Origin of the sequence: Streptomyces rectiviolaceus (assembly GCF_039533825.1) — a bacterium.
Lineage (GTDB): Bacteria > Actinomycetota > Actinomycetes > Streptomycetales > Streptomycetaceae > Streptomyces > Streptomyces rectiviolaceus.
The window spans coordinates 57,672-115,342 of the sequence record NZ_BAAAUG010000024.1 but is presented as its reverse complement, the minus strand read 5'-3'; the positions used below and the strand labels follow the sequence as shown (position 1 = coordinate 115,342).

The 57,671-nt window shown below is 69.8% G+C and carries 44 protein-coding genes and 2 pseudogenes (2 of these 46 cut by a window edge); 34 read left to right on the top strand and 12 right to left on the bottom strand.

Features of this window, described 5'->3' with window-relative positions; all coding sequences use genetic code 11:
- From ABD378_RS08420 to ABD378_RS08390, 7 genes are all read left to right on the top strand, one after another.
- Positions 1–351, top strand: the 3' end of a protein-coding gene (locus ABD378_RS08420; RefSeq protein ID WP_344519866.1) for an ABC transporter substrate-binding protein. It extends 942 nt beyond the left edge of the window; only the last 351 of its 1,293 coding nucleotides appear in the window; its start codon lies beyond the left edge, outside the window; it ends in the stop codon at positions 349–351.
- Positions 352–385: 34 nt separating this feature from the next.
- Positions 386–1,318 (top strand): carbohydrate ABC transporter permease, encoded by a 933-nt coding sequence (locus ABD378_RS08415; protein ID WP_344519865.1) that lies wholly within the window; start codon positions 386–388, stop codon positions 1,316–1,318.
- Between the two features lie 41 nt (positions 1,319–1,359).
- A complete protein-coding gene (locus ABD378_RS08410; RefSeq protein WP_344519924.1) occupies positions 1,360–2,187 on the top strand; it encodes a carbohydrate ABC transporter permease in 828 nt (275 codons plus the stop codon).
- A gap of 56 nt (positions 2,188–2,243) precedes the next feature.
- Positions 2,244–3,290 carry a LacI family DNA-binding transcriptional regulator gene (locus ABD378_RS08405; RefSeq protein WP_344519923.1) on the top strand — a complete coding sequence of 349 codons (1,047 nt, stop codon included), beginning with the start codon at positions 2,244–2,246 and terminating at the stop codon, positions 3,288–3,290.
- 8 nt (positions 3,291–3,298) lie between these two features.
- Positions 3,299–5,233: a glycoside hydrolase 5 family protein gene (locus ABD378_RS08400; RefSeq protein ID WP_344519864.1), complete on the top strand. Its 1,935-nt coding sequence runs from the start codon at positions 3,299–3,301 to the stop codon at positions 5,231–5,233.
- A gap of 23 nt (positions 5,234–5,256) precedes the next feature.
- The gene (locus ABD378_RS08395; protein WP_344519922.1) at positions 5,257–7,557 is read left to right on the top strand and encodes a glycoside hydrolase family 3 N-terminal domain-containing protein; all 2,301 of its coding nucleotides are present in this window, start codon (positions 5,257–5,259) and stop codon (positions 7,555–7,557) included.
- Positions 7,558–7,652: 95 nt separating this feature from the next.
- Complete coding sequence (locus ABD378_RS08390) at positions 7,653–8,171, top strand: methylated-DNA--[protein]-cysteine S-methyltransferase (RefSeq protein ID WP_344519863.1); 519 nt, start codon at positions 7,653–7,655, stop codon at positions 8,169–8,171.
- On the opposite strand, the gene ABD378_RS08385 is transcribed toward ABD378_RS08390, so the two are convergent.
- Positions 8,168–8,938: an IclR family transcriptional regulator gene (locus tag ABD378_RS08385; protein WP_344519862.1), complete on the bottom strand. Its 771-nt coding sequence runs from the start codon at positions 8,936–8,938 to the stop codon at positions 8,168–8,170. The two genes, ABD378_RS08390 and ABD378_RS08385, sit on opposite strands and share 4 nt — an antisense overlap.
- Before the next feature lie 243 nt (positions 8,939–9,181).
- Here ABD378_RS08385 and ABD378_RS08380 point away from each other — a divergent pair, with 243 nt between their 5' ends.
- The 8 genes and pseudogenes from ABD378_RS08380 to ABD378_RS08345 form a co-directional block, all read left to right on the top strand.
- Entirely contained in the window at positions 9,182–10,342 is a 1,161-nt protein-coding gene (locus ABD378_RS08380) for a mandelate racemase/muconate lactonizing enzyme family protein (RefSeq protein WP_344519861.1), read from the top strand.
- Complete coding sequence (locus tag ABD378_RS08375) at positions 10,339–11,358, top strand: zinc-dependent alcohol dehydrogenase (RefSeq protein ID WP_344519859.1); 1,020 nt, start codon at positions 10,339–10,341, stop codon at positions 11,356–11,358. Before ABD378_RS08380 ends, ABD378_RS08375 begins: the two co-directional genes overlap by 4 nt.
- A 142-nt stretch (positions 11,359–11,500) precedes the next feature.
- On the top strand, positions 11,501–12,469 hold the full coding sequence (locus ABD378_RS08370) for a hypothetical protein (protein WP_344519858.1): 969 nt from the start codon (positions 11,501–11,503) through the stop codon (positions 12,467–12,469).
- Between the two features lie 3 nt (positions 12,470–12,472).
- The gene (gene chvE / locus ABD378_RS08365; RefSeq protein WP_344519857.1) at positions 12,473–13,594 is read left to right on the top strand and encodes a multiple monosaccharide ABC transporter substrate-binding protein; all 1,122 of its coding nucleotides are present in this window, start codon (positions 12,473–12,475) and stop codon (positions 13,592–13,594) included.
- A 17-nt stretch (positions 13,595–13,611) separates the two neighbouring features.
- A complete protein-coding gene (gene mmsA / locus ABD378_RS08360) occupies positions 13,612–15,150 on the top strand; it encodes a multiple monosaccharide ABC transporter ATP-binding protein (RefSeq protein ID WP_344519921.1) in 1,539 nt (512 codons plus the stop codon).
- Between the two features lie 10 nt (positions 15,151–15,160).
- Positions 15,161–16,390, top strand: a complete 1,230-nt coding sequence (mmsB, locus tag ABD378_RS08355) for a multiple monosaccharide ABC transporter permease (protein WP_344519856.1) — start codon at positions 15,161–15,163, stop codon at positions 16,388–16,390.
- Positions 16,391–16,532: 142 nt separating this feature from the next.
- Positions 16,533–17,681, top strand: a complete 1,149-nt coding sequence (locus tag ABD378_RS08350) for an aldose epimerase family protein (RefSeq protein WP_344519855.1) — start codon at positions 16,533–16,535, stop codon at positions 17,679–17,681.
- 29 nt (positions 17,682–17,710) lie between these two features.
- Positions 17,711–18,748, top strand: a pseudogene (locus ABD378_RS08345) (glycoside hydrolase family 43 protein); the annotation flags it as partial.
- Between the two features lie 58 nt (positions 18,749–18,806).
- Here the strand turns inward: ABD378_RS08345 and ABD378_RS08340 are convergent.
- Genes ABD378_RS08340 through ABD378_RS08330 form a run of 3 tightly spaced genes read right to left on the bottom strand, consistent with a single transcriptional unit; the run spans position 18,807 to position 24,810 of the window.
- Positions 18,807–19,637 (bottom strand): pectate lyase, encoded by an 831-nt coding sequence (locus tag ABD378_RS08340; protein ID WP_344519854.1) that lies wholly within the window; start codon positions 19,635–19,637, stop codon positions 18,807–18,809.
- Complete coding sequence (gene yicI, locus ABD378_RS08335; protein WP_344519853.1) at positions 19,634–21,940, bottom strand: alpha-xylosidase; 2,307 nt, start codon at positions 21,938–21,940, stop codon at positions 19,634–19,636. Before yicI ends, ABD378_RS08340 begins: the two co-directional genes overlap by 4 nt.
- Positions 21,937–24,810 (bottom strand): beta-glucosidase family protein, encoded by a 2,874-nt coding sequence (locus ABD378_RS08330; RefSeq protein ID WP_344519852.1) that lies wholly within the window; start codon positions 24,808–24,810, stop codon positions 21,937–21,939. The genes yicI and ABD378_RS08330 overlap by 4 nt, the downstream gene beginning before the upstream one ends.
- Positions 24,811–25,063: 253 nt before the next feature.
- On the opposite strand from ABD378_RS08330, the gene ABD378_RS08325 reads away from it, so the two are divergent.
- From ABD378_RS08325 to ABD378_RS08300, 6 genes are all read left to right on the top strand, one after another.
- Positions 25,064–26,749 carry an extracellular solute-binding protein gene (locus ABD378_RS08325; protein WP_344519851.1) on the top strand — a complete coding sequence of 562 codons (1,686 nt, stop codon included), beginning with the start codon at positions 25,064–25,066 and terminating at the stop codon, positions 26,747–26,749.
- Between the two features lies 1 nt (position 26,750).
- Entirely contained in the window at positions 26,751–27,776 is a 1,026-nt protein-coding gene (locus ABD378_RS08320; protein ID WP_344519850.1) for an ABC transporter permease, read from the top strand.
- Entirely contained in the window at positions 27,773–28,699 is a 927-nt protein-coding gene (locus ABD378_RS08315; protein ID WP_344519849.1) for a carbohydrate ABC transporter permease, read from the top strand. Before ABD378_RS08320 ends, ABD378_RS08315 begins: the two co-directional genes overlap by 4 nt.
- An 8-nt stretch (positions 28,700–28,707) precedes the next feature.
- Positions 28,708–30,747: a beta-galactosidase gene (locus ABD378_RS08310; RefSeq protein ID WP_344519848.1), complete on the top strand. Its 2,040-nt coding sequence runs from the start codon at positions 28,708–28,710 to the stop codon at positions 30,745–30,747.
- Positions 30,744–31,457 carry a glycoside hydrolase family 12 protein gene (locus tag ABD378_RS08305; RefSeq protein WP_344519847.1) on the top strand — a complete coding sequence of 238 codons (714 nt, stop codon included), beginning with the start codon at positions 30,744–30,746 and terminating at the stop codon, positions 31,455–31,457. The genes ABD378_RS08310 and ABD378_RS08305 overlap by 4 nt, the downstream gene beginning before the upstream one ends.
- A gap of 128 nt (positions 31,458–31,585) precedes the next feature.
- Complete coding sequence (locus tag ABD378_RS08300; protein ID WP_344519846.1) at positions 31,586–31,861, top strand: hypothetical protein; 276 nt, start codon at positions 31,586–31,588, stop codon at positions 31,859–31,861.
- Here ABD378_RS08300 and ABD378_RS08295 read toward each other — a convergent pair.
- The 5 genes from ABD378_RS08295 to ABD378_RS08275 form a co-directional block, all read right to left on the bottom strand.
- Entirely contained in the window at positions 31,858–34,590 is a 2,733-nt protein-coding gene (locus ABD378_RS08295; RefSeq protein ID WP_344519919.1) for an exo-rhamnogalacturonan lyase family protein, read from the bottom strand. The two genes, ABD378_RS08300 and ABD378_RS08295, sit on opposite strands and share 4 nt — an antisense overlap.
- 97 nt (positions 34,591–34,687) lie before the next feature.
- Positions 34,688–35,236: a hypothetical protein gene (locus ABD378_RS08290; protein WP_344519918.1), complete on the bottom strand. Its 549-nt coding sequence runs from the start codon at positions 35,234–35,236 to the stop codon at positions 34,688–34,690.
- A gap of 36 nt (positions 35,237–35,272) precedes the next feature.
- Positions 35,273–36,202 carry a carbohydrate ABC transporter permease gene (locus tag ABD378_RS08285; protein ID WP_386546066.1) on the bottom strand — a complete coding sequence of 310 codons (930 nt, stop codon included), beginning with the start codon at positions 36,200–36,202 and terminating at the stop codon, positions 35,273–35,275.
- On the bottom strand, positions 36,199–37,224 hold the full coding sequence (locus tag ABD378_RS08280; RefSeq protein WP_386546064.1) for a carbohydrate ABC transporter permease: 1,026 nt from the start codon (positions 37,222–37,224) through the stop codon (positions 36,199–36,201). The genes ABD378_RS08285 and ABD378_RS08280 overlap by 4 nt, the downstream gene beginning before the upstream one ends.
- On the bottom strand, positions 37,200–38,492 hold the full coding sequence (locus ABD378_RS08275; protein WP_344519845.1) for an ABC transporter substrate-binding protein: 1,293 nt from the start codon (positions 38,490–38,492) through the stop codon (positions 37,200–37,202). The genes ABD378_RS08280 and ABD378_RS08275 overlap by 25 nt, the downstream gene beginning before the upstream one ends.
- A 307-nt stretch (positions 38,493–38,799) precedes the next feature.
- Here ABD378_RS08275 and ABD378_RS08270 point away from each other — a divergent pair, with 307 nt between their 5' ends.
- From ABD378_RS08270 to ABD378_RS08210, 13 genes and pseudogenes are all read left to right on the top strand, one after another.
- Positions 38,800–39,444: a GntR family transcriptional regulator gene (locus ABD378_RS08270; RefSeq protein WP_344519844.1), complete on the top strand. Its 645-nt coding sequence runs from the start codon at positions 38,800–38,802 to the stop codon at positions 39,442–39,444.
- Positions 39,441–40,370, top strand: coding sequence for a dihydrodipicolinate synthase family protein (locus ABD378_RS08265; RefSeq protein ID WP_344519843.1), 930 nt, complete (start codon positions 39,441–39,443; stop codon positions 40,368–40,370). The genes ABD378_RS08270 and ABD378_RS08265 overlap by 4 nt, the downstream gene beginning before the upstream one ends.
- Positions 40,367–42,082 (top strand): L-arabinonate dehydratase, encoded by a 1,716-nt coding sequence (gene araD / locus ABD378_RS08260; protein WP_344519842.1) that lies wholly within the window; start codon positions 40,367–40,369, stop codon positions 42,080–42,082. The genes ABD378_RS08265 and araD overlap by 4 nt, the downstream gene beginning before the upstream one ends.
- Positions 42,083–42,207: 125 nt before the next feature.
- Complete coding sequence (locus tag ABD378_RS08255; protein WP_344519841.1) at positions 42,208–43,164, top strand: carbohydrate ABC transporter permease; 957 nt, start codon at positions 42,208–42,210, stop codon at positions 43,162–43,164.
- Between the two features lie 32 nt (positions 43,165–43,196).
- Complete coding sequence (locus tag ABD378_RS08250; RefSeq protein ID WP_344519915.1) at positions 43,197–44,072, top strand: carbohydrate ABC transporter permease; 876 nt, start codon at positions 43,197–43,199, stop codon at positions 44,070–44,072.
- Complete coding sequence (locus ABD378_RS08245) at positions 44,069–45,325, top strand: Gfo/Idh/MocA family protein (protein WP_344519840.1); 1,257 nt, start codon at positions 44,069–44,071, stop codon at positions 45,323–45,325. The genes ABD378_RS08250 and ABD378_RS08245 overlap by 4 nt, the downstream gene beginning before the upstream one ends.
- A gap of 7 nt (positions 45,326–45,332) precedes the next feature.
- Positions 45,333–46,187, top strand: a complete 855-nt coding sequence (locus ABD378_RS08240) for a DUF6807 domain-containing protein (RefSeq protein ID WP_344519839.1) — start codon at positions 45,333–45,335, stop codon at positions 46,185–46,187.
- On the top strand, positions 46,184–47,734 hold the full coding sequence (locus tag ABD378_RS08235) for a glycoside hydrolase family 43 protein (protein WP_344519838.1): 1,551 nt from the start codon (positions 46,184–46,186) through the stop codon (positions 47,732–47,734). Before ABD378_RS08240 ends, ABD378_RS08235 begins: the two co-directional genes overlap by 4 nt.
- A 43-nt stretch (positions 47,735–47,777) precedes the next feature.
- Positions 47,778–48,812, top strand: a pseudogene (locus tag ABD378_RS08230) (pectate lyase family protein); the annotation flags it as partial.
- 62 nt (positions 48,813–48,874) lie between these two features.
- Positions 48,875–50,239 carry an ABC transporter substrate-binding protein gene (locus ABD378_RS08225; RefSeq protein ID WP_344519837.1) on the top strand — a complete coding sequence of 455 codons (1,365 nt, stop codon included), beginning with the start codon at positions 48,875–48,877 and terminating at the stop codon, positions 50,237–50,239.
- On the top strand, positions 50,236–51,054 hold the full coding sequence (locus tag ABD378_RS08220) for a rhamnogalacturonan acetylesterase (RefSeq protein WP_344519836.1): 819 nt from the start codon (positions 50,236–50,238) through the stop codon (positions 51,052–51,054). Before ABD378_RS08225 ends, ABD378_RS08220 begins: the two co-directional genes overlap by 4 nt.
- A gap of 53 nt (positions 51,055–51,107) precedes the next feature.
- Complete coding sequence (locus tag ABD378_RS08215; protein WP_344519835.1) at positions 51,108–52,382, top strand: pectate lyase family protein; 1,275 nt, start codon at positions 51,108–51,110, stop codon at positions 52,380–52,382.
- 54 nt (positions 52,383–52,436) lie between these two features.
- Complete coding sequence (locus ABD378_RS08210) at positions 52,437–53,543, top strand: pectinesterase family protein (protein ID WP_344519834.1); 1,107 nt, start codon at positions 52,437–52,439, stop codon at positions 53,541–53,543.
- Here the strand turns inward: ABD378_RS08210 and ABD378_RS08205 are convergent.
- The 3 genes from ABD378_RS08205 to ABD378_RS08195 all read right to left on the bottom strand — a co-directional run.
- On the bottom strand, positions 53,464–54,687 hold the full coding sequence (locus tag ABD378_RS08205; protein WP_344519833.1) for an MFS transporter: 1,224 nt from the start codon (positions 54,685–54,687) through the stop codon (positions 53,464–53,466). The two genes, ABD378_RS08210 and ABD378_RS08205, sit on opposite strands and share 80 nt — an antisense overlap.
- Positions 54,688–54,769: 82 nt before the next feature.
- A complete protein-coding gene (locus ABD378_RS08200) occupies positions 54,770–56,485 on the bottom strand; it encodes an ABC transporter ATP-binding protein (protein ID WP_344519832.1) in 1,716 nt (571 codons plus the stop codon).
- Positions 56,482–57,671, bottom strand: partial view of an ABC transporter ATP-binding protein gene (locus tag ABD378_RS08195; RefSeq protein WP_386546059.1) — the 3' portion only. It continues 589 nt past the right edge of the window; only the last 1,190 of its 1,779 coding nucleotides appear in the window; its start codon lies beyond the right edge, outside the window — the gene reads right to left on this strand; the stop codon is at positions 56,482–56,484. Before ABD378_RS08195 ends, ABD378_RS08200 begins: the two co-directional genes overlap by 4 nt.

Below are 57,671 nucleotides of genomic sequence, written 5' to 3'. Positions count from 1 at the left end.
CTGCGGACGTACACCCTCATCGGCTTCTGGATCAGTCCGAACGGCACGAAGAAGCTGGATTCCGTCGAGAAGTTCCTGCGCTTCATGTACCGCCCCGACACCGTCTCGCGCTTCATCAAGGAGAGCGGCCGCGACATGGCCCTGCGCTCCGACACCCTCAGCACCGACTTCCCGCTCGTCGCCGAGGCGCAGAAGCTCGGCACCGGCGTCAGCCAGGCCCTGCTGCCCGACCTGTACGTCCCGCCGGCCGCGACGCAGCCGCTGATCACCGCGACCAGCACGGCGTTCACGCGCGGCACGAGCCCCGCCAAGGTGCGCTCCGTGCTCGAAGCCGCGTACCGCACCGCATGAGCCGCCCGCCCGAGCCTTCTGGGAGTCACCCGAGATGACGACACTCACGTCGACGCCGGGCGGGACCGAGGTCCGCCCCGCACCGTCGAAGCCCCCTGTCCGCAAGCGCCGCCGCGAGGGCGGCACCATCCTCGCCGTCCCTGCCCTGATCTGGTACCTGGTCTTCATGGTCGGCCCGATGGTCGCGATCTTCGTGATCGCGGCCCTGCACTGGCCGGGCATGCTGCAGCCCGTCTCGTTCGCCGGGTTCGACAACGTCCGCACCGTCCTCGACGATCCGGTGTTCTGGGACGCCGTGCGCAATACGGCAGTCCAGCTCGCCGTCGCGCTGCCGATCATGATCGTGTGCGCGTACATGCTGGGCTACTACGTGGCGCAGAAGCCGCCGGGCCACCGCGTCCTGCGCTACCTCCTCTTCATCCCCGGCCTGATCTCCACCCCGGCCAAGGCGATGGTGTTCTACGCGGCGCTCTCCCCCGACGGCCTGGTCAACGGCGCGCTGAAGTCGGTGGGCCTCGGCTCGGTGACCGACGCCTGGCTGGCCTCTCCCTCGACGGCGCTGCTCTGCCTGATCGTGCTCGACATCTGGGGCGGCATCGGCTTCACCGCCGTCCTGTTCGCCGCCCGGCTCGGCAGTGTGCCCGAGGAGATCGGCGAGGCGGCGCAGCTGGACGGTGCCGGGCACTGGCGGACGATGTGGCGCGTGCACTTCCCGGTCATCCGCGAGTACGTGGGCGTGGTGACGATGCTCCAGTTCCTCTGGACGTTCTTCGGTTCCGCCCAGCACGTCCTGCTGCTCACGCAGGGCGGGCCCGGCAGCTCGTCGACCACGCTGTCGTTCCTCGTCTACCAGAAGGCGTTCATCGCGGCCGACCTCGGCTACAGCCAGACCGTCGGCGTGATCCTCTTCCTGGTCGGCCTCGTCGGTCTGCTGACCATCCGCCGCGCGTTCCGCCAGAACTACTGACGCCGCACGACCCCCGATCGGAGCCGGTCACCTTGAGATCCCTGAAACACGGAAAGTCCTGGCTGCCCGCCCACATCCTGGCGTGGGCGTACGCGGCGCTGCTCGTCGTCCCCCTCTACTACCTGCTCGCTTCGGCCTTCAAGACGAACGACCAGATCTTCGCGAGCCCCTTCTCCCTTCCCACCTCGCTGTCGTTCGGCAATTTCGGTACGGCCTTCGAGAGCGCCGATCTGGGGCTGGCGGTCGTCAACTCGGCGCTGGTGACGGCGTTCTCGCTCGCGCTGACCCTGGCGCTGGCGATTCCGGCGGCGTTCGCCATCGCCCGCGCCACGGGTCCGCTGGGTGCCTTCGTGGAGAAGGTCTTCTCGCTCGGCTTCCTCATCCCGACGTTCGCCGCGCTCTTCCCGACGTTCCTGCTCGCCGCGGCGACGGGTCTGTTCCACACGCGCCTGTTCATGGTGCTCTTCCTGCCCGCCACCGCGATGCCGCTGTCCGTCGTCATCCTGGTGCAGTTCATGCGGACCATCCCCAAGGAGATGGAGGAGGCAGCGCGGATGGACGGCGCGTCGACGTTCGCGGTTCTTCGGCACGTCTATACGCCGATGTGTCTGCCCGGCATCGCGACGGTGCTGCTCCTGAACTTCCTGACCTTCTGGAACGAGTACCTGTACTCCCTCGTGATCGTCGGCCCCGACCCGTCCCAGCGCACCGTGCAGGTCGCCCTGCCCACTCTCAAGTCCTTGACCGGGACGGATTACGGGGTCCTGACCGCCGGTACGGTACTGACTCTCGTACCGGTATGGGCCGTCTACACGGTGTTGCAGAAGCGGATGCAACAGGCCCTCGTCAGTGGGGCGGTGAAGATGTGAACGGGTCGGAAGCATCCCGTAGGGACAGCGGCAGGGACGGCGGTGCGCGTCCGACGATCAAGGCGGTCGCCGCGGCGGCCGGGGTCTCCACGGCCGCCGTGTCGCAGGCCTTCAACGCCAAGGGCCGCATCTCCGAGGCCACCCGGCGGCGCATCCTGGACGCCGCGGCCGAGCTCGGCTGGTCGCCGAGCGCCACGGCCACGGCGCTGCGCAGCGCGCGGACCCGTACGCTCGCCCTCGTCGTGCGCCGCCCCACGGACGTGCTCGGCGCGGACCCGCACTTCAGCGAGCTGATCACCGGCCTTGAGGGCGAACTGGCGCCGCGCGGCTACGGTTTGCTGCTCCATCTGGTCGCGGATGTGGCCGAGGAGAGCGCGCTGTACGAACGTCTCGCCGCCGAGGGCCGTGTCGACGGGGCCGTCCTGACCGACGCCCGCGCCGACGATCCGCGCCCGCCGCTGCTTCGCGGCCTCGGCCTGCCCGCCGTGCTGCTCGGCGCCCCGCACCCGGACGCGCCCGTGCCCACCGTGGGCCTTGGCAACCAGGGCGCCGGCATACACGAGGCCGTCGACCACCTCATGGAGCTCGGTCACCGGCGCATCGCCTATGTGTCAGGGCCAGGAGAGCTGCTGCACACGGGACTTCGCCGCGCGGTCTTCGAAGAGACCCTGCGGCTGAAGGGAGTTGAACCAGCCGCCGTCCTGAGCACCGACTTCTCCGAGGCGGCGGCCGTCGCCGCGACCGAGGAGCTGCTCGGCATGACGGAGCGCCCGACCGCCGTCATGTACGCCAACGACTCCATGGCGGTGTGCGGCATCGGCGCGGCCCAGCGCGCCGGACTGCGCGTCCCGGACGACCTGTCCGTCGTCGGCTACGACAATCTCCCGATCGGCCGCTGGCTCCATCCGCGTCTGACGACCGTCGACCAGCAGGTGCAGCGGGTCGGCGCGGCCGCCGCGCGTGCGCTGCTCGCGCAGTGCGGCGAGGACGTGCCGCACGTCGCGCTCGACGACCGGCCACGGCTCGTCGTCCGCGAGTCGACGGGGCCCACCGACCGACCTGCGCCTCCGATCACCTCTTCACCCCCGTACGGAAAGACCTGAGTACCACCATGCGACGCCACAGCGCCCAACTCACCCATGACTCCGCCGTCCTGCCCTGGATCGGCGCCAACTTCTGGTCCCGCACCGGCGGTCCGCTGATGTGGCGGAACTACGACCCGAAGACGGTTCGCGAAGAACTCTCCGTGCTGCGTGAGCACGGTCTGACGATGACCCGCTCGTTCTTCTACTGGCCGGACTTCCACCCCGAGCCGCACCGCGTCGACGAGGAGTTGTGCGAGCGCTTCCGTGACTTCCTCGACGCGCACACCGAGTTGGGGATGGGCACGGTGCCCACCTTCATCGTCGGGCACATGTCCGGCGAGAACTGGGACCCGGCGTGGCGCGGGGGCCGCGACCTCTACGAGGACGTGTGGCTGGTCGGCCGCCAGGCGTGGTTCGTGTCGCAGATGACGCGCCGCTTCAAGGACCACGCGGCGGTCACCGGCTGGCTGATCACCAATGAGATGCCGGGCTACGGCCGCATCTACCAGGTGGACCCGCCGTCGAGCGATGTCGTCACCGCCTGGGCGCAGTTCATGTGTGACGCGGTGCGCGCGGCGGGTGGCACGCAGCCGGTGTCGCTCGGCGACGGAGCGTGGGGCATCGAGGTGACGGGCCGCGACAACGGCTTCTCGCTGCGGGACACGGCCGAGTACGTCGACTTCGTGGGCCCGCACGTGTACCGCTCCGACACGGACCGCGTGCGTCAGCACTACCGCGCCGCGTTCGAGTGCGAGCTGGCCGCGGTCACCGAACAGCCGGTGATCCTGGAGGAGTTCGGGCTCTCGACAGACACAGTTTCGGCGGAGAATGCCGGGATCTACTACCGGCAGACGCTCCACAACTCCCTTCTCGGCGGCGCGACCGGCTGGATAGCCTGGAACAACACCGACTACGACGACCTGTGGGACCAGTCGCCGTACGACCACCACGCCTTCGAGATGCACTTCGGCATCACGGACAGCACGGGCGCCCCGAAGACTCCGCTCGTCGAACTCGCCGCGTTCTCCCAGGTGTTGGAGCAGGTGGACTTCGCGCGCTGCCGCCGCTCGGACGCGGACGCCGCGCTCGTCGTGCCCGCGTTCCTTGAGCGCGGCTACCCCTACAGCCGTCCCGCCGACCGCCCCCTGATCTTCACGTCCCTCCATCAGGGGTACGTCGCCGCGCGCGGGGCCGATCTCCCGGTGGGCCTCACGCGGGAGGCCGACGGACTGCCCGGGGACGCGGCGCTGTATCTCCTGCCGTCCACCCGGCAGTTGACGACACGGACGCGGCGCGAGCTGGAGCGGCGGGCCCGCGAGGGCGCCACCGTGTACCTGTCGTTCTGCTCCGGTGAGCACCCCGGGACGCGCGGCCCGTGGTTCGACGACCTGGACGGGCTCTTCGGAGTCGAGCTCCAGCTCACCTACGGTGTGGCCGAACCCATCGAGGACGACGTCCTGGAGATGACCTTCACGGAGGAGTTCGGGGGCATCGCCGCGGGCGAGACGCTGACCTTCCCTGTGGCGGGCAACGAGGACAGCCGCGCCTATTTGCCGGTCGTCCCGACGGGGGCGCGGGTCGTGGCGAAGGACGCGCACGGCCGCCCCGCGCTGCTTGTCCACGAGACGGGGCGCGGGCGTACGGTCCTCGCCACCTACCCGCTCGAGCACATGGCCGCGCGCACGGCCCGCGTCAACCCGGAGCAGACACACCGGCTGTACGCCGCCCTTGCCCAACTCGCGGGCGTGGAGCGGCCGGTGACGGTCGACAGCCCCTACGTCTCGGCGGACGTCCTCGTCCACGAGGACGGGCGGCGGTTCGTCTGGCTGGTCAGCCAGTCGGACGAGGAGCTGGCGGTGCGCCCGGCCGTGGACGGTTCGCTGCACGACCTGGGGACGGGTGAGGCGGTGGAGAAGGTGCGGCTCGCCCCGTTCGGCGTGCGCGTCCTCGAACGGCGATGAGCGCGGTGAACCCGGTCAACCCGGTGGACGCGCCCCTGTACCGGGATGCGGGCGCCCCGGTCGCCGACCGGGTGCGCGACCTGCTCTCGCGGATGACGCTCACCGAGAAGGTGGGCCAGGTCAACCAGCGGATGTACGGCTGGGACGCCTATGAGCGGACGGCCGATGCACAGGGCGGTCACCGCCTGACGGACGCCTTCCGCGCCGAGGTCGCCGCGTTCGACGGGATGGGCGCGCTGTACGGACTGCAGCGCGCCGACCCGTGGTCGGGGGTGACGTTCGCGGACGGCATCACCGCCACGGACGCGGCACGGGTCGCCGACTCGGTGCAGCGGCACGTCATGTCGAGCACCCGGCTCGGCATCCCGGTCCTCCTTGTCGAGGAGGTCCCGCACGGCCATCAGGCCCTGGACGGCACGGTCCTTCCGGTGAATCTCGCGGTGGGCGCGACCTGGGACCCGCGTCTGTACGAGGCCACCGCGGCGGGCGCAGCGGCCGAACTGCGCGCCCGGGGCGGCCATGTCGCCCTCGTCTCGGCGCTCGACCTGGTCCGGGATCCGCGCTGGGGTCGCGCGGAGGAGTGCTTCGGCGAGGACCCGTATCTGGCGGCGCGCTTCACGGAGGCGCTGGTGCGGGGCATGCAGGGCAGCGATGCCGATTCCGTCTTCGGCGCCGACCGTGCCGCGGTCGTGCTCAAGCACTTCGCCGGGCAGGGAGCGACGGTCGGCGGCCGCAACAGCGCGGCCACGGAGCTCGGACCGCGCGAACTCCACGAGATCCACCTGGTGGCGGCGCGGGCGGGGGTCCTCGCCGGGGCCGCGGGCGTCATGGCCGCGTACAACGAGTACGACGGTCTGCCGTGCGCGGCCAACCGGGAGCTGCTCACCGGCCTCCTGCGCGAGCGCTGGGGGTTCACCGGTCTGGTCATGGCCGACGGATGCGCCCTCGACCGTCTCGTGCGCCTCGCCGGTGACCCGGTGGCGGCGGGCGCGCTCGCCCTGGGCGCGGGGACGGATCTGAGCCTGTGGGACGGCTGTTTCCCGCGCCTCGTGGAGGCGGTGGAGCGTGGCCTGGTCCCCGAGCACGCCCTGGACGCGGCTGTCGCGCGGGTCCTCTCCCTGAAGTTCCGCCTGGGGCTCTTCGAGCGGCCCTACGTCGACGGGACGACCCAAAGTGCCGCAGACCAAGCCGAGTTGAGCGAGCGCCTGGCCCGCGAGTCCATCGTCCTGCTGAGCCACGACGGGTCGGCTCTCCCCTTGGCCGCCCCGTCCCGCATCGCCGTCATCGGCCCGAACGCAGACTCGCTCCCCCAGCAGCTCGGCGACTACACCGCGCCGCAGCGCCCCGGCACCGGGCTCACCGTCCTCGGCGGCATCGAGGCAGTGGCGCCGCCGGGCGTCGAGGTGACGTATGCGCGGGGATGCGAGCTGACCGGCGGCGACCGCGGCGGGATCGCGGACGCGGTGGCTCTGGCCGCCGGTGCCGACACGGCCGTACTCGTGCTCGGCGGGTCGAGCGCGCGGGAGGCCGATACCCGCTTCGAAAGCAATGGGGCCGCTGTCGTGGCTTCCGGTGCTCCGGCGGGCATGACGTGCGGCGAGGGTGTCGACCTTGCCGAACTACGGCTTCCGGACGGGCAGTTGGCGCTACTCGATGCCGTGGCCGCCACCGGCACCCCCGTCGTCGTGGTGCTCGTCCAGGGGCGGCCGCATGCCGTGCCGGAGCTGGGCGTGCGGGCCCGTGCCGTGCTGTCGGCCTGGTATCCGGGGCCGTGGGGAGGGCGGGCGGTCGCCGATGTGCTCTTCGGGCGCGCGGAGCCCGTGGGGCGGCTGCCCGTCTCCGTGCCGCGCTCGGCCGCCCAGCTCCCGGTGTTCTACAACGCCAAGGATCACGGCTACCGCGGCTATGTGGACCAGCCCGCCACCGCGCTGCACGCCTTCGGCCACGGCCTCTCGTACACGACCGTCGAGTACGGGGAGCCCCGGCTCTCCCGTTCGAAGGCTCCGGTCAGCGATCCGGGGCTCAGCTGCGCGGTCGCCGTGACGAACACGGGTGCGCGGGCCGTGCGGGAGACCGTGCAGCTCTATGTGCGCCGGCTCGTGGGCTCCGGCTCCTGGCCGCGCGTCCGTGAGCTGCGCGGCTTCGCCCGTGTCGATCTGGCGCCCGGCGAACACGCCGAGGTCGTCTTCGCCGTCGAGGCGGATACCCTGGCCTCGCTCGACCGTGCCCTGGAGTACGTCGTGGAGCCCGGCGAGGTCCTGCTGGAGACCGGGCCGTCCGCCGACCGCACGAGCGGCACCCTTCTGACCCTGACGCCCGGGTGAGCGCCACGTCCGAATCCCGCCAGCCGCGCGCCCGCGAAGCCCGCAGACTTGTGGGTGTCACCGGGATTCACCGGGATGGAAACAGGGAGCAACTGATGACCAAGGTCATGGCCAAGGCCGTCTACACGACCGTCGAGAGCCCGCTGGGTGAGCTGCTGCTGGTCGGCCAGGAGTCGGCCACCGCGAACGGCGGCACCGCGCTGGCCTCGCTGTCCATGCCGGGGCAGAAGGGCGGCGCCACCGTCCAGGACGGGTGGGTGCGCGACGACGAGGCCTTCGCCGTGATCGCCGGGCAGCTGCGCTCGTACTTCGACGGGACGCTCACGCACTTCGACATCGAGTACGTGAGCGGCGTCGGCACCGACTTCCAGGAGCGGGTCTGGCACGCCCTCGACACCCTCCCGTACGGCAGGACCACCACGTACGGGAAGCTCGCCGAACAGCTCGGCGTCTCGCGCGCCGCGGTCCGCGCCCTGGGCACGGCGATCGGGCGCAACCCGCTGCTCGTCGTCCGCCCCTGCCACCGGGTCATCGGCGCCGACGGCTCGCTGACCGGGTACGCGGGCGGCCTTGAGGCCAAGCAGCGGCTCCTGGACCTGGAGTCGAAGAACTAGCGTCCGCCCCGGTGGCCAAGGCGCTCCGAGAGATCGCCCGCGCCCTTGGCGGCAAGATCGGCGAGTTCCTCTTCGCGCTGCTCGCTCCAGCGGATCATCGGCACGGAGATGGAGAGTGCCGCGACGACATGGCCCGCGCTGTCGCGGACCGGGGCGGCCACGCAGCTCACGTCCGGGTTGGACTCGCGGTGTTCGGCCGCGACCCCGCGCTCCCGGATGTCGGCGAGCGCGGAGAGCAGTGCGTCCGGCTCCGTGATGCTGTTCTGGGTCATCGCCACCAGTTCGCGTCCCGCCAGGCGGGTCTCGAGCTCGGCCGGGGGCAATGAGGCTAGCAGCATCTTGCCGACCGACGTGCAGTGGGCGGGCAGTTTGCGGCCCGCGGCGGAGACCATGCGCACCGCGTGCGTGGAGTCCACCTTGGCGATGTAGATGACGTCGGTGTCCTCGAGGACGGCCACGTGGACGGTCTCGTCGCAGGTCTCGGCGACCTCGCGGGCCACCTGCTGGCCCTCGGCGGCCAGGTCGAGCTGCTCGGCGTACCGGCTGCCGAGCTGGTACGCCCGTACGCCGAGGCGGTAGCGGCCCGTCTGGTCCGGGATCTGGACAAGGTACGAGCGGGCGGCGAGGGTGGTGAGCAGTTCGTGCACGGTGGTGCGCGGCAGCTGGAGTCTGCGGGTGACCTCGGGGGCGGACAGTGTCCCGTCGCCCTCCAGGAACAGCTCCAGTATGTCCAGCGCCCTGGTCACCGCTGGAACCAGTCGTCCCATGGTCGGCCTCCCACCCCGTGCGTCCGAAGTCGCGTTCCAAGCTGCGTCCGAAACTTCGGTCAACGATCGATATGACGAACACAGGCTAGACACAGCGACGTTCGGCGCGCAACGGCCTGAGGGGTACCTGTCGGCCCAAGACCATTTCGTTCGAGCCATTGACACCCTGCCGCCTGCGTGAATACGGTCACGCCAACATTTCGAACGTGTGACGAAATACCGAACAACCAAGGGGCAACTGCCTTGCGTATTACGGGAATCAGCACGCACGTGGTGGGGACGCCGTGGCGCAATCTCACCTACGTCCAGGTCCACACCGACGAAGGCCTCACCGGCGTCGGCGAGACCCGCATGCTCGGCCGCACCGACGCGCTGCTCGGCTACCTCCGCGAGGCGGCGGCCAACCACATCGTGGGGTCCGATCCGTTCGCGGTCGAGGATCTCGTGCGGAAGATGAAGTACGGCGACTACGGCCGGGCCGGCGAGATCGTCATGTCGGGCATCGCCTGCGTGGAGATGGCCTGCTGGGACATCAAGGGCAAGGCGCTGGGCGTGCCGGTCTGGCAGCTGCTCGGCGGCAAGGTGACCGACAAGGTCAAGGCGTACGCGAACGGCTGGTACACCACCGAGCGCACTCCGGAGGCGTACCACAAGGCCGCTCGGGCCGTGGTCGAGCGGGGGTACCGCGCCCTGAAGATCGACCCGTTCGGAACCGGCCACTTCGAGCTCGACCAGGCGGGCACGTCCTACGCGGTCTCGCTGATCGAGGCGGTGCGGGACGCGATCGGCCCGGACGCCGAGCTGATGCTGGAGATGCATGGGCGGTTCAGCCCGTCCACCGCGGTGCGCCTGGCGAAGGAGCTCGCGCCGTTCCGGCCCGCCTGGCTGGAGGAGCCGGTGCCGCCGGAGAACCTCAAGGCCCTCGAGAAGGTCGCCGCGAAGGTCGACATGCCGATCGCCACCGGCGAGCGCATCCACGACCGGATCGAGTTCCGCGAGCTCTTCGAGTCGCAGGCCGCCGACATCATCCAGCCGGATCTCGGCCACATCGGCGGCATCCTGGAGACCCGCAAGCTGGCCGCGACTGCCGAGACGCACTACACGCTGATCGCCCCGCACAACGTCGGCGGCTCGGTGCTCACCGCGGCCTCGCTCCAACTCGCCGCCTGCACGCCCAACTTCAAGATCCTGGAGCACTTCAACGACTTCGCGGACGCGGAGATCAAGAAGGTGGTCAAGGGCGCGCCCCAGGTGGTCGACGGCTACTTCGAGGTGTCGCACGAGCCGGGCCTCGGCGTCGAGCTCGACACGGACGCGGCAGCCGAGTTCCCCCAGCAGCAGGCGCGGTTCGACCTGTGGGCCGAGGGCTGGGAGAAGCGGGCCCCCAAGGCGGCCGGGAAGTGAGCACCGACTCCCGCGCCATCGTCATCGACCGGCCGGGCTCGCACCGGCTCACGGTCGGGGCGCGGCCAGAGCCCGGACCCGGTGAGGTCCTGGTCCGGGTGGCCGCCGCCGGGATCTGCATGAGCGACCGCGAGGTGTACGACGGTCACCGGGACGCCGCCTATGTGCGCTACCCCGTGATCCCCGGGCACGAGTGGTCCGGCACGGTCGAGGCCACCGGCGCGGGCATCGATCCGGCGCTCACCGGGCAGAAGGTCGTCGCCGAGGGGTTTCGCGCCTGCGGGACCTGCGAGCGGTGCCGGTGCGGGGAGACGAGCCTGTGCGACGGCGGGTACGCGGAGACCGGGTTCACCGAGCCCGGCGCCTTCGCCGACCACGTGGCCGTCCCCGCCCGGCTTCTGCACCTCCTGCACCCGGACGCGGACCTTGCCGCCGCCGCCCTGCTCGAACCCGCCGCGGTGATCGCGGGCGCGGTGCGGACGGGACGTCCGCGGCCCGGCGAGCGGATCGCGGTGGTCGGCGCGGGCACCCTCGGGATGCTCGCGGTGCAGCTGCTCGCCGCCTCCTCGCCCGGCGAGCTTGCCGTGATCGACCCGCGGGCCGAGCGCGGCAATCAGGCGCTTGGCTTCGGGGCGAGCGAGAGCCTGACGCCCGCCGAATCGGAGGCGTACCACGGCCGTTTCGACCTGGTCGTGGAGACCGCGGGCGCGCCGAGCACGGCCGCATCCTCCTGTCTGCTCGCGCGCAGGGGCGGCCGGGTGGTCCTTACCGGCATGTTCACGCCCGGCGCGGTCGGCATCGATCCGGTGCATCTCTCGCTGAGCCAGCTGGAGGTGCGCAGCGTCTTCGGCGCGCCGTCCTCCGCCTGGTCGGACGCGGTCCGCGCGTTCGGGCTCGGCCTGCTCGACCCGGCCCCGCTCATCACGCACGAGTTCCCGCTGGAGCAATTCGGCGAGGCCGTGGCGCTGGTCGGCGGCGGTGACCCGAAGACCGGGAAGGTGCTCTTGCGCCCCTGAGATGCCCCTGAGATCCCCCTGAGACGTACGGCGGTACGTGGTGACCAGCGCCCCGCAGAACCCCCGTACCGCCGTACACCCACCGAACCGACCAACGTACGAAATATCGAACACAGCGTCATTCACAGCGTATGGGAGTCCCGTGACCAGCCCGTCAGCACCCCGCCGCCCCGGCGTCGACGCCCTCGCCCGCATCGGGCACCCCGTACCCGCCGTCGACCCGGCCGACGCGTCCCCGCACGCGTTCCCCGACGGTGGCACCTGGCGCACCGAGATCCCCTCCGTGGAGGGGCCCGAGGCGCTCGCCGTCGTGCTCAAGGAGAGCTCGCGGCTCGATGTGCCGATCCACCGGATCAGCCAGGGCAGCGGCATCTGGATGCTCTCCGACGACGAGATCACCGAGATGGTGGAGTCCTGCGCCGAACGGGACATCGAGCTCTGCCTGTTCACCGGGCCGCGCGGCACCTGGGACATCGGCGCCGCGACCCGTACCGACTCCGGCGGCGGCGGGCTTCGCTCGCGCGGCCATGACGCGCTCGCCGGGAGCGTCGAAGACGCCGTGCGCGCCACGGAGTTGGGGGTGCGCTGCCTGCTCGTCGCCGACGAGGGCGTGCTGTGGACGCTGCACCGGCTGCGCGCTGCCGGTGTGCTTCCCGCCGACACGACGTTCAAGGTGTCGGCCCTGATCGGTCCGGTCAACCCGGCCTCGTACGCGGTCTACGAGCGGCTCGGCGCCGACTCCCTGAACATTCCTTCCGACCTCACCCTGGACCACCTCACGGAGATCCGCCGGGCAAGCCGCGCCCCGATGGACCTGTACGTCGAGGCGCCCGACGACCTCGGCGGCTACGTCCGGATGTACGAGGCGGCCGAGCTGATCCGGCGCGGCGCCCCGATCTACCTCAAGTTCGGCCTGAGCAAGTCCCCCGGCATCTATCCCTACGGTGCCCACCTGCGCGACCACACCCTGGCCACCGCCCGGGAACGGGTCCGCCGCGGCCGTCTCGCCCTCGACCTGCTCGCCCGGCACGGAGCGGACGGCGGGATGTCGCCGCTCGGCTCACGTCTGCCCGGCGAGCTCCAGCGCTTCCCCGTCCCGGAAGGGGACTGACCCATGAGCACCCGCACATCGAGAAAAGTACGGCTCACCGCCGCCGTGGCCACCGCCGTCCTGCTCGGCTCCCTGACCGCCTGCGGTCAGGAGGCCATCGGCGGCAGCCGCTACAAGCCGGACGAGGGCAAGGGCAGCACCATCGGTCTCGCGATGCCCACCAAGGCCTCCGAGCGGTGGATAGCCGACGGCAACAACATGGCCGAGCAGTTCAAGAAGGCCGGGTACAAGACCGATCTGCAGTACGGCGACAACAAGGTCGAGAACCAGATCGCCCAGCTGGAGAACATGATCACCAAGGGGCGCAGCCTCCTCGTGGTGGCCGCCATCGACGGCTCCGCCCTCAGCGAGGTCCTCCAGCGCGCGCACGACGCGGGCATCCCCGTGATCTCGTACGACCGCCTCATCCTCGGCACGGACAACGTCGATTACTACGCGTCGTTCGACAACGAGCGCGTCGGCCGCCTGCAAGCCCAGTACATCGTCGACAAGCTGAAGCTGGGCAAGCCGGAGAAGGGCGGCGACGCGCACAACATAGAGCTGTTCGCGGGTTCGCCGAACGACAACAACACGAAGTACTTCTGGAACGGCGCCATGAAGGTGCTCGAGCCGTACTTCAAGAGCGGCCAGCTGACGGTCCGCAGCAAGCAGACGAAGATGAACCAGGCCACCACTCTGGACTGGGACGGCGGCACCGCGCAGAAGCGCATGGACGACCTGATCAGCAAGAACTACGGCTCCGCGAAGGTCGACGCGGTCCTCTCGCCGTACGACGGGATCTCGATGGGCATCATCTCCGCGCTCAAGAGCGCGGGGTACGGCTCCAAGAGCGAGCCACTGCCGGTGATCACCGGACAGGACGCGGAGCTCGCGTCGGTGAAGTCCATCATCCGTGGTGATCAGACGCAGACGGTGTTCAAGGACACCCGCAAGCTGGCCGCGCGGACGGTGTCCATGGGCGACGCGGTCCTGAACGACAAGAAGCCGAAGGTCAACAACACCAAGGACTACAACAACGGCAAGAAGACCGTGCCGTCCTTCCTCCTCGATCCGGTCAGCGTCGACAAGTCCAACACCCAACTCCTGATCGACGAGGGTTACTTCAAGGCTGGGCAGCTCAAGTGAGCGCCCCCGTACTGGAGATGCGCGGCATCACCAAGACGTTCCCCGGCGTCAAGGCGCTCTCCGACGTGAATCTGACCGTGGGCGCCGGGGAGATCCACGCGATCTGCGGCGAGAACGGCGCGGGCAAGTCGACGCTGATGAAGGTCCTCAGCGGCGTCCACGAGCACGGCAGCTACGACGGCGAGATCCACTTCGAGGGTCAACGGATGGCCTTCAAGGACATCCGCGCCAGCGAGAAGCACGGCATCGTGATCATCCACCAGGAGCTGGCGCTCGTCCCGTATCTGTCCATCGCCGAGAACATCTTCCTGGGCAACGAACAGAGCAGCCGGGGCCTCATCGACTGGAACGACACGCTGCGCAGGGCGAGCACCCTGCTCAAGCGGGTCGGTCTGAGCGAGAAGCCCCAGACTCCCGTGGCCGACATCGGCGTGGGCAAGCAGCAGCTCGTGGAGATCGCCAAGGCCCTGTCGAAGGAGGTGAAGCTGCTCATCCTGGACGAGCCGACGGCCGCGCTCAACGACGGGGACAGCGCCAAGCTGCTCGACCTCATCCTGGAGCTGCGCGCTCAGGGCATCGCCTGCATCATCATCTCGCACAAGCTGAACGAGATCCGGGCCATCGCCGACTCGGTGACGATTCTGCGCGACGGGCAGACCATCGAGACCCTGACGGTCCGTGAGACCCCGGACTCCGAGCAGCAGTTGTCCGAGGACCGCATCATTCGCGGCATGGTCGGCCGCGACCTCGACCACCGCTTCCCCGACCGCACGCCCTACGAAGGGGAGGACGCGGGAACCCTCGCCCTGTCCGTGCAGGGCTGGACGGTGCGGCATCCGGTCGACCACCAGCGCAAGGTCGTCGACGACGTGTCGCTGACCGTGCGGCGCGGCGAGATCGTCGGCATCGCGGGCCTGATGGGCGCGGGCCGAACAGAGCTCGCGATGTCCGTCTTCGGGCGTTCGTACGGCTCGTACGTCGCCGGCACGGTGGCCGTCGGCGGGCGCGAGGTCGTGACGAAGACCGTGCCCGCGGCGGTCGACGCGGGGATCGCCTACGTCACCGAGGACCGCAAGCAGTACGGCCTGAACCTCATCGACAACATCAACCGCAACATCTCCCTGGCCTCGCTGCCGGGCATGCGGCGCAAGGACGGCTTCGTCGACGAGCACCACGAACGCTCCGTCTCCGAGCGCTACCGCAAGTCGATGAACATCAAGGCCCCCACCGTCTTCGAGCAGGTGGGGCGGCTCTCCGGCGGCAATCAGCAGAAGGTCGTCCTGAGCAAGTGGATCCACGCCGACCCCGACGTGCTGATCCTCGACGAGCCGACGCGCGGCATCGACGTCGGCGCCAAGTTCGAGATCTACACCGTCATCGACAAGCTGGCGGCCTCGGGCAAGGCGGTGCTCTTCATCTCCTCCGAACTGCCCGAGCTGCTCGGGATGTGCGACCGGATCTACACGATGGCCGAGGGCAGGCTGACCGGTGAGGTCGACCGCGCGGACGCCACCCAGGAACTCCTGATGCGCCACATGACCAAGAACAGAAGCTGAGGCATCCGCCATGACCACCACGACCACGCCGCCACGTGACACCTCGTCCACGCCGCCCGCCAAGGAGTCCGCCGGTGCTCTGCTGCTGCAGAGCGTGCGCTCCAACATGCGCCAGTACGGCATGCTCGTCGCCCTGGCCTTCATCGTCGTCCTGTTCCAGATCTGGACCGACGGCACGCTGCTCCTGCCGAACAACGTGTCCAACCTGATCCAGCAGAACGGCTACATCCTCATCCTGGCCATCGGCATGATGATCGTCATCATCGCCGGTCACATCGACCTGTCCGTCGGCTCGCTTGTCGCCTTCGTCGGCGCCATGTCGGCGGTGATGATGGTCAAACACGACATGCCCTGGGTGCTCGCGCTCGTCCTTTCGCTCCTGATCGGCGCGGTCGCGGGCGCGTGGCAGGGCTTCTTCATCGCATACGTCGGCATCCCGTCGTTCATCGTGACGCTTGCCGGCATGCTGCTCTTCCGCGGTCTCACCCAGATCGTCCTTGAGGGCCAGTCGCTCTCGCCGTTCCCCGAGGGCTTCCAGAACATCGCCAAGGGGTTCATCCCCGAGATGGGCCCGTACACGCAGTACCACAACCCGACCCTTGTGCTCGGATTCGTGACGGTCGCGTTCCTGCTCTTCCGCGAATGGCGCAGCCGCAAGCAGCAGCTCGCCTACGACCTCGACGTGACGCCGACGAGCCTGTGGGTGGCCAAGCTGGTGGCGATCACTGCCGCGGTCATCGCCTTCACGCTGACCCTCGCGAGCTTCCACGGCGTGCCCGTGGTGCTGCTCATCATGTGCGGTCTGCTCATCGCCCTCGGCTATGTGATGCGCAACGCGGTCGTCGGACGTCATGTGTACGCGCTCGGCGGCAACAAGGCGGCGGCGAAGCTGTCCGGCGTCAAGGACAAGCGCGTCACCTTCCTGATCTTCGTCAACATGGGCGTACTGGCCGCGCTCGCGGGCTGTGTGTACGCGGCGCGCCTCAACGCGGGTACTCCGCAGGCGGGCCTGAACTTCGAACTCGAGGCGATCGCGGCCGCGTTCATCGGCGGCGCGTCGATGAGCGGTGGCGTCGGCACGGTGATGGGCGCCGTGATCGGCGGCCTGGTGCTCGGTGTCCTCAACAACGGCATGTCCCTGGTCAACATCGGCACCGACTACCAGCAGGTCATCAAGGGCCTGGTACTGCTCGCCGCCGTCGGGTTCGACGTCTGGAACAAGCGCAAGGTCGGCCGTTAGGCGGCCGCAGGAAGCGAGTGCTGAATCCGCGGGCCGGTGGGGGCTGTTCGCGCCCGCGCGGCGGAGCCGCACATGTCCCAGCCCCGCGCCCCTGACGGGGCCCGGCCGTCCCTCTCCACAACTCTCCTCTTTGGAGTCTCACATGGAAACGAGCAGACGCACCGTCCTGGCCACGACCGCCGCAGCAGGGCTCACCGCCGCCGTCGCGGGCACCTCGTACGCCTCGGCGGGCCGCACGCCCACCAAGGAACTCTTCGGCAAGCTGGCCGACGGCACCAAGGTGTACCGCTGGTCCCTCGCCAACGGCGGCACCCGTATGAAGGTGCTGTCGTACGGCGGCATCGTGCAGTCCCTGGAACTCCCGGACCGGCGCGGGCGGTACACCAACGTCTCCCTCGGCTACGACACCATCGAGGCGTACACCGCCGGGACCACGTTCTTCGGCGCGCTCATCGGCCGCTACGGCAACCGCATCGCCAAGGGCCGCTTCACCCTCGACGGCAAGACCCACCAGCTCTCCGTGAACGACGGCGAGAACAGCCTGCACGGCGGGGCCAAGGGCTTCGACACGCGCGTGTGGGACGTCGAGCCGTTCACCGACTCCACGGGCGTCGGCCTCGTCCTGCGGTACGTGAGCGTCGACGGCGAGATGGGCTATCCCGGCACGCTGCGCGTGAAGGTGACGTACACGCTCACCGCGCGCGGCGACTGGCGCATCGACTACGCGGCGACCACGGACAAGGCCACCGTGGTGAACCTGACGAACCACACGTACTACAACCTCGCGGGCGAGGGCAGCGGCGGCATCTATGACCACGAACTGGCCCTGGCCGCCGCCCGGTTCACGCCCACGGACGCCGGTCTGATCCCGACGGGTGAACTGGCGAAGGTGGCGGGCACGCCCTTCGACTTCCGGCGCGCCAAGACGGTCGGCGAGGACATCCGTGTCTCGCACGAGCAGCTGGTGACCGCCAAGGGCTTCGACCACAACTGGGTCCTGGACAAGGGCATCACACAACGTCCCGAGCACTTCGCGACGCTGCGGGACCCGGAGTCGGGGCGCGCGATGAAGATCGCCACCACCGAGCCGGGCGTGCAGTTCTACTCCGGCAACTTCCTGGACGGCACCCTCAGCGGGCCTTCGGGGCGCACCTACCGGCAGGGCGACGGCCTCTGCCTGGAGACGCAGCACTTCCCGGACTCCCCCAACCAGCCGACGTTCCCCTCGACAGTGCTGCGGCCCGGCGAGACCTACCGGTCCAGCACGGTGCACGGCTTCTCGGCGCGCTGAGCCGGACTCCGCCCGAGAGAGGAGACATCTTGCGCCCCAGATTCCTGATCCCCCTGCTGGCCCTTCTGGTCGGTTTGCTCGCCGCCCCCGCCCACGCGGATCCGGCCCCCGCGAAGGCGAAGCAGAAGTACGCGGGCTACCTCTTCAGCTACTTCACCGGCGAGGGCACCGCGGACGGCGAGCAGATCCGCATGGCGCTCAGCCACGGCAACGACCCCACGCGCTACCAGGAGTTGAACGGCGGCAAGCCCGTGCTCACCTCGCAGCTCGGCACCAAGGGGCTGCGTGATCCGTTCATCATCCGCTCGCCGAAGGGCGACAAGTTCTACCAGATCGCCACCGACCTGCGGATGTACGGCGGCAGCGGAGGCAGCTGGGACCAGGTCCAGCGCACCGGCAGCAAGTCGATCATGGTGTGGGAGTCCACCGACCTGATCCACTGGACCGACCAGCGCCTGGTGAAGGTCGCTCCGGACACGGCGGGCAACACCTGGGCCCCGGAGGCGTATTACGACGAGAAGCTGAAGGCGTACGTCGTCTTCTGGGCCTCCAAGGTCTACGCCGCCGACGACCCGGACCACACAGGGTCGACGTACAACAAGATGCTGTACGCGACGACGAAGGACTTCCGCACCTTCGGCAAGCCGAAGGTCTGGAACGACCCCGGCTACTCGGTGATCGACTCCACGGTGGTCAAGGACGGCCGCGACTACTACCGCTTCACGAAGGACGAGCGGGACCCGGCGTCGGGCACTCCCTGCTCGAAGTTCATCACGGCGGAGAAGTCGAGGAGCCTCACGGACACGTCGTACGACTTCGTGGCCGACTGCATCGGAAAGGGTGTGGTCGACCGGGGCGAGGGGCCCGCGGTGTTCAAGTCCAACACCGACGGCAAGTGGTACATGCTCATCGACGAGTTCGGCGGGCGCGGCTACGTCCTCTTCGAGACGACGGACCTCGCGTCGGGCCAGTGGACCGAGACGAAGAACGCCGCTCTGCCGGCGGGCGCCCGGCACGGCACGGTCCTGCCGGTGACCCAGGCCGAGTACGACCGGCTGCTGGGCAGCTGAAACAGCACTGCGGCACGGCCGGTGGGACGGCCGTGCCGCAGTGCTGTTCTGTCCGCTACTTGTAGCTGATGTCCGAGGCAGTGAACTTGCAGTACTTGCCGTCGGGGCCCGTGCCCGTCTTCGGCGGCTCGGCACCGGTGTTGTTGCCGGTGAAGCGGTCGCAGGTGGCGATCTTCTTGCCGCTGTCGCCGTGGATGCGGATGTTGCGCAGCGCGGCCGTGTCACCGTAGTTGGTGTTGATGCCGACGATCGACTTGCCGGGGGCGGTGATGTCGACGTCGTTCACGATGATGTTGCGCTGGTACTGCTTGGAGCAGTTGCCGCAGGCGCGCACCAGCTTGCCGAAGTCGGAGACCTGGAACTTCGTCACGACCAGCTTGCCCGCGCCGTTGAACTGGAAGACCTTGTCGTCGGCCTTCTTCGCGCCACCGCCGTAGACGGTGTACGTCGAGCCCGCCGATGTCCCCTTGAAGGTGGCCGCGTCCTCGCCGACGTCCTCCCACCACACGTTCTGCAGTGTGCAGCTGCCCTGGCAGTGGACGCCGTCCGCGGCCGGTGAGCCGAGGATGACGTTCTTGAGGACCGCGCCGTCCTTCAGCTTGAAGATCGGGTCCTGGCCCTCGTCCTGGCCGTCGCCGCCCAGGTCGCCGGTGCCGTAGTGGCGCTTGAGGCCGCCGTCGTAGGTGCCGGAGACCTCGATGGTCTTGGACGTCGGCTTCTCGCCCTTGGCCTCGGGCCAGGCGGTCGCCGCGCCCGCGGTCGACATCATGGTGCTGGTGACGAGGGCGGCGCCGGTCATGCCGAGCGCGGCGATGCCGCCGACGACGGCACGGCGCTTGGTGAGACCTCGGCGATGACGGACGCGCTTGGTCGCTCGTGGGGTCATGTTCCCGAATCATTCCTTCGGTGGTGGACGGCTTGCATGTCCTTGTCGCCGCCGTCCGGCGAAGGGTTGCCGCTCGGATCCGACCAATCCGCCACCGTCCGCACCTCGAAGGGGCGTGTGGTCCCCTCCGCGGTGACCCGGACCCCGTCGTCGTCCCGCACCGCGCGGAAGACGGCAGCGGGCCTGCCCTCAAGGTCGGGCACGGTGATCTCAGTGCCGTCCTCCGTGTCCGGGGTGACCAGGAGGGTGAGGTCCTGGAGCCAGTCGCCGTCGGCGCGCTGGTCGTCGGCGCCCAGCGGGAGCAGCGCGCCGGGGCGCACGTACAGGGGCAGGCTGTCGAAGCCGTGGGTCTCGCGCCGCCATGCGGGGCCCCTGACGGTCTCGCCGGTCAGCAGGTGGGTCCAGGTGCCTTCGGGCACGTAGAACTCGACGTCCCCTTCGGCGGTGAAGACGGGGGCGACCAGGAGGTCGGGGCCGAGCATGTACTGCCGGTCCAGGGTGCGGCAGGCGGGGTCGTCCGGGAACTCCAGGAACATGGGACGCATGACGGGGACGCCCGTGCGGTGGGCCTCGACGGCGGCTGCGTACAGATGGGGCATCAGGCGGTGCTTGAGCAGCGTGAACTTCCGTGCCACGTCGACCGCTTCGTCGCCGAACGCCCACGGCACTCGGTAGGAGACGTTGCCGTGCAGGCGGCTGTGCGAGGAGAGCAGGCCGAAGGCGAGCCAGCGTTTGAAGACCGCCGGGTCCGGGGTGCCCTCGAAGCCGCCGATGTCGTGGCTCCAGAAGCCGAAGCCGGAGAGCGAGAGGGAGAGGCCGCCGCGCAGCGACTCGGCCATCGCGCCGAGCGAGGCGAAGCAGTCGCCGCCCCAGTGCACGGGGAACTGCTGGCCGCCCGCCGTCGCCGACCGGGCGAAGAGGACCGCCTGGCCGGGGCCGCGTTCCTTCTCCAGGAGTTCGAAGACCGTGCTGTTGTAGAGCTGCGCGTAGTAGTTGTGCATGCGCTCGGGGTCCGATCCGTCGTGCCATACGACGTCGGTGGGGACGCGTTCGCCGAAGTCGGCCTTGAAGCAGTCGACGCCCTGGTCGAGGAGTGTGCGCAGCTGACCCGTGTACCACTCGCGTGCGGCCGGGTTCGTGAAGTCCACGAGTGCCATGCCGGGCTGCCAGAGGTCCCACTGCCAGATGTCGCCGTTCGGGCGGCGCACGAGGTATCCCTCGGCGGCGGCCTCCGCGAAGAGTCCGGACTTCTGCGCGATGTAGGGGTTGATCCACATGCTGACCTTGAGCCCGCGCTCGCGGAGTCTGCGCAGCATGCCCTCCGGGTCGGGGAAGACGTCGGGGTCCCAGCGGAAGTCGGTCCACTGGTACTCGCGCATCCAGAAGCAGTCGAAGTGGAAGACGCCGAGCGGGATGTCGCGCTCGGCCATGCCGTCGACGAAGGCGGTGACGGTCTCCTCGTCGTAGGGCGTGCAGAAGGAGGTCGTCAGCCACAGGCCGAACGACCAGGCGGGCGGAAGCGCGGGGCGGCCGGTCAGGCCTGTGTAGCGCCGCAGGACCTCCTTGGGGGTGGGCCCGGCGATGACGTAGTACTCGATCGACTGGTCCTCGACGCTGAACTGGACCTGGCCGACGGACTCGGAGCCGATCTCGTAGGCGACCTTGCCGGGGTGGTTGACGAAGACGCCGTAGCCGCGCGAGGAGAGGTGGAAGGGGATGTTCTTGTAGGCCTGCTCGCTGCTGGTGCCGCCGTCGGCCTGCCAGATGTCGACGTTCTGGCCGTTCTTGACGTACGGGGTGAAGCGCTCGCCGAGGCCGTAGATGTACTCCCCTACTCCCAGGGCGAGTTGGCCGATCATGTGGTGGCTGCCGTCGGGCGCGGTGGCGAAGCCGGTTCCTCTGCCCTCGACGGCCGTAAGCCGCTTTCCGTCGGCGTCGAGGAATTCGAGGCCCCAGGGCTTGTCGGTGTCCAGGCGAACGGTGAGCGGGCCGCTGACGAGTTCGGTGACGGTGCCTTCACGCTTGATGAGCCCCGCGCCCTCGGTGGCGTTCAGGCTGAACTCCGGTCCGTGCGCGGCCTTTCCGGCGTGATGTGTCGCCCGGACGCCGATCACGCCCTCGGCGGGCGAGAAGCATTCGACGGTGATGAGCGGCGTGTTGAGGGTGTCGCCGCGTTCACGGACCCGGTGGACGGCGGCGTACGCCGTGAACCGGCCCTCGCCCTCCCGTACGTCGCGCACGTCGGTCGCGTACGAGGCACGCACCCCGTCGCGCATCAGCCAGAAGCCGTCAGTGAACTTCATGCGGTCTCGCTCCGGAGTTCGGGGGCGGCGGCTGGGGCAGTAGCGGTGAAAGCGAGCCGTGCGAGCCGCAGGGGGCCGCGCAGCCGCACGCGCAGATCGCGTACTCCGGAGACGGTGAAGCCGGAGCTGTGCAGGGCGTAGTCGTACGCGCCGCCGGTAGCCGGGACGGTGACGGTGGTGGCGGTGCTGCCCGAGATGAGGTCGACGGCTCCCCCTCCCGCCACCTCGACCGAGACACCGCCGACGCCGTCACCGAAGTCGCAGCCCCTGAAGACCAGTTCACCTGTACCACCGGCCTGCGCGCACACGGCGTCGCCGGTCGTCCTGGTGCGGTCGACGATCTCGGTGCCGCTCTGCTCGTCGTAGCCGGTCGCCGCCAGGCCGGCCTCCCGAACCGGCCTGGGGGCGATCGGGGTGCCCTCGATGTCGATGCCCGCCGCGAGCCGGATGTCGCTGCTGGATGCCCCGGCAAGCATCTCGTACGCGCCCGGCGCCACGGCCCAGCGGTCGTGCCGTACGTCCCAGAACCCCAGCTCGGTCAGGGGCAGTTGGAACTCAAGGCGGCAGGAAGCCCCGGCAGCGAGGTGAACGCGGCGGTGCGCGGCGAGCTGCCGGTGCGGCAGGGCGAGGCCCGCGGCGGCTTCCCTCGGCCCACGGGTGTAGAGCTGCGCCACTTCGTCCGCGCCGACGGACCCGGTGTTGGTGACGGTGAACCCGACCCGGAGCAGCTCCCCTTCCCACGCGGCCACCAAGTCCTCGTACCCGAAGGAGGAGTAGCCCAGGCCGTGCCCGAAGGGGTAGAGAGGGGTGCCGTCGAAGTAGAGGTAGGTCTGCCGGGAGCCGATGATGTCGTAGTCGAGCAGGTCAGGAAGGTCGGTGTCGGCGGCGTACCAGGTCTGCGGCAGACGTCCTGCCGGGGAGACGTCGCCCGCGATGACGCGGGCGAGCGCGGTGCCCGCTGCCTGTCCGCCGTGCGCGGTCCACAGCAGTGCGGGCAGGTGGGTGTGGGCCTCGGCGACCGCGTACGGATAGGCGGAGACCAGGGCGAGCGCGGTGCGGGGGTTGGCGGCGCGGGCCGCGCGCCACAGCCGTTCCTGGTGGGGCGGCAGGTCGAGCGTCGTGCGGTCCTCGGTCTCGCGGCCGTTGATGTGGGGGTCGTTCCCGGCGACGACGATCACCGCATCGGCCTCCGCGGCGGCCCGGGCCACGGCGTCCTCGCCGCGTTCCAGGTATTCGACGGTGAAGACCTGCGGCTCGTCGGCAACCTTCACGCCGTCGGCGGCGACAGAGACGTACCCACCCGTCCCCCTGTGCTCGATGAGGTACCCGTCCCCGTGGCCGACCAGCGCGAACGTCTCCTGTACGACCCAGCCTCCCGGCCCATCCGCGGACGCGCGCACGAAGCCGTCGTCGGCGACCGAGAGGTAGCGCCCGTCGGGGGCGCGCAGCGTCCATGTGCCGCCTCCCCAGTCGACGAGGGCGAACTCGGTCGGCTCGGGGCCGCAGGTCAGCGGGGCCAGGTCGGTGCGGCCGGTGAGCAGCGCCGGGTCCAGGGCGATCTCGGCCCCTTTGACTTGACCGTCCACCTCGGAGTCCGGCACCCGGAGCCATCCCGCCTCGCACTTCAGGCGCACTCGGTCCGCGCCATCGGCGAACGTGACGCGATCGGCGCCGAACCGTTCGCGCAGTCCGTCGAGGGGGGTGCTGCGGCGGATCAGGGTGCCGCTGTACCAGTCGGTCATGCACTCGTCGGCGAGCAGCCCGACGACCGCGATCCGGGTGTCTTCGGGCAGCGGGAGCAGGCCGTCGTTCTTGAGCAGGACGACTGCCTGCTCGGCGGCCTCCTGGGCGAGTGCGCGGTGTTCGGGGGTGTCGAAGGCGTGCGAGGCCGGGTCCGCGTACGGCCCCTGGCCGGGATCGAACTCGCCGAGCCGGAAGCGGACGGAGAGGTGACGGCGTACCGCCGTGTCGATGTCCGCGTCGCTCAACAGGCCTTGATCGAGGGCGCGTTGGATCCGCCCGGTGATGACCGACGCGTCGGTTCCGTGATCGGTGAAGCTGTCCACGCCCGCCACAAGGGCTGCCGCTGTGGCCTCTTCGTGGGTGTCGAAGTACTTCTCGGAGTCGACGAGGTTGCTGGGCGCTCCCGCGTCGGAGCAGACGAGCAGCTCCTGGTCCGTCCAGGTGCGCAGGTGCTCACGCAGGTACGGCGAGACGTGGTTGGGCCGGCCGTTGACCAGGTTGTACGCGGGCATCACCCCGGCCACGTTCCCCGCGTCGACGGCCGCGCGGAAGGCCCGCAGGTCGTACTCGTGCAGGACCCGCGGCCGCACGGATGCGGACGAGGTGTCCCGGTCCGTCTCGTTGTTGTGGGCCAGCCAGTGCTTGAGCACGGGGGCGGTGCGCCAGTGGTCCGGGTGTTCGCCGCGCAGACCACGGGTGTACGCGACGGCGATGGCGGAGGTGAGCCGGGGGTCCTCCGAGTAGCCTTCCTCGTTTCTGCCCCACAGCGGGTGGCGGAGCAGGTTGACCGTCGGGGCCCAGAGGTTGAGTCCGACGCGGTCGTCCCGCGCCCGCATGGCGCGCGCCTCGGTGGCGACGGCCTCGCCGATGCTGCGGACGAGGTCGTCGTTCCAGGTGGCGCCGAGGCCGACAGCCTGCGGGAAGACGGTGGCGGGACCCATCCAGGCCACGCCGTGCAGGGCCTCCTGTCCGGTGCGGAACGCGGCGATGCCGAGCCGTTCGACGGCGGGCGCGAACTGGTGCAGGAGCGCGATGCGTTCCCTGATCGTCAGCCGGGACAGCAGGTCGTCCACGCGCTGGTCCAGGGGCAGTTCGGGGTCACGGAAAGGCGGCGGGCTTGCGGTCACGTGCGGATCCCCTTGGCGAGCGGTGGGCACGGTGGAAGTGACGCGTGGTCGTCCTTCTTGTCGTTCTACTTGTCGTTCTTCGAAGCGCTTCGATGCTCTGTGCAGCTCAAGCCGATGTCAAGGCGGCAGTCATGCAACACCTCTTGTTACGGCCCAAGCCTTCACTTAACCTCGCAGCAATATCGAAGCGCTTCGAAAGCCGACCGGCGGTGACCGCCGTGTGTCCGGCCACGCGCCACGAAGGGTTGACGCAATGACGCCGAACTCCCTCTCCGCAAGCTCCCGTTCGAGCCGGAGAACCTTTCTCGCCAACTCCGGTCTCGCCGCGCTCGTCGTGGCGGGCGGAGCCCCACTGCTGTCGGCCTGCGGGGGCAGCGGGTCGAAGAACGAGGGCACCACGACGGGGAAGAAGCTCAAGGACCTGCTCCCCGCGTACGCCGCTTCGTCCCTCGCGAGCCCGGACATCCCCGCCAAGAACGGCTCGGCCGCGGGCTTCACCAAAGCCCTGCCGGCATCCGCTCTCAAGGTGTCGGTGCCTCAGAAGCTCGGCAGGGGCGGCGAGTTCACCGTGATGGCCCCGATCTGGGGGAACGTCCCCAAGCAGGGCAATCCGTACTGGACGGCGATGGACAAGGCAGCGGGCGTCCGCGTCAAGTGGCAGAACCAGCAAGGCGATACGTACGGCCAGAAGCTGGGCGCGGTCCTCGCCTCAAGCGGCGTCCCGGACGCGGTGGTCGTGCCCGGCTGGGAGCTGACCGGCAAGATACCGAGCGCCATCGCCAACAAGTTCGCCGACCTCGGCCCCTACTTGAGCGGCGACAAGGTCAAGGAGTACCCGAACCTCGCCGCGATCCCCACCGGTGCCTGGCAGCGTTCCATCTTCGGCGGCAAGCTGCGCGGCCTGCCGATGCCGTCCGCCACCACGCCGAACATCGCGCCCTTCTACCGCACGGACCTCTTCGAGAAGGAGGGGCTCGAAGCACCCACGAGCGCCCAGGAGTTCTACGACCTCTGCAAGCAGCTCAACGCGCCGAAGAGCAAGGTGTGGGCGTGCGGCGACATGAGCTGGGCCGCCTGGAACATCTTCGGCGTGCTGCCCGAGAAGCCGTACTACTGGAAGCTCGTCGACGGCAAGCTCGTCAACCGCTACGAGACCGATGAGTACCTGGAAGCCCTCGAGTGGTCGCGCAAGCTCTACTCGGCGGGCTTCGTCCACCCCGACGCGAAGGCCGAGACCGGCAGCATCGGCGATCTGTGCGCGGCGGGCAAGGTCTGGATGTACTGCCAGGACCTGTCCGACTGGTACGGCAAGGCGGCCGTGCAGCGCGTGGACAACAAGAAGTTCCGCATGGAGGCGTTCGACTACTTCGCCGCCGACGGCGGTGCCCCCACGCTGTACGCGCGTCCGCCGGCCGACATCTGGACGTTCATCAGCGAGAAGGCCGACGAGAAGACCGTCCACGACATCCTCGCCCTCGCCAACTACACGGCCGCTCCCTACGGTTCGAAGGAGCAGCGCCTTCGCATGTACGGCGTCGAGGGCGTCCACCACACGTTCGAGGACGGCGTCCTCACCAAGAACGGCAAGGGCAACAACGAGGTCTTCTCGACGTACGAGTACCTCGCGTCGCCCGCGCCCTTCGTCGCCTACCCCGATCTGCCGGATGTCACCGAGGGCATGGTCGAGTGGCAGCAGCGTCAGGGCGCGCACACGAAGAAGCCGCTCTTCCACGGCATGATGATCATCGAGCCGACCCGGTACACCGAGCTGAACGCCGAGTTCGAGGACCTGGAGAAGGACATTGTGCGCGGCCGCAAGAAGGTCGCCGACATGCAGCAGGCGGCAGCGGACTGGAAGTCGGGCGGCGGCGACAAGCTGCGCGACTGGTACAAGAAGCTGCTCGATGAGACCGGGGCGACCGGCGACTCGGCATCCTGACATGGCCCAGAGCACGACTCACGCACGCGACACCGCCTCGCGGACGCCACCGCCCGCGACGCCCGTCGATGCCGCGCCGCTCACGAAGAAGGCCGCGACCCGCGTCCCGCTGCGGCACCGGCTGCGGCGCGACCGCGCGCTGCTCCTCATGGTGCTGCCCGCGCTGCTGCTCCTGCTCGTCTTCAACTACGTACCGCTGATCGGCAATGTCGTCGCCTTCCAGGACTACGACCCCTACATCGCCGACAACGCGTTCCAGGCGATGACGCAGAGCCCCTGGATCGGCGTCGAGCACTTCCGGCACATGGTCGAGGACCGGCTGTTCTGGCAGGCGGTCAGGAACACCCTGGCGATCTTCGCGATCCAGCTGACGCTGTTCTTTCCGCTGCCGATCGCGCTCGCGCTGTTCATCAACAGCTTCGTGCGGCCCCGGGTGCGGGCGGTCGCCCAGGCGATCCTCTATCTGCCGCACTTCTTCTCCTGGGTCCTGGTCATCACGGTCTTCCAGCAGATGTTCGGCGGGGCGGGGCTTGTCGCGCAGGTCCTGCGGGACCACGGGCACGAGGGCTTCGACCTGATGACCGACCCGGGTCTTTTCAAGTTCCTTGTCACCTTCGAGATGGTCTGGAAGGACGCGGGCTGGGGCGTCATCGTCTTCCTCGCCGCACTGGCAGCGGTCAGCCCGGACCTGTACGAGGCATCGGCGATGGACGGCGCGAACCGCTGGCGGCGCATGTGGCACATCCAGTTGCCCGCACTGCGCCCGGTGGTGGCCCTGCTGCTCGTGCTGCAGGTCGGCAACGCGCTCACGGTCGGCTTCGAGCAGATCCTGCTGCAGCGCACCGCCGTGGGTCCCACCGCATCCGAGGTCCTTGACACCTACGTGTGGAACACCGGCCTGGACAACGGAAACTTCGGCTACGGCGCCGCCATCGGCATCGTCAAGGGCGTCTTCGGCCTCCTGATGGTGCTCGGCGCCAACAAGGCCGCCCATCTCATGGGCGAGCAGGGGGTGTACAAGCGGTGAGTGCGCTGAACTTCGGCATCAAACCCGGCAGCCGCACCGGTCTGCGTCCGGTGTGGGAGGAGCCCCCGACCCGGGCCGGCCTCGCCACGAAGGGCGTGACGCTGACCCTGGTCTGCCTCGCGGTCCTCTTCCCGGTGTGGGTGGTGGTCGTCACCAGCCTCTCGTCGGTGAAGACGATCACCGAGACGGGCGGTCTGGTGGTGATCCCCCGTGGCGTCACGTTCATCCACTACCAGGAGCTGCTCGGCGGGGGTCAGGTGTCGCGGGCCACGCTGGTCAGCGTGGGCGTCACGGTCGTCGGCACGCTCTTCAGCATGGTGGTGTCCGTCCTGTGCGCGTACGGCCTCTCGCGCCCGGGATCGGTCCTGCACCGCCCGATCCTGCTGCTGATCGTCGCCACGATGTTCTTCGGCGCCGGTCTGATCCCCACGTATCTGGTGGTGCAGGGTCTCGGCCTCACGGACACCTATCTTTCGCTGATCCTGCCGAGCGCCCTGAACGTCTTCAACATCCTCGTCCTGCGGGCGTTCTTCATGGGCACGGCGCAGGAGCTGATCGAGAGCGCCCGCATCGACGGGGCCGGTGACCTGCGCATCCTGTTCAGGATCGTCATGCCGCTCTCCCGCGCGGTGATCGCGGTCATCACGCTCTTCTACGCGGTGGGCTACTGGAGCGCGTGGTTCAACGCGTCGATCTATCTCAGCGACCCGGACATGATGCCGCTGCAGAACGTCATGCAGCAGCTGGTGATCAAACAGCAGAAGCCGACGGGCCTTGCCCAGGCGATCAACACGGGGCATCTGTCGCCGCTCGCCATCCAGATGGCCGTGATGGTCCTGGCGCTCCTGCCGGTCGCGGTCCTCTCGCCGTTCGTGCAGCGGCATTTCAAGCAAGGCATGCTCACCGGCGCAGTGAAGGGCTGACCCCACCGATGCCTTCCCTCGACGACACCACCCGCGGCCGCATCCTGTTCGGCGGCGACTACAACCCCGAGCAGTGGCCCGAGGAGGTCTGGCTCGACGACATGCGCCTGATGCGCGAGGCGTCGGTCAACTCCGTCACCCTCGGCGTCTTCTCCTGGGCGCGGCTCGAACCCCGGCCGGGAGTACGGGAGTTCGGCTGGCTCGACCGGCTGATGGATCTGCTGCACGAGCACGGCATCGGCGTCGTCCTCGCGACGCCGACCTCCGCTCCCCCGCCGTGGCTGGGACGCCTGCACCCCGAGACGCTGCCGCGTGACGAGAACGGGCAGGTGGAGTGGTGGGGCTCGCGCCAGCACTTCGCGCACTCCAGTGCCGTCTACCGCAGGTACGCCGCCGCGATCACCGAGGACCTGGCGGCCCGGTACTCCCGCCACCCGGCGCTCACGATGTGGCACATCAACAACGAGTACTGCACCTACGACTGGGGCGACGAGGCGGCGGACGCGTTCCGCCGCTGGCTCCGGGCGAAGTACACCACCCTGGCAGCGCTCAACTCGGCCTGGGGAAGCGCCTTCTGGGGCCAGAGCTACGACAGCTGGGCGGAGATCCTGCCGCCTCGCCGCGCCCACTACCTGAAGAATCCCACCCACGTCCTCGACTTCAGGCGCTTCACGTCCGACGCCCTGCTCGAGTGTTTCCTCGCCGAGCGGGACATCGTCACCGCGCACACCCCGCACCTGCCGGTCACCACCAACTTCATGCCGCTGTGGCCGGGTCAGGACGCGTGGGAGTGGGCCGCGCACGAGGACGTCGTCTCCGTCGACATCTACCCCGACCCGAAGGACCCGGTCGGTGCCCAACAGGGCGCGCTGGTCCAGGACATGACGCGCTCTCAGGCGGGCGGCGGTCCCTGGATGCTGATGGAGCAGGCGGCGGGGCCGGTCAACTGGCGTGGTGTGAACCACCCCAAGCCGCGCGGACTGAACCGCCTCTGGTCCTGGCAGGCGGTGGCGCGCGGCGCGGACGCCGTCTGCTACTTCCAGTGGCGCCAGTCCCGGCAGGGAGCGGAGAAGTTCCACTCCGGGATGCTGAGCCACGCGGGCGAGGACGGCCGCACCTTCCAGGAGGTCAAGGAGCTGGGCGCCGAACTGGCCCTGGTCGGCCCCGAGGTGGCGGGCACGCGCGTCACGGCCGATGTGGCCGTCCTGCACGACTGGGACTCCTGGTGGGCCGGCGGGCAGGAAGGCCGCCCCTCCGCCCTGGTCGACCACGCGGAGGTGCTCGGCGCCTGGCACCGCGCGCTGTGGGAGGCGAACACGTCCGCCGACTTCGCCCACCCCGAGCACGACCTGACCCCGTACCGCATGGTCGTGGTCCCGCACCTCTATCTCCTCACCGACACCGCGATCCACAACCTCGTCTCCTACGTACGCGACGGAGGCACCCTCGTCTGCGGCTTCTTCACCGGCGTGGCCGACGCCGACGACCGGGTGCGGACCGGCGGCATGGACGCCCGTCTGCGCGCGCTGTTCGGTATCCGCACGGTGCACGAGTGGTGGCCGCTGGAGGCCGGGGAGAGCGTGGACTGCGGGGAGTTCACCGGCACGCTCTGGTCGGAGGAACTTCAGGCCGACGACAGTGCGAAGGCGGTCGCCGCCTACCGGGGCGGCGAGCTGGACGGTCTTCCGGCGGTCCTTCGCCGCGACCGGGCCTGGTATCTGTCCACGCTGCCCGAGCCCGAGGCCCTGCGCGACCTGCTCGCGCGTGTGGCCGCCGAAGCAGGCGTACGGCCTCTGCTCGCAGGCCTCCCCCGCGGGGTGGAGGCCGTACGCCGCGGCGCTCTCCTGTTCCTCCTGCACCACGGCCGCGAGCCGGTGACCGTGACCGTGCCGGGCAGCCACCTCGATCTGCTGACGGGCAAGACGGTCGAGGGCGCGATCGCCCTCGGCCGCCACGGTGTGGCCGTGCTGCGCCGCACCACCGACGACGACCGCGGGCCCGGCCCGGACCCGCGGCATCCATCCCCCCACCCTGGAGACCGCACATGACACGACACCCCCGCCGCATCCTGACCCGCCTGCTGCTCGCCCCCACCCTGGCGGCGGGAGCGGCGCTCGGTCTCGCCTCCGCCCCCGCCCAGGCCGCCGTCTGGAGCACCTGCGACCAGTGGGGCAACACCACCCTGGACGGCTACACCCTCTACAACAACATCTGGGGTTCAGGCGCGGGCAGCCAGTGCGTCTCGGCGGACTCCGGCACCAAGTGGAGCGTGCGCGCCGACCACCCGAACACCAGCGGTATCAAGTCGTACCCCAACTCCAAGAAGGTCATCGGCAAGCCGGTCGACTCGCTGTCCTCGCTGAAGAGCTCGTACGACGTCAAGGTCCCCTCCGCGGGCGACTACAACTCCTCGTACGACATCTGGGACACCGACTACGACTACGAGATCATGCTCTGGGTCAACTACAACGGGAACGTCGGCCCGCTCGGCACCTCCCAGGGCACCGTCAGCCTGGGCGGCCACACCTGGGCGGTCTACAAGGGCACCAACGGCGCCAACGAGGTGTTCTCCTTCCTGCGCACCTCCGACTCCTCGTCCGGGACCGTCGACATCCTCCCGATCCTCAAGTGGATCAAGAACACCAAGGGCTGGATGGGCAACGAGACCATCGGTGACGTGCAGTTCGGCTACGAGATCAGCGGCTCGGCCGGAGGCCTCGACTTCACGACCAACTCCCTCACGGTGTCCGGCGGCTAGGGCCTGTCCGGCGGATCCTGGTGGTTGCCGCGCCGCAGGCAACCAGGTGGCACGGCCACGCGTCTCTCCTTTCCCGGGCCGTGACGGCGCCGGGTACCGCTGCCCGCACCATGACCTGGAGAAGAGCCTTGGCGCACGACGAACACGACCGGTCCGATGAGCACCCCCAGGCGCCGTGGTGGTGGGGCGTCGGCCCGGTCGGGGCGGCCCTCCTCATCGTCACCGGGATCGGTTGGGCGCTGTGGGCGTTCCTGGGGTCCGGTACCGCGGACGGCCCGATGGCCGGCTACCAGGCGAGCAAAGTCGTCGCCATCGGGCTCGTGCTCCTCGGCGCGGCCGTCCTGGAACGCCTCCGCAGCCGTCGTTCGCGTGCGCAGGAGGCAGAGGACGCCCAAACGCCCTAGCCAGGAAGCTCGTCGCCGATCAGGGCGAGGTTCTGGATGGCGGCGAGGCCGAAGAGCGCGGTCTCGTTGGTGTTGATCCGCAGGTTCTCGTAGCCGGGCTCCAGGACGGCAGGGCCCTCCAGGTCCGTCTTTCCCCAGCTCATGGCCTTGGTGTAGCCGTCGCTGTCGTGGAACTTCTGCCAGGCGCGCGCCGCGAGCTTCTCGTCCTTCAACTGGGCGGCGGCGTACGCGTCCTGGCGGGAGTGCCCCTGGAAGAGCAGCAGGCTGCCGAAGTCCTTGCCGTAGCGCTCCTTCTGCTCGGCCTTGGTGGCGTTGAAGTAGCGGCAGTAGTCGAGCCACGCCTCCTTGAACTTCGGCTGGTCGACGAGGTCGATCAGCTCGGCGCACATCTCGACCAGGCCGAACATCGCCGACAGGTGGGAGACGTTCACGGCGGGCTCGGCGGCCACCGCGAACTTTCCGGTGTCCAGGTCGTAGAGGCCGCTGCCCTGGACGAAGCCGTTGGGCTGGGCGGCGATGGTCTCCATGGTGGAGCGCAGGCGGGCCTCGGCCTTGGCCGCCTTGGGGCCGCCGCGTTCCCACTCGGTGAGCCAGGCCGCGGCCAGACCGCTCCAGTCGGTGCCGAAGCCGATGGACAGGGCGTTGCGGTCGGGTTCGTACGGCTCGGTGCGGATCTTGCGCAGGGGGTCGAGGACGAGGAACGTCTCGTCGGAGTCGACCAGGGCATGCATCAGGTCGCCGACCCGCTCGTCGGCGGTGAGGAAGTAGTAGGGGCGGCGGTAGACGGCCGTGGAGATCCGCTGCTGCTTGGCGCTGTCCGCGAAGTGCTGCACGCCGTGCCGGGTGCCGAGGCCCGCCCACTCGCCGAGGTGGTAGGAGTCGACCTCGCCGGTGTGGCGGGTCATGGCCTCGGCGAAGCGGAAGATGTCGGCGCGGCCCGAGCGCAGGTAGGCGTACCAGAGCCACAGGTCGGGCGAGAGCTCGGAGTTGTCCCAGGCGTAGCCCCCGACGTCGTACCGCCACTGGTGCCGGTCCTCGTCGTAGGTGTGCATGATGTCGCCGTAGTCCCAGAAGCCGTACCAGCGGCGCTGTTCGGCCTGGTCCTTGTAGTACGTGAAGAGGAAGTCGAGGTGGTCCTCGATCTTCTCCTTGGCGGGGGTGGAGCGGTCGACGGGCGAGAAGAGGCCGCCGAACACGCCCGTCTTCGTCACATGCTCGGGGGCCGCCGCCAGTTGGGGCGGGGTGCGGACGGTGGCGGCCTGGTCGACGAGGGTGGCGGCGGTGGGGGTCGAGGCGTTCGCCCAGAACATCAGCTCGCTGGTGCGGGCGATTCCGTAGGGGGTGCCGAAGCCCGGTTCGTAGTCCTCGTAGGTGATGTTGAGGCCCTCGATCTGCTCGGGGTAGGTGTCCTGCCCCATGCCGTCGTGGTACGTGCGCAGGTCCATCGGCTGTGCCTCGGGCGACCAGAGCCAGAGCGTGACCTCGGCCGTGTCCCCGGCGGCGCCCCGGATGTCGAGCTGCGCGGGGTGCTTCTCCCAGAAGTCCCGGAGGCCGAAGGAGAACCCGCCGCCGGCCCCGCCGACGTATCCGAAGCCGGTCGCACGGCCGCCTCCTCCGGCCGTGACCCAGGTGTGCCCAGGCTTGGTGCGCTTGCGCAGGGTGAAGCCGTCGGCGGAGAGCTGGGCGAGGGTGTAGTCGCCCCAGGTCGGGATGTACTGGAGGCGGGTGGTGACCCGCTGGTCCCAGGTCGCCGGGTCCGGCAGCTTCTCGCCCTTGACCTGGGCGGTGCGGATCGCGGCGCCCGGGTCGCGGCGGAGCCCGGTGATGCCCTTGACCGCCTCGGTCAGGAAGCCCTTGCCCTCGCCTGCGATGCGGATGTGCCGGTCGTACGCCGCGTCGCGCATCGGCACGCCGAAGCGGACGCCGAGGCCGCGGATGAAGTCCTTCTTCGCGTCGCCGTCGTACGTGATGGTGTGCACCATGCGGAAGGAGTCGGCGCCCGCGTAGAAGTAGAGACGCACGCTGAACGGCAGCCAACTGCGGCTTCCCTTGCGGTGCTTGCCGTCGATGCGGACCACGGCACGCACAGGACCGTCCTGCTCGGCCTTCGCACCGCTGATCTCGCCGTCGAACCGCTCCCACTTGGCGTTGCCGTGATCGCCGTCGTCGAGGTCGCCCTGGCGCAGGAGCACGAGACGGCCGTCGGTGGCGATCTTCACGCCGTCTCGGGTGACGGACTCGACGAGTTGCTCGCCGTCCTTGGCGATGACGGCTTTGATGACGCCGGTGTCGACGGTGATGGCTTTGCGGGTCTCGGTGACGGTGACCTTCCCGCCCTTGCCGGGGTCAGCAGGGTCCCCTGCACTGAGGCGGAACTTCTCGGCTCCCCCGGCCTGCGGCCCCACCGCGTGCGCCGTCCACTTCACCGAGCCGTCCGGCCAGTGGGCGGTGGTCCAGGTCTGTACGGGGACGTCCTTGCCGTCGGCTGTGGCGAGGGCGAACTTCTGCCCGGCGGGGTGGGCGCCCTTGGGCCACGGGACGCCGAAGGTGGAACCCGGAGCGGCGCCGAGGCCGCCCTTCTCCAGCCAGCCGATGCCGACGGGGCCGTCGTCCGCCGCCGCGCGGGGAGCCGCTTCGGCTTCGCCGCGGCCCAGCGCCCAGCTGAACTGCGCGGCGGCACCGGCGACGGCGGCGGCCTTGAGCAGGGACCTGCGGGGGATCGGAGACATCATTGTCCTTTCTCTTTACGTGGGCATGGCTTTACGTGGGCATGACAGATGGCAGAAGTACGAGGGCCCAGCGAGAGAGCGGCCCGGCACGCGGGCGTCAGGCCGCCGCGCCGCGCCGTTCGACTGCGAGCGCCGCCGCCGCGACCATCCCCAGTGCGGGAGCCGCGAGCGGCAGCGCGAACCATGCGGACGCCGCGACCACGGCGAAACCGCAGACGATCACCAGCGACCCGGCGGGATCACGCAGCGTGCGCCGCACCGCCCCGGTCAGGAGTGCGCGCCACGACGCATCGGGGCCCCAGTTCGCGGCGGCCCGCAGCCCGGCGACGACGAGGACGAACAGGGCCACGACGCCGACCGCGCCGACGAACGCGCCGCCGGGAAGACCCGCCCGTACGAACGCGATGTCGGCGAGGAGCAGGGCGAGCGCCGCCCAGCCCGCGAGGCCCACCAGCCAGCCGCGGCGCACGGCGGCGCGCAGATCGGCGGTGAACTCCCGCCACCCTGAGGTCTCATGGGCCAGATGCCGGTCCAGGTGGCGGACGCCGCCCGCGAAGGCGGCGGGGAGGGTGACCAGGGGCAGGGCGGCAAGCGCGATCCACACACCGGTCAGCAGACATTCGGCGAAGGCGCCGAAGCGGTCCATGAAGACGGACTTGCCGGACTTCCCGCGCACGTGGCCTCAGCCCTTCAGGCCCGACGTGGCCATACCGTCGATCAGATACCGCTGGAAGGCGAGGAAGAACGCGAGGACGGGCAGCAGCGCTATGAGAGACATGGCGATCATGCCGCCGTAGTTGGCGACACCCTCCTGGTCGACGAACATCTTCAGACCCAGCGAGACGGTGTACTTGGAAGGGTCGTTGAGATAGATCAGCGGCCCCATGAAGTCGTTCCAGGAGTTGATGAAGGTGAAGATCGCGCTGGTGATCAGGGCGGGCCGGCACAGCGGAAGCACGATCGACCAATAGATCCGCAGATGCCCGCAGCCGTCCAGCCGCGCCGCCTCGTCCAGTTCCTTGGGCAGGTTCCGCATGAACTGCACCATGAGGAACACGAAGAAGGCGTCGACCGCCAGATACTTGCCGAGCAGCAGCGGCGTATAGGTGTTGATCAGGCCCATCTTCTGGAACAGGACGTACTGGGGGATCAGGAGCACGTGGTACGGCAGGAGCAGGGTGCCGATCATCAGCGCGAAGAGCAGATTGCGGCCCGCGAATTTGATCCGCGCGAAGGCGTAGGCCGCGAGGGAGCAGGAGAAGAGCACCCCCGCCACCGAACCGAGCGCCAGGAAGAGGGAGTTGGAGAAGAAGGTGGAGATGGAGATGTCGGCGATGCCGTCGGCGAGGCCGCTGTAGTTCGCGACGATGGGGTCGGTCGGGAACAGGTCGAGGCTTCCGACGATCGACTCGTTCGGCTTGAACGAGCCGCCGATCGCCCAGATCACGGGGTAGAGGACGACGCCGAGGACCGCCAGAGATCCGATGTGCCAGGCCAGCGAACCGGCCCCGCGACGGCGGCGGGCGACTCGGCCGGCGGCTGGGGCGGCGGCTGGGTCGGCGGCTGGGTCGGCGGCTGGGTCGGCGGACAGCCCACGTGATGCGCTGCTCAACGGGATCCCTCCTCGTAGTGCACCCAGCGCTTCTGGGACCAGAACAGGACCGCCGTCACCAGGGCCACCGCGAGCAGCAGCATCCAGGCCATGGCAGAGGCGAGGCCCATCCGGCTGTTCTCGAAGCCCTGGACGTAGAGATAACAGGTGTAGACGAGCGAACCGTCCGCAGGACCGCAGGCGTTGCCGCCCGCGCCGCCGCCGACGATGTACGCCGAAGCGAAGATCTGGAAGGAGTGGATGGTCTCCAGGAGGACGTTGAAGAAGAGCACCGGGGAGATCATCGGAAGGGTGATGTTCCAGAACCGCCGCCAGGTGCCCGCGCCGTCGACCTCCGCCGCCTCGTACAGCTCGCGCGGCACCTGCTTGAGACCGGCCAGGAAGATGACCATCGGCGCGCCGAACTGCCAGACGGTGAGCGCGATCAGGCTGTAGATGATCCACTGCGGGTCACCGGTCCAGCCGCCGACGTCCATGCCGAAGATCGCCCGCTGCGTACGGTCGACGATGGCGTCGTCCGAGAAGATCGCCTTCCAGACGACCGCGATCGAGACGCTGGCGCCGATCAGGGACGGAGCGTAGAACGCGGCCCGGTAGAAGGCCTGCCCGCGCCGCTTCTGGTTGAGCAGCAGCGCCACGCCGAGCGCCGCGGCCAGCTTGAGCGGGGTGCCGACGACGACGTACCAGAGCGTGACCTCGACCGACTTGCGCCAGCGCGGGTCGCCGAACATCTCGGTGAAGTTGTCGAGGCCGATCCACTTGGGGGCGTCGAACAGGTTGTAGTCGGTGAACGCGAAGTAGAGCGAGGCGGCCATGGGCCCGGCGGTCAGGATCAGGAAGCCCGCGAGCCAGGGCGACATGAAGAGGAACCCGGCGATGTTCTCGCCCCGCCTTCGCCGCCGCACGGCCTCGGGGAGGCGCGTGCGGCGCGGCGGCTTCGGCTTCTCGGGCGCGGCCGGGACCACGGGGGCCTGCGGGGACGCCATCGTGCCGCCCATCAGGAACCGAGCGCGGTCTTGCACTCGGTGAAGAACTGCTTCACCGCTTCGTCCACCGACCGCTCCCCCAGGGCGAGTTCCTCGGCGATGCGCAGGAACGCCGCCTCGCAGACGTCGGCGCCCGCCGGGTGCGGCGTGATGGTCTCCAGGACACCGGCGTCGACCAACTGCTCCTCGTACGCGGCGATCTCCTTGTTGACCGAGGCGATCACCTTGTCCTTCTCCTCGGCGGGCTTGTACGCCTCGTACTGCGCGGTCGTGGTGGGCACCCCGCGGTCGTACCCCATGATCTTGGCGACCTCGGGGTCGTGCACCATGAAGTCGATGAACTGCGCGACCTCCTTGGGGTGCTGGGTGCGCTTGGAACCGCTGAGCATCAGCGAACCGAGGTACTGCCCCGTCTTCTTGCCGTCGGTGGTCGGGAGCGGCGCGAGGCCGTACTCGCTCTTGCCCTCGGCGGTGTAGCGGACGGTGAAGTTGTCCCAGGTGAACTCGGACGCGGCGATCTCGGCGGCCACGGCCGACTTGGGCTTGATCTGGGCGACCTTCTTCGGGTCGGCGTAGATCCCCGACTTCACACCGGCGTACCCCTTGGTCCACCACTCCTTGAGGTCCGCCTCGTCGAAGCCGAGGCCGTCCTTGGTGAAGAAGGCCTTGCCCCGCTGGCGCAGGTAGGGGTCGTAGAGGTACATGACGCCGTAGAGTCCGCTGTCGCCCGACCTGCCCTGCTTGCGGATCTTCTCCATCGCGGTGTGGAAGTCGTCCCAGGTCCAGCCCGTCTTCGGGGTGACACCGGCCTTCTCGAAGACCGGCTTGTCGATCACCAGGGCCATGGAGTTGCTGCCGACCGGGACGCCGAGCAGCTTGCCGTCGACCTCGCCGAACTTCTCCAGGCCCGCGCGGAAGCCGTCGAGGCGCAGATTGCCCGCCTTGGCCTGCGCGTTCAGGTCGAGCAGCACGTTCCGCTGGTCGTACTTGCGCAGGAAGCCGATCGCGTTCTGGAAGACGTCCGGCGGGTTGCCCCCGGACGCCTGGGTGTTGAACTTCTTCCAGAAGTCGAGGTAGGGCTGGAAGTCCGTCTTCACCTTGATCTTCGGGTACTTCTCCTCGAAGAGCTCGATGGTCCGGTTGATCCGCTTGGCGCGGTCGTCGGAACCCCACCACGCGTACCGGATGGTGACGGTCCCGTCCCCCGACCCGCTGCCGCCGCAGCCCGCCGCGGTCAGTCCGAGGGCCGCCAACGAGCCGCCGGCCAGTTTCAACAGGCCGCGCCTGTCAACTTCCCCATTCATCGGCACAGTTCGTCCTCCGCTACGCGATTGAATCGTTTTAGGAAAGCGCTTGCCGGGACAAGGTAGGGAGCCGGGATGAGTACGTCAACGGTTCGGGCAGGAAACCGTCGAAGCGCTTCAAGCCGGCGCACCCCAACTCCGACGTGCCGAGCGGGTTTTCCTGCGCGAAACATTGACGCGGGCCGGTGGGCGCCCTAACTTCATCGCGTCATACTTCGTACGTCATATATGAGACGCGATACGCGATGAGTGCACGACCACTGCACGCGATGACCGCACCACGGCTGCACGACGACTGAGAGCATCGATGAACTTTGCGCCCCACCCCATCCCCTCGCGCACGCAGTACGTGCTCGAGGCCGTCAAGCACCGCATCCTCACAGGGCAGTTGGCACCCGGCCAGCCCCTCGTCGAGACCGAGCTCGCCGCCCAGTTCGCGGTCTCCAAGACGCCCGTACGAGAAGCGTTGAAGACACTCGCCGGGACCGGGCTCGTCGTCATGAGCCAGTACAAGGGCGCCACCGTGCGCACGGTCGACGCGGCCATGGCGCAGGAGGTCTACGACGTACGCCTGCTGCTCGAACCGGAGGCACTGCGGCGCACGGTCCGCAGCGGCGCCCTCCTGGAGGAGGCGCGCGAGGCCCTGGAGCGGGCGGACACCGCGGCGGACGCGGCCGAACGCTCGCTGGCCAACCGGGAGTTCCACCGCGCCCTCTATCTCCCGTGCGGAAATCCGCTGCTGGCCCGCATGCTCGACGACGTGCGCGACCAGGCGGCCCTGGTCTCCGCCGTCGCCTGGGCGACCCTGCCCTCCTGGGAGCGGGAGGCCGCCGAGCACCGGGAGATCCTGCGGCTCGCGCTCGCGGGGGAGGCCGACGCGGCGGCACACGGACTCCACGACCACATCGCCTCGTTCGTGCGGCGGGCGTTCCCGGAGGGGGAGCTTTCATGACCGGACAGATCCACAACTCCCGCTTCGATGACGATGAGCTGCGTTCGGCTCTGGCCGACGTCGTGGCGATCCCCGTGACCCCGTTCGCCGAGGACGGCTCCGTGGAGCGGGGCACCTACCGCGCCCTGGTGCGACGGCTCGTCGACGGCGGCGTGCGCACCCTCACCCCGAACGGCAACACCGGCGAGTTCTACGCCCTGGACCCCGAAGAGCGGCGCCTGGTCACCGAGCTGACCATGGAGGAGGCGGGCGACGAAGCCACCGTGCTCGTCGGCGTCGGCCATGACCTGCCGACCGCTGTCGCCGCCGCCCGGCACGCTCGGGACGCCGGGGCACACATGGTGATGGTCCATCAGCCGGTGCATCCGTACGTGTCCCAGGACGGCTGGGTCGACTACCACCGTGCCGTCGCCGACGCCGTTCCCGAGCTCGGCATCGTCCCGTACATCCGAAATCCCCGGCTGACCGGTCAACGCCTCGCGGATCTGGGCGAGTTGTGCCCCAATGTGATCGGCGCGAAGTACGCGACGCCGGACGCCGCCGCCTTCGCCGCGTTCGCGCGGGACGCGGGTCTTGAGCGGTTCGTGTGGGTGGCCGGGCTCGCCGAGCTGTACGCGCCGGCGTACTGGGCCGTCGGCGCCACCGGTTTCACCTCGGGTCTTGTCAATGTCGCGCCCGAGGTGTCGCTGCGGATGCGCGACGCCCTGCGGGCCTGCGACTATCCGGCGGCCATGGAGGTGTGGGAGCAGATCCGGCGCTTCGAGGAGCTGCGCGCCGCCGACCAGTCCGCGGACAACGTCACGGTCGTCAAGGAGGCGCTCGCCGCGCTCGGCCTGTGCCGCCGTGAGGTGCGCCCGCCGAGCCGGGTCCTGCCCGTCGAGCGGCGCGAGGAGATAGCGGCGCTTGTGAAGGCGTGGTCGCTATGAGGCCGGACGAACTGCGCAGCCACCAGTGGTACGGCACGGACGGCCTTCGCTCCTTCAGCCACCGGGCGCGCACCCGCCAGCTCGGGTATCTGCCCGAGGAGCATCTGGGCAAGCCCGTCATCGCGGTCCTCAACACCTGGTCCGACATCAACCCCTGCCACGTCCATCTGCGCGACCGCGCCCAGGCGGTCAAGCGCGGGGTGTGGCAGGCGGGCGGCTTCCCCCTCGAATTCCCCGTCTCCACGCTCTCGGAGACGTTCCAGAAGCCGACCCCGATGCTCTACCGGAATCTCCTCGCCATGGAGACCGAGGAGCTGCTCCGGTCCTATCCCGTGGACGGCGCCGTGCTGATGGGCGGCTGCGACAAGACGACGCCCGCCCTGCTCATGGGCGCCGCGAGCGCCGACCTGCCGGCCGTCTTCGTGCCCGCAGGACCCATGCTCCCGGGGCACTGGCGCAACGAGGTGCTCGGTTCCGGCACCGACATGTGGAAGTACTGGGACGACAAGCGCGCCGGTCTCATCGGCGACTGCGAACTCGCCGAGCTGGAGAACGGGTTGGCCCGCTCCCCCGGCCACTGCATGACCATGGGCACCGCCTCCACGCTGACCGCGGCTGCCGAGGCGCTCGGCGTGACGATGCCCGGCGCCTCCTCCATCCCCGCGGTGGACTCCGGGCACGACCGGATGGCTGCCGCGTCCGGGATGCGGATCGTCGAACTCGTCCGTCAGGACCTGAAGTTGTCCAGGCTCCTGACGCCGGAAGCGTACGAGGACGCCGTCGCCACCGTCCTCGCGCTCGGCGGCTCCACCAATGCCGTGATCCACCTGATCGCGATGGCGGGCCGCAGCGGCGTACGGCTCACGCTCGACGACTTCGACCGGATCGCGCGTTCCGTGCCGGTGCTCGCCAATCTGCGCCCCGGCGGGCAGTACCTCATGGAGGACTTCCACTTCGCGGGCGGACTCCCGGCGTTTCTGGCCCAGTTGACCGACGTACTCCACCTGGACAGGCCCACCGTCGCCCACGACACCCTGCGCGAGCAGCTCGCGGGCGCAGTCGTGCACAACCCCGAGGTCATCCGCCCCCGCGACAAGCCCCTGGCCGACGAGGGCGGGGTGGCGGTGCTCCGCGGCAATCTCTGCCCGGACGGCGCCGTCATCAAGCACATCGCCGCCGAGCCGCACCTGCTGCGGCACACAGGGCCCGCGGTCGTCTTCGACGACTACAAGCAGATGCAGCGCACCATCAACGACCCGGCGCTCGGCATCACCGCCGACCACGTCCTCGTGCTGCGCGGATCGGGCCCCCAGGGCGGCCCCGGCATGCCCGAGTACGGCATGCTCCCCATCCCCGATCACCTGCTCAAGCAGGGGGTGCGCGACATGGTGCGGATCTCCGACGCGCGGATGAGCGGCACATCGTACGGCACGTGTGTGCTGCACATCGCGCCCGAGTCGCACGTGGGCGGGCCGCTCGCCCTCGTCCGTACGGGAGACCTGATCACCCTGGACATCGAGGCGCGCTCGCTCCATCTCGGCGTTTCCGACGAGGAGTTGGAGCTGCGGCGGGCCGCGTGGACGCCGCCGCCCGCCCGCTACGGACGCGGCTACGGCGCGCTCTACAGCGAGCAGATCACCCAGGCCGACACCGGCTGCGACTTCGCGTTCCTGGCCCGCGAGGGCGAGGTCCCCGACCCGTACGCGGGCTGAGACCCCCTGGCCACTCCTTCTTTTTGTACGAACTGCACGAATTCTTTGCACGAGATTTCGAACAACGTCTGCGAAGCGCTTCATCTCGCCGACTGTGTGCCGCCCATGAGAACGGAGAAGCAGACATGGCCCAAGCTGTGGCGAAAGCGCCACCGCAGCCACCGCCCCGGCGTCGCATGCCGGGTGCGCACCGGCGCCGAACGGGAGCGACCCCGCGCCGACTCCCGTATCTGCTGATCGCGCCGGCCGGACTTCTGATGCTGGGCTTCATCGCCTACCCGGTCATCAGCGTCTTCTACTACAGCCTGCGCCACTACAACCCCACCAAGCCCTGGCGCGACGGCTTCGCGGGCTTCGACAACTTCGTCACCGCGTTCACCGAGGACCCGCAGTTCTGGCAGACGCTCGGCTTCAGCCTGCAGTGGGTGGCCGTCGAGGTCGTCCTGCAACTGCTCCTCGGCCTCGGGCTCGCGCTGATCGTCAACCAGACCTTCATCGGCCGCGCGATGGCCCGTGCCCTCGTCTTCTCGCCGTGGGCCGTGTCCGGTGTGCTCACCTCGACGATCTGGCTGCTGATCTTCAACTCGCAGACAGGCATCACCCGTTACCTCGCGGACATGGGGATCGGCACGTACGGGACGTCCTGGCTCTCGGACACAAGCACCGTCTTCCCGGCCGTCGTCGTCGCCGAACTCTGGCGCGGCGTCCCCTTCTTCGCGATCCTCATCCTCGCCGACCTGCAGTCCGTGTCCAAGGACCTGTACGAGGCCGCGGAGGTGGACGGCGCGAGCCGCTTCCGGCAGTTCTTCCACATCACGCTGCCGCACCTGAAGGACGCGATCATCCTCTCCACGCTCCTTCGCGCGGTCTGGGAGTTCAACAACGTCGACCTCCTCTACACCCTCACCGGCGGCGGACCCGCGGGCGAGACGACGACCCTGCCGCTGCGCATCGCGTCCATCGCCGTCGACTCGCACGACTTCGGCTACGCCTCCGCGCTGACCTCCATCGCGTTCGTGATCCTCCTCTTCTGCTCGATGGTCTATCTGCGGCTGAGCAAGTTCGGAGGTCAGGACAAGTGACCACCACTCAGCACCTGGACAGGGAAGCCGCCATGGCGGACACCACCGCACCCGCGGGGCCCTTCGCCCGCGGCCCGCGCACACCCAGGCGGCGCCCCTGGGACGAGGCCCCCCGCTGGCAGATCTATCTGCCGCTCGGCCTCTACCTCCTCTTCACCATCATTCCCTTCTACTGGATGCTGCTCTTCGCGATCCGCCCGGCGGGCTCGACCTCGCTGCTCCCCTGGCCGATCACGTTCGAGCACTTCGACAAGGTGTGGACCGAGCGGAGCTTCGCGCTCTTCTTCCAGAACAGCCTCATCGTCGGCGTCCTGTCGATGCTGATGACGACGCTCGTCGCCCTCGCCGGCGGCTACGCCCTCGCCCGCTTCGACTTCAAGATCAAGCGCGGCTTCATGCTGGCGCTGCTGTGCTCGCAGTTCATCCCCGGCGCGCTGATGCTGGTGCCGCTCTTCCAGATCTTCGCCAACCTCCAGATGATCAACTCGCTCGGCAGTGTCATCATCGCCGAGGCCGTCTTCCAGCTGCCGCTCTCGATGATCCTGATCAGCGGGTTCATCAAGAACGTGCCGTACTCCCTCGAGGAGGCCGCCTGGGTCGACGGCTGCGGACGCTTCCGGGCCTTCTGCGCCGTCGTCCTGCCCCTCCTTCGACCCGGTCTGATCGCGGTCGGCTCCTTCGCCTTCGTGCACAGCTGGAACCACTTCCTGTTCGCCCTGATGTTCCTCTCCAACCAGGACAAACAGACGATCCCGGTCGGCCTCGCCACCCTGATGGGCGCCGACAGCGTCGACCTCGGCGCGCTCGCGGCGGGCGGCGTCATCGCCGCCCTGCCCGTCGTGATCGTCTTCGCCTTCATCCAGAAGTGGCTGGTCACGGGGTTCAGCGCAGGGGCGGTGAAGGGGTGAGCGCACCTCCCCTGCCGCTCGTCCTCGCCGGTGCGCGCGGGCACGGCAGATGGCACCTGGAGAATATCCGGCGGCTCCAACAGGCCGGTCTCGTACGGCTCGTGGGGATCTGTGAGCTCGATCCGCTGACCGGCGCCGAGCTGGACGGGGTCGGTGAGCCCGCGCAGTCATCGGACTTCGCCGGTCTGCTCGACGCCACCGGAGCCGCCGTCGCCGTGATCTGCACGCCCATCCCCACCCACGCGGACCTGGCCGTCGCCGCCGCCGCGCGAGGCGTTCACCTGCTCCTGGAGAAGCCGCCCGCCCCTTCGTACGCCGATTTCCGGCGGATCACCGACGCGGTGGACGCCGCGGGGGTGGTCTGTCAGGTCGGGTTCCAGTCGCTCGGCTCGCATGCCGTGCCCGCGGTCCGCGCCTTGGTCGCCGACGGGGTGATCGGTGAGCCGATGGGTGTCGGCGCGGCGGGCGCCTGGGCCCGTGACGAGGCGTACTACCGGCGGGCTCCCTGGGCGGGGCGGCGCCGCATGGACGGCGTGGACGTCGTGGACGGGGTCCTGACCAACCCCCTCGCCCACGCCGTCGCCACCGCCTTGGCGGTCGACGGGTCCACGCGGGCCGATGACGTCACGCGGGTGGACACGGAGCTGTTCCGCGCCAACGCCATCGAGTCCGACGACACCTCGTTCGTGGGGATCACCACCGCGCGCGGCGGGCGCGTCGGCGTCGCCGCGACCCTCTGCGCCGAGCGCCCCGACGAGCCGTACGTCATCGTCCACGGCACCCGGGGCCGCATCACCTTCTGGTACAAGCAGGACCGGGTGCTCGTGCAGCGCGCAGGACACGGGCCCGAGGAGGTCCTTCACGGGCGGACGGACCTCCTCGAGAACCTCGTCGGCCATCTCGCGGGCCGCGCCGAGCTGTTGGTCCCGCCGGCGTCGACGGGCGCCTTCATGAAGGTCGTCGAGTCGATCCGCCGCGCACCCGATCCCCGTCCGCTGCCGGTCGAGGCATGGCGCTCCGTGCCCGGTGAGCACGAGGGCGTTCGGCGCCGGATCGTGCACGGCATCGACGGGCTCGTCGCGGCGAGCGCCGACACGCTGTGCGGCTACGCCGAGCTCGGCACGTTCTGGGCACTGCCCGACCAGCTGCCCGACCAGCCGCCTGTCCAGCCGTCTGACCAGCCGCCGGTTTCCCGGCCCGCTTCGCCTCGGGCCGCCTCTCACTCCCCCACCGCCGAGACCCCACCGAGGTGAGAACGCCATGAACAGAACCGCGACCGACACCGCGCTCATGCTGCGCTGCTCGGGCCGCCCCGTAGGCCGCTACGTCATCCACCCCTCGGTCGACCAGCGGCTCGCACCCCGCCCCTACCTCCACCCCGTCCGCACCTTCGGCGGCCTCCCCGTCACCGAGTACGGTCCGGCCGACCACCCGCACCACCTCGGCGTGGGCGTCGCCGTTCCCGACGTGGCGGGCCGCAACTTCTGGGGCGGACGCACCTATGTACGCGACCAGGGGCCGACCGATCTCGACAACCACGGTGAACAGCGCCACCTGGAGTTCAAGCTGCGCGACCCCGACGGGTTCGTCGAGGAGATCGGCTGGCTCGACGGGGAGTGCGAGCTCCTTCGCGAGCGGCGCACCGTCGCCGTCACGCCGCTCACCACGTCCGCCTGGGCCCTCGACTTCACGTTCTCCCTGACCAACCCGGCCGCCACGGAGATCTCCATCGGCAGCCCCGCCACCAACGGCCGCCCCGGCGCCGCCTACGGAGGCTTCTTCTGGCGTGCCCCCAAGGAGACGCGGGCCCCCGAGGTGTTCACCGCGGACGCCGATGGCGAGGCCGCCGTGCATGGCGCCACCGCCGACTGGCTGGCCATCGCGGGCCAGGGCTGGACGCTCGTCTTCGCCGGGGCGACGCCGGAGACGCGGCGCGACCCGTGGTTCGTGCGGACCGCGGAGTATCCGGGCATCGGCTCCTCGCTCGCGCACGCGCGGCGCCTGCCGATCGGGCCCGGCGAGACCGTCGTACGCCGTGTCATCACCGTCGTCTGCGACGGCCGCCCGAGCCGGGCCGAGGCCGCGGGGCTGGCCCGCAAGGCGGTGACCGCGTGAACGCGCCCCGGCTGGGCGGCCTGGAGAGGCTCGGCGACCTCGGGGATGGGACCTATCGCAATCCCGTGCTCGCCGCCGACTGGTCCGACCCTGACGTCGTCCGGGTCGACGACGACTTCTACCTCACCGCGTCCAGCTTCGGGCGCGCCCCGGGTCTTCCGCTGCTGCACTCCCGCGACCTGGTGAACTGGACCCTGATCGGGCACGCCCTGGAGCACCTGGAACCCGCGGAGTCGTTCGCCGCGCCCCGGCACGACTGCGGGGTGTGGGCGCCGTCGATCCGGCACCACGAGGGGCGGTTCTGGATCTTCTGGGGCGACCCCGACCACGGCGTGTTCCAGGTCAACTCCCGGGACATTCGCGGCCCTTGGAGCGCCCCACACCTCGTCAAGGCGGGCAAGGGCCTCATCGACGCCTGCCCGCTGTGGGACGAGGAGCGCGGCGAGGCGTATCTCGTGCACGCCTGGGCCAAGTCGCGCTCCGGCGTCAAGAACCGGCTCACCGGCCATCGCATGAGCCTGGACGGACGTGAACTACTCGACGAGGGGCGGGTGTTGGTCGACGGCGACCAGCTCCCCGGCTGGTTCACGCTGGAGGGGCCCAAGCTGTACCGCCACGACGGCTGGTTCTGGATCCTCGCCCCCGCCGGCGGTGTGGAGACCGGCTGGCAGGGCGCCTTCCGTTCACGGACCTTCCACGGCCCCTACGAGGAGCGGATCGTCCTGGAGCAGGGCGACACCGGCGTCAACGGCCCCCACCAGGGCGGCTGGGTGCGCACCCCGTCCGGCGACGACTGGTTCCTGCACTTCCAGCAGCGCGGCGCGTACGGCCGTGTCGTCCATCTCCAGCCGCTGCGCTGGGGCACGGACGGCTGGCCGGTGATCGGGGACGACGGCGCCCCCGTCGACGTACACAAGAAGCCGGACCTGCCCCCGCAGCCCGCGTCCGCGCCCGCCACCGACGACGACTTCCCCGGCGGGCGCCACGGCCGCCAGTGGCAGTGGTCCGCCAACCCCCTTGAGGGCTGGGCGAGTTCGCACGCGGCGGACGGTCTGCGGCTGACCTGCGTCCGGTCCGCGGACGCCCACGACCTGCGCCGCCTGCCGCACGTCCTGACCCAGCGCCTTCCGCTCGCGCCGTGCACCGTCGAGGTCGACCTGCTGCTCGACGCCGCCGCGGCCTCCGCCAGGGCCGGGCTCGCCGTGCTCGGCGACGCCTTCCACTGGATCGGCCTCGAACGCGGCGATGACGGGACGGTCCGCCTCGTCCACCGGTTCGCCGAGTCCGTCGCCGAGCGGGAGCGCGACGCCGAGCATCCGCGCCCCGCTCCCGACGGCACCGCGCGGCTGCGGATCGACATCACGGACGGTGCCCGCTGCCGCTTCTCGGCCGACACCGGCGACGGCTTTCGCCCCTCGGGCCAGGTATTCGCCGCGACGCCGTGGCGATGGGTGGGCGCGCTGCTCGGCCTGTTCGCCACCGCCCCCGCAGGGGGGAACGGGGCCGGGACGGCCCTGTTCACGCACTTCCGGATCACCACCGACTGATCCCGCCCGACTGCCCCTGCCCGTACGCCTGTTGGGAGCCGCAATGGAGCAGCACCTGCACAGCACCAGACACCTGAGGGGCCGCGCCCTGGCGGCGGTGGCCGCGCTGGCCGTCGTCGTCGGCCTGACCACGGTGCACGACCCGGCGCGGGCCGCCGCCGCACCGGCCCACGACCGCTTGTCCGGCACCGCGCACGGCTTCGCCTCGCTGGCCGGGGGGACCACCGGGGGCGCGGGCGGCAAGGTCGTCACCGTCTCCGACCAGGCCTCGCTCGCCAAGTACGCGGGCGCCGATGAGCCCTACGTCATCCGCGTGAAGGGCACGGTGGCCGTCAAACCGTTCGGCTCGGACATCGTGGTGGCATCGGACAAGACGATCGTCGGCGTCGGCACGTCCGGCGAGATCGTCCACGGCGAGCTGCACCTGAACCCGGGCACGAGCAACGTCATCATCCGCAATCTCACCATCCGCGACTCGTACGTGGACGGCGACTGGGACGGCAAGACGCAGGACTTCGACGCGATCCAGATGGACTCCGTCGACCACGTCTGGATCGACCACAACCGGCTCACGCGCATGGGCGACGGCCTGATCGACCTGCGCAAGGACAGCGAGTACGTCACGGTCTCGTACAACCGCCTCGAGAACCACAACAAGGCGTTCGGCATCGGCTGGACCGACCAGGTCAAGACGCAGGTGACCATCGACCACAACTGGTTCGGCGGCACCAAGCAGCGCAACCCCTCCGCCGACAACTGCGCCTACGCGCACCTCTACAACAACTACGTGTCGGCGCAGGTCGCCGACGGCGACCCGGTGTGGACCTACGGCAACTGGGCGCGCGGCAAGACGAAGATGGTCATCGAGAACAGCTTCTACGAGGACGTCCAGCACCCCTACCAGGCCGACGCCACGGCCGAGTTGGTGCAGCGCGGCTCGATCGTGCGGAACACGACGGGACGCCACGACGCGTGGGGCGCGGCCTTCGAACCGCGCGACTTCTATGCCTACCACCTCGACCCGGCGGCGGCGGTCCCGCGCCTGGTGAAGAAGTTCTCAGGACCGCAGAAGGCGATCGCCCCCTGACCCCACAGCACCTCGCACCACCCGATCCGTCCATCGGAAGAAGAGAGCCGACCATGAACATCACCATCCGTGGAAACAGAAACGCGAAGAGAAGCAGAAGCCGTCGCGCGGTGGCCGCCGTCGCCTTCACCGCCGCGTTCGCGCTGACCGCCACCGCCTGCGGCGACGACGGCAGCGGGGCCGGCGGGGACAAGGGCAAGGAGGGTTCCGGGAAGGGCGAGATCACCTTCTGGGACAACAACGGCGGTGTCCGCACCGACGTCTGGAAGGAGATCATCAAGGACTTCGAGGAGAAGAACCCGGACATCCACGTCAAGTACGTGCCGATCCCCGCCGAGAGCGTCCAGTCCAAGTACGACACGGCCATCCAGGGCGGCGGCCTGCCGGACGTCGGCGGTGTCGGCGCCGCGATGCTCGCCGGGATCTCCGCGCAGGACGCCCTGGAGCCGCTGGACCAGCGGCTGAGCGAAAGCTCTCTGGAGGGCGAGCTGAACCCGGGCATGGTCGACAGCGTCCGGGCGGCGGGCGGCGGCAACCGGCTCTTCACGGTGCCGACGTCGGCGAGCAACGGCGTGCTGTACTACCGCACCGATCTGTTCAAGGCCGCGGGCCTGGACGCCCCCACCACGTGGGGCAAGTTCTACGAGGCGGCCAAGAAGCTCACCGCCAAGGGCGACAACAAGTTCGGGTACACGATTCGCGGCGGCGAGGGTTCCATCGCGCAGGCGCTCGACGCGGCCTACGGCCAGTCCGGCATCGGGTCGTTCTGGGACGGCGAGAAGACCACCGTCAACGACCCGAAGAACGTGGAGGCGTTGAAGAAGTACGTCGCGCTCTACAAGAACAACACCCCCGCGGCCGACGTCAACAACGACTTCAAGAAGATGAACGCCCAGTGGGACACGGGCCAGATCGGCATGCTCAGTCACAACCTCGGCTCCTACACGGACCACGTGAAGGCGCTCGGTGAGGGCAAGTTCCGCGGTCTGCCCAACCCGACGACCGACGCGGGCGTCCGCGTCCAGGTCTCCAACCCGGTCGACGGGCTCGGCCTGTTCAAGTCCAGCAAGAAGAAGGCGGCGGCCTGGAAGTTCATCGAGTTCGCGGCCTCGCACAAGTCCAACAGCAAGTGGAACAAGTCGGCGGGCGCCATCCCCGCCAACACCGCGGCCTCCAAGGACGCCTGGGTGAACGAGGCCGAGCCCACGAAGCTGGCCGCCGCCGCCCTCAACGACGGCTCCCTGAAGGTCGTGCAGCTGCCGTACTACCTGCCGGACTGGAACACCATCAGCAAGACCGAAAACGAGCCGAACTACCAGAAGGTCCTGCTCGGCAAGATGTCCGCGAAGGACTTCCTCGACACCCTCGCCGAGCAGCTCAACAAGGCTCAGGCCGAGTGGAACGACCAGAACAAGTGACAGCGCGCCCCGCGCACGGTGTCGCCCGACGCCGTGCGGTCGCGGCCCTCGCGAGCCTTCCGCTCGCGGTGGCCGCGGCCCCGGCGGCGTTCAGCCACTCAAGAAGAGCCGCTCCCGAGAGCACGCTCTACATCGCGGGGGATTCGACCGCTGCCCAGAAGTACACCGACGCGGCGCCCGAGACCGGCTGGGGCATGGCACTCCCCTTCTTCCTCCGCGACCGTCTGAAGGTCGCCAACCACGCGATGAACGGCCGGAGTTCGAAGAGCTTCGTCGACGAGGGCCGTCTCGCCGCGATCCTGGAGGTGATCCGGCCCGGCGACCGGCTCCTCGTCCAGTTCGCGCACAACGACGAGAAGAGCGCCGACCCGACGCGCTACACCGAGCCCTGGTCCACGTACCAGGAGTACCTGAAGCAGTACGTCGACGGGGCGCGGTCCCGTGGCGCGCGCCCCGTGCTCGCGACCGCCGTCGAACGCAGGAAGTTCGCCGCGGACGGCACGGCGCTGCCCACCCACGGCGAGTACCCGGCGGCGATGCGGGCGCTCGCCGACGCCGAGGGCGTACCGCTGCTCGACGTCCAGGCCCTGTCGATCGCCCTGTGGCAGAGGCTCGGCGTCGAGGAGACCAAGGCGTACTTCAACTGGACCGCCACCGAGCAGGACAACACGCACTTCAATCCGCCGGGCGCGATCGCCGTGGCACGTCTGGTGGCGGCCGAGCTGCTGCACCGCGCGGTGCTCGCGCCGCGGGACGTGCGCCGTCTTGACGACGCGATACCCGACTCCTGGATCACCTGGCCGGAAGGACCGTGACGATGAGAACGACGAGAACGACGAGCAGGACTGACACGACGAACACGCCGCGCATGACGGTACGAAGATCTCTCACCCTGCTCACGGGGTGCACCGCGCTGGTCGTGGCCGTCACGAGCACCCCGGCCTCGGCCGCGGGCGCACACGACGTGCTGCCGCCGCGCGACGGCTGGGCGTCCGCCGACGGCGGGACCACCGGCGGCGCCGGGGCCGACCCTGCGCACACCTACACGGTCACCACCTGGGAGGAACTGCGGGCCGCGCTCGCGGACGACGCCGGGGCTCCCCGGATCATCAAGGTCAAGGGCACGCTGAACGCCACGGCCGCGGGCTGCGCCGCTTTCGAGGCCGATGGCTACGACTTCGACCGGTACCTCGCCGACTACGACCCCGCGGTGTGGGGACGTGACACGCCGGTCAGCGGCGCGCAGGAGGACCTGCGCGCGGCGTCGGCGACCCGGCAGGGCGCGGCGATCAAGGCGTACGTCCCCGCCGACACGACCATCGTGGGCGTCGGCAGGAACGCCGGGATCGTCGGCGGCAGCCTGCAGATCCAGGGCGTGGACAACGTCGTCGTCCGCGGCCTGACGCTGGAGAGCCCGCTGGACTGCTTCCCGCAGTGGGACCCCACGGACGGGGACAGGGGGGCCTGGAACTCCGAGTACGACAGCATGGTCGTCCACGGCTCGACGCATGTGTGGGTGGACCACAACACGTTCACCGACGGCGAGCACCCCGACAGTTCGCTGCCGTCCTACTACGGCGAGCTCTACCAGCAGCACGACGGCGAGCTGGACGTCGTGCGCGGCGCCGACCTGGTCACCGCGTCCTGGAACGTCTTCGCCGACCACGACAAGACGCTGATGATCGGCAACAGCGACAGCGCGGGCGCCACGGACCGCGGCAAGCTGCGGGTCACCCTGCACCACAACGTCTTCCGGGACATCGTCGAGCGGGCGCCGCGCGTCCGCTTCGGGCAGGTCGACGCCTACAACAACCATTACGTGGTCCCCGCGGGCGGCTATCAGTACTCCTTCGGCATCGGCCTGGAGTCCCAACTGGTCGCCCAGAAGAACGCGTTCACGCTTCCGGACGGGGTCAGCGCCGCGAAGATCCTCAAGAAGTGGAAGGAGGCGCCGGTCACCGCCGACGGCAACTACGTCAACGGCAAGCGTGTCGATCTCATCGCCGTCCACAACGCGGAGATGCCGGAGGAGACCCTCCAGTCGGGCGCGGGCTGGACACCGAGCCTCCGGACGCGGGTGGACGACCCGCGCGGACTGCCGGGACTGCTTGCGCGTCACGCGGGCGCGGGCAAGCGCAGCTGAGTTCCTCCCCTCTCCCCCTCACCCCGTACTGAGCCGCACAGCGAAGGATCAGCCATGCCCTCGCACTACTCCCCTACAGCCCATACAGCCCTCAGCCGACGTACGTTGCTCGCGACGGGCGCAGGTGTCGGCGCCGCCCTGGCCGTCGGCACCCCCGCCCGCGCCGCCGAACCCCGCCCCACCCGTCGCACGCTGTACGTCGACCCGGCGGGCCGCGGCGACCACACCACCGTCCAGTCCGCCGTGAACGCCGCGTCCGGCACAGGGTGGACGCTGGTCCTCGCCCCGGGCACGTACCGGGAGACGGTGACCGTGCCCGAGTCGAGTTCCGGACTCACGCTCATCGGCGCGAGCGGCGATCCACGCGACGCGGTCATCGTGTACGACAACGCGGCGGGCACCCCGAAGCCCGACGGGTCCGGCACCTACGGCACCAGCGGCTCTGCCACGACGACCGTGCGGGCCGCCGGTTTCACCGCCCACGCCCTCACCTTCGCCAACGACTGGCTGCGCGACGAGCACCCCGACTACACCGGAACCCAGGCCGTCGCGCTCAAGGCGACCGGCGACCGCTCGGCCTTCTTCCGCTGCCGCTTCCTGGGCCACCAGGACACGCTCTACGCCGACACCGCGGACCTGGGCTCCTTCGCCCGGCAGTACTTCAGCGACTGCTACGTGGAGGGCGACGTCGACTTCGTCTTCGGGCGGGCCACCGCGGTCTTCGAGCATTGCCGCTTCCACACCCTCACGCGGAGCGACCTGGCATCCGCCCCGTACGGCTTCGTCTTCGCGCCGTCCACCGCCGTCGCCAACCCGCGCGGCTATCTCGTCACCCGCGGCCGGGTGACGAGCGGCGCCCCTGACGCGTACTACAAGCTGGCCCGCCCCTGGGTCCCCAGCTCGGACACGACGGCCCGTCCCATGCTGACGGTGCGCGACACCCACCTGGGGCGCGGCATCGATCCGGTGGCCCCATACGCGAACATGCGCGACGCCTATCCCTGGCAGGCTCAGCGGTTCGCCGAGTACCGCAACAAGGGGCCGGGCGCGGTCGTCACGGCCCCGGCGAATCGTCCCCAACTCACCCGGGCCCAGGCCGAGTCCGCGACGCGCGCCACCTACCTGAGGGACTGGAAACCACCGAGGGATGGCCGCCTCTGAGCCACAGCCACAGCGCCGCCCCCGCGAACTGGAACGCGGCGATGCTCAGCGTCAGCCCGTCCGCGCCCAGCTTCCCGGCGAACACCCCGGTCAGGGCGGCGCCGCCCGCGGACGCGCCGATCTTCAGGCTGCCGCCGGTGGTGTTGACCTGGCCGAGGCGGTCCGGCGGCGACTCGCGCTGGCGGAGCATCAACGTCGCGGTGAAGAGCGGCCCCTCGGCCAGGCCCGCCCCCACGCACACCACCCATGCCCAGGGCAGTGACGGCACAAGCGCCAACGCGGCGACAGCCGTACCGAAGCCCAAAAGACCGGCGACCACTGCCCGTTCGGACCGGCCGGGCGTCAGCCACCGCGACGAGACAAGCGCCCCCACGAGGGATCCCAGCGCGAAGCAGGCAAGGAGTTGCCCGCCCGCCGCGGAGCCCGCCCCGATGTCCTGGCCGAGCAGTACCGCCGCCACCGCGAACCCGCCGTATCCGAACCACGCGAACATCGTCGACACGGTCAGGGCCCGCAGCACCCGGTTGCTCCCGAGCACCGAGAGCCCGCCCGCGACGACCCGCACGACACCCGTCCGCGTCCGCTCCGGCCGGGCCCGCGGCGGCGGGATCCGCAGCAGGGGAAGGACGAGCAGGCCGAGCATGGCTGCGGCCACGATCACGATCCCGGTGTGCCCTCCGCCCGCGAACGCGGCGACCATCGCGGCGAGACCCGGCCCGGCGATGGCCGCGCTGTTGTAGCTCGACGCCTCAAGGCCGTACGCGCGCGAGAGTCGTTCGGCAGGTACGAACCTCGGCAGCACGCTGGTGAGAGCAGCCACGACCGGCTCGACGCAGCCGACCACGGCGGCCACCATCAGCACGAGCACCAGCGGCGAGCGCCCCGCCGTCATCATGAGCAGGGCGGTCGCCACCGCGTAGCCGCAGGCCAGCGCGACCACGAGACGGCGCGGCCGGTCCGTCCGGTCAAGGGCATGGCCGATGACCGGCCCGCTCAGGACGTACGGAAGCGTCATCGCGGTCTGTACGAATCCGGCGCTCGCCGCGTCGCCGGTACGCGCCTGGACGGTGAGCACCAGCGCGGTCGCGGCCCCCTCGGCGGACACCCTGAGCAGCGTGGCGGCCGTCAGATGCAGGCGAAGCAACCGGGTCCCCCTGAGCGCTCTTCCCTGCGGAACCGATGCATGGGAAACGGATTCATGATGCATCGGTTCATGATGTACCGGCTCAGTCACTCGCCGCCGGTGTCAGGGAGATGTTCCAGAAATCGGCGTACCGGCCGCCGCGGCCAAGCAGTTCGTCGTGGCTGCCTTCCTCCACGATCCGGCCGCCGTCCAGGAAGACGACGCGATCGGCGCGCCGGACGGTGCGCATGCGGTGTGCGACCATCACGACCGTCCGTCCCGCCATCAGGCGCTCGATGCCCTCGTGCACGGCTGCCTCGTTCACCGGGTCCAGTGCGGAGGTCACCTCGTCCAGGAGCACGATGGGCGCGTTCTTCAGGAGCGCTCGTGCGATCGAGACGCGCTGGCGTTCGCCGCCCGACAGCAGTGCGCCGCCCTCTCCGACATGCGTCTGCCAGCCGCCGGGGAGCCGCTCGATCACCTCGTCCAGACGTGCCGCCGTGGCCGCCGCCCGCACCTCGGCCTCATCGGCGTCCGGGCGGCCGACGCGGATGTTCTCCTCGATCGTTCCGTCGAAGAGATAGACGTCCTGGAAGACGATGGCGATCCGCGCCATCAGCGCCTCCGTGTTGATGGCGCGCACGTCCACGCCTCCCACGCGTACCGCACCCGCGTCCACGTCGTGGAACCGCGCGAGCAGTTGAAGGAGGGTGCTCTTGCCCGCGCCCGAGGGCCCGACCACGGCGAGCCGCTGCCCCTGGGGCACGGACAACGACGCGTCGGCGAACACCGTGCGCTCCCCGTGCCGGAAGGAGACGGACGCGAACTCCAGGGCGTGGCCGTCCGGTTGGAGCGGCTCGGCCGGTTCCGGGAGTGGCTCGGTGCGCAGGACCGTGTCGAGTCTCAGCAGTACGGAACGCGCGCCGCGGAGCTTGCCCCCGATGTCCGAGAGCGAGAGCAGCGGATCCGCGCAGCGGGCGGCGAGGACCAGGATCGTCAGGACCTCCGCCACGCCGATGTCCCCTTCGAGCGCGAGGTAGGCGCCCAGGACAAGGAGCCCGGTGAACATCGCCTGCACGGTGAGGGTCAGGCCCACCGCGCCGGGCAGTGCCGACAGGGTGGAGCGGCGGGAGGCCCGCTCGACTTCCCGGAGCGAGTCGTCGAGCAGCCGGAAGCGTTCGGCCGTGCGGCCGCCGGCCCGCAGCACCGGTTGCACCTGGAGGTATTCGATGACCCGCCCGGTGGCCTCGTCGTCACGTGCGGCACGCTCCGCGTCGCCTGCCGCCATCGAGCGTGCCGTCCAGATCTGGATCGCCGCCACGACCGGCGCGGCGGCCAACGCGGCAAGGCCCAGCTGCCAGTTGAAGGCCAGCATCACGGCGACGATGGTCAGGGGCGTCACCGCGGCGGAGATGAACGGCCCGAGCAGATGCGCCATCACTCCCATCGCCTGCAGGACGCCGCGACTTGCCAGGACGGACAGCTCCCCGAGCCGGCCCGCCTCGTACCAGCCGATGGGCAGTCGGGCCAGGTGGTCGCCGAGCCGGTGGTACATGCCGCGCAGCATCGATGTCCCGACGAGGAACCCCGACAGATCGCTGATGTAGCGCAGTACGGCGTAGAGCGCGAAGGCGGCCCCCAGCGCGATCAGCCAGGGCCAGGCGTCGTCGGGCGTGGTGCCGAACAAGGCGCGCAGCACGGGGACCAGCAGTGCGTAGGACAGGCCCTCGGCCACCGCGGTCGCCGTCATCAGGGCCACGGTGCGCCGCAACGGCCGGGCGTACTCGCGTCCAAGGACGCGCAGGAGCATGCGGATCATCGGGGCTCGTCTCCTTGCGGAACACCACTGTGGGCTTCGACGTCATGGGCGGTGGCCGATCGGTGGGATCGCCAGAGCTCCGCGAACTTGCCGTCCTGCGCGAGGAGTTGGGCGGGCCCGCCGCGTTCGACGATCGCTCCGTCGTCCAGCACCACGACGGTGTCGGCGTCCGTGATCGTCTCCAGGCGATGCGCGATGACCAGAATGGTCCGCTCGCGCTCCAGCGTGGCCAGCGCCCGGCGCACGGCCTGTTCGGTCTGCGGGTCGGCGAAGGCGGTGGCCTCGTCGAGCACGAGGACGGGCGTATCGGCGAGCAGGGCGCGGGCGAGCGAGATCCGCTGCGCCTCGCCGCCCGAGAGGCCGGCGTCCTCCCCGATCACCGACTCGTAGCCGCGGGGCAGTTCGAGAATCCGGTCGTGAATGTTGGCCAGCCGGGCGGCGCGCACCACGTCCTCGCGGTCGGCGTGCGGTACGGCAAGGGCGATGTTGTCCGCGACCGACGCGCGCAGCAGACGGACGTCCTGGAAGACGAAGGAGACGAGACGGTAGAGCTCCCGGCTGCCGAGTTCGCGCAGATCGACACCGCCGATGGCGACCGACCCGTGCGTGGGGTCGAAGAACCGCGGCAACAGCTGCACCAGCGTGGACTTTCCACTTCCCGACGGCCCGACGATCGCGGTGACCGTCCCCGGTTCAAGGACCAGGTCGATCCCGCGCAGCACTTCATGCCCGGCTTCGTATCCGAAGCGGACGTCGCGCAGTTCCACCCGGTGCCCCCGCGGGGCGACGGGGTGGGCGGGCTCCGGCAGCGACCGCACGTCGAGCACGTCGCGGATACGGCCGACCGCGCGCCGGGCTGCCTGTATCTCGTCGAAGCCGTGGCCCAGGGCCGCCACCGGAGCGGTCAGGCCCAGGCCGAGCAGCAGGAAGGGCAGCAGGTCGGCCGGGGCCAGCTCGCCGCCGGTGATCAGGATTGCGCCACCGATCAGCACGACGAGCAGCACGAACGGCGGTGAAAGCACCAGCTGCATTCCCGCGGCGATCCGGGAGATGCCGTGCACCCAGCGGTGAAAGGTGCCGACGAAGTCGTCCGTGGCCGTGTGGAACCTGCGGTGGGCGCGCCCGGATCCGCCGAACGTCTTGACCACCGCGATGCCCTGCACGAACTCGACGACGGAACTCGAGA

Excerpts from the sequence above, each read along its gene's own strand:
- ABD378_RS08340 (WP_344519854.1), bottom strand. The coding sequence starts at position 19,637 with ATGACCCCACGAGCGACCAAGCGCGTCCGTCATCGCCGAGGTCTCACC.
- ABD378_RS08275 (WP_344519845.1), bottom strand. The coding sequence starts at position 38,492 with ATGAATGGGGAAGTTGACAGGCGCGGCCTGTTGAAACTGGCCGGCGGC.
- ABD378_RS08385 (WP_344519862.1), bottom strand. The coding sequence starts at position 8,938 with ATGGGACGACTGGTTCCAGCGGTGACCAGGGCGCTGGACATACTGGAG.
- mmsB (WP_344519856.1), top strand. The coding sequence starts at position 15,161 with ATGACCACCACGACCACGCCGCCACGTGACACCTCGTCCACGCCGCCC.
- ABD378_RS08255 (WP_344519841.1), top strand. The coding sequence starts at position 42,208 with ATGGCCCAAGCTGTGGCGAAAGCGCCACCGCAGCCACCGCCCCGGCGT.
- ABD378_RS08310 (WP_344519848.1), top strand. The coding sequence starts at position 28,708 with ATGCCTTCCCTCGACGACACCACCCGCGGCCGCATCCTGTTCGGCGGC.
- ABD378_RS08225 (WP_344519837.1), top strand. The coding sequence starts at position 48,875 with ATGAACATCACCATCCGTGGAAACAGAAACGCGAAGAGAAGCAGAAGC.
- ABD378_RS08350 (WP_344519855.1), top strand. The coding sequence starts at position 16,533 with ATGGAAACGAGCAGACGCACCGTCCTGGCCACGACCGCCGCAGCAGGG.
- ABD378_RS08215 (WP_344519835.1), top strand. The coding sequence starts at position 51,108 with ATGACGGTACGAAGATCTCTCACCCTGCTCACGGGGTGCACCGCGCTG.
- ABD378_RS08400 (WP_344519864.1), top strand. The coding sequence starts at position 3,299 with ATGCGACGCCACAGCGCCCAACTCACCCATGACTCCGCCGTCCTGCCC.
- ABD378_RS08305 (WP_344519847.1), top strand. The coding sequence starts at position 30,744 with ATGACACGACACCCCCGCCGCATCCTGACCCGCCTGCTGCTCGCCCCC.
- ABD378_RS08200 (WP_344519832.1), bottom strand. The coding sequence starts at position 56,485 with ATGATCCGCATGCTCCTGCGCGTCCTTGGACGCGAGTACGCCCGGCCG.
- ABD378_RS08320 (WP_344519850.1), top strand. The coding sequence starts at position 26,751 with ATGGCCCAGAGCACGACTCACGCACGCGACACCGCCTCGCGGACGCCA.
- ABD378_RS08295 (WP_344519919.1), bottom strand. The coding sequence starts at position 34,590 with ATGTCTCCGATCCCCCGCAGGTCCCTGCTCAAGGCCGCCGCCGTCGCC.
- ABD378_RS08390 (WP_344519863.1), top strand. The coding sequence starts at position 7,653 with ATGACCAAGGTCATGGCCAAGGCCGTCTACACGACCGTCGAGAGCCCG.
- yicI (WP_344519853.1), bottom strand. The coding sequence starts at position 21,940 with ATGAAGTTCACTGACGGCTTCTGGCTGATGCGCGACGGGGTGCGTGCC.
- ABD378_RS08415 (WP_344519865.1), top strand. The coding sequence starts at position 386 with ATGACGACACTCACGTCGACGCCGGGCGGGACCGAGGTCCGCCCCGCA.
- chvE (WP_344519857.1), top strand. The coding sequence starts at position 12,473 with ATGAGCACCCGCACATCGAGAAAAGTACGGCTCACCGCCGCCGTGGCC.
- mmsA (WP_344519921.1), top strand. The coding sequence starts at position 13,612 with ATGCGCGGCATCACCAAGACGTTCCCCGGCGTCAAGGCGCTCTCCGAC.
- ABD378_RS08240 (WP_344519839.1), top strand. The coding sequence starts at position 45,333 with ATGAACAGAACCGCGACCGACACCGCGCTCATGCTGCGCTGCTCGGGC.
- ABD378_RS08250 (WP_344519915.1), top strand. The coding sequence starts at position 43,197 with ATGGCGGACACCACCGCACCCGCGGGGCCCTTCGCCCGCGGCCCGCGC.
- ABD378_RS08265 (WP_344519843.1), top strand. The coding sequence starts at position 39,441 with ATGACCGGACAGATCCACAACTCCCGCTTCGATGACGATGAGCTGCGT.
- ABD378_RS08270 (WP_344519844.1), top strand. The coding sequence starts at position 38,800 with ATGAACTTTGCGCCCCACCCCATCCCCTCGCGCACGCAGTACGTGCTC.
- ABD378_RS08290 (WP_344519918.1), bottom strand. The coding sequence starts at position 35,236 with ATGGACCGCTTCGGCGCCTTCGCCGAATGTCTGCTGACCGGTGTGTGG.
- ABD378_RS08210 (WP_344519834.1), top strand. The coding sequence starts at position 52,437 with ATGCCCTCGCACTACTCCCCTACAGCCCATACAGCCCTCAGCCGACGT.
- araD (WP_344519842.1), top strand. The coding sequence starts at position 40,367 with ATGAGGCCGGACGAACTGCGCAGCCACCAGTGGTACGGCACGGACGGC.
- ABD378_RS08325 (WP_344519851.1), top strand. The coding sequence starts at position 25,064 with ATGACGCCGAACTCCCTCTCCGCAAGCTCCCGTTCGAGCCGGAGAACC.